Source organism: Hubeiibacter jixunmingi (assembly GCF_041928215.1).
Taxonomy (GTDB): Bacteria; Pseudomonadota; Gammaproteobacteria; order Pseudomonadales; family Moraxellaceae; genus Acinetobacter.
Window position 1 is genome coordinate 1 of sequence record NZ_JBHFHK010000011.1, and the last position, 50,729, is coordinate 50,729.

Genomic DNA, 50,729 nt, shown 5'->3' on the forward strand with positions numbered 1-50,729 from the left:
TTAGCAATATATCGCTGTATCCTGCGATAGTGGCTGTCAGTCTTGCCTCCATGAGGTATATGCCTTGCTATTTTTTTAAGATTACTGCTTTGAGCACTAATCAATGCGATTATCATTAAACTCAGACAGTTGATTCTTGCCTTGTTCATTGTTAGATTTTGGGTTAATATTTCATTGAGTCTGTTAAGGTTTGGCATGGTCTAATTCGTCAGAAAAATTACTATTATGCCATTGCTTTAACAGTCTTTTTTATTTTTTTGTCGTGTGCTGAGAATATTTTTATTCAAAATCAATTTAAATACCAAAACTTCTTATAATCAAAACTCTTAACGAGCTAAGTCAAAGTTTTATGAACAAAATCGCAATCGCTTTATCATCAATATTATGTTTTGGCGTTATTGGTACTGCCCAAGCAAAAACTCCACCAAAAATCATTGTCAAAGCTGATAACGTCAATGGTCTTAAATATGGTCAGACGATTAACAAAGCGACTTTAGCGAAAATAGGATTACGTTATCCTGAAGATGCGAATAACGAGTGCTATTATGTTCCTTTAAATAATCTAAATGAAGAACAGCGTCCTACATTCTTATTGGTTGAAAATAATAAACTGGGCATGGTTGATATTCGCCGTAGCGATGTGCAATTATTTTCCAAAATTAAGATTGGTGACAAAGTCGAGAATGTATTAAAAGCACATAAGGCAAAACCTAGTTATTCAGTGAATAAATATGATGATGGCACAGGTAACAGTTATCATCTCATCTATGACCTAGCCAATGGTGTACAAATTGATTATCGTCTAAAAGGTGGTCAAAAATTGCCTAGCATTGACATCAGTAGTAAAAACTGGAAAAACAGCTATAACCGTTTACTTAGAGGGCAAGTAGAATCGATTGCAGTAGGCAAAAAAGATACTGTTGCTTTGGTGGAAGGCTGTTCTTAATTTCAATCGCTGAGATAGCTTAATCTGGACGATGCCAATAAAAACTCACATTACGAAATTCGTTGGCTTCGTCCATATCGGGTACAGTGGTTGCGGTATGCTCAGCGATTTTTTGATATTGCGGATGGCTAAAATTTTTCACACGGCTATCCGCTACCCATACTTCATCGGCAAATTTTAAAAATTCATCTAAGAAAAAACGGTTGGATTGATCATACAACACGTCGGCAGCCAATAACACATCTACAGATTTAAGTTTATATAAATCATCAAGATAATCTAATTCAACTTGATTTAAATCGGCATTGGCTCGGCAAGCTTGTAAACTCACCGCATCAATATCACAGCAAATCACTTGTTTTGCCCCTGCCATTTTGGCGGCAATCGCTACTACACCCGACCCTGCACCAAAATCTGCCACAGTTTTATCTTTCACAATTTCGGGATGTTGCAACAACCATTGTGCCATCGCCAGTCCCGACGCCCAACAAAAAATCCAATATGGTGTATCTTGCCAAATACGTTGAATCACATCCGATTCAAGCGGTTGTTGATTAAAGGTTTCATCAATCAAATATAGCTGAATCGGTGTATCAGGCAAGCTTTGTGGGCAAAGTGTGGCATTGGGGATAATTTGCTGTACTGCTTGCTGTAAATCGCATAAGCTGTTATTGGTCATTATGTTCAAATCTCTCATCAATATGACTTTTACGTAATTGTTCAATAAAGTACTTTTTACTTTAACCAACGCTTTAATTGATCTTTTTGCTCAAGCAATTGATCATAATCTTGCCATTCTGTAGCCAGTTGCACGCCACCTGACGGATAAGCACAGATTTGCATCTTATTCCAAATATCATTATCTTGTTGATCAAGGCGATGAATTTCTGTTAATTTTTCATGGATAATCTTTTTTGCTTCATCCACAGAAAAGCCATTAAGTAAGCCAGACATTGGTAGTGAAATATGCTGTTTTTCTTTATTCACACACCACAATTGCATTACTGACGCATAATCATCAATAATCAAGTCACAATACAGCTCTTCCATTTGTGGCTCTAATAATTGCAAAAGAATTTGACCAACCACACCATAAAGCCCTTCTTCTAAGTCATAAACCAAAGCTTTTGGCTTAGATGTAGGTTGCACCATCCATTCTGATATAGACAAGGTGTTTTCTAAGGTTTCTGTCGCAATCACTTGTCCATCAGCGATGTATTGCATAACAAATTCATCTGGTCTAGTTTGACCATCTTTTAAAATAGGCGTAATCGTGAGTTCAGTAATTGGATAAGGCTTAGGATGATTTTTTTGTCTTTCTGCAACACATTTTTTCCAATCTTTTTCGGATATAAATTTGTCTATGGCTTCTTCTAAGCTTAATTCGCTTATGCCATTCATGATTAAACCTTGCGAAGAATCACTATCAGGAATGTTTTTAAATTTTATTAAAAATGTACCATCATTGTGCATAGTACCAGCAAAATGATTCCATGGAGTATTTTTAAATAAATGTTGTTGTTGTAAATCCGTCATGATTTGATTTCAACACATTCCATGTAATTGTCTGGTTCAGGCGTTATAAGGTTGCCTTTTTCTCCATTTGGAAGTACTTCTGAAAACCCCCATGTAAGAATATCCGGATAAGTAAATCCTCTTAAAAACACTTTATTTTCATTTTCAGGAATATGCGGGCAAATCAACATATACAATTTTTGAAATAACGCTAAAACATCTTTCATCATTTTTTCCGTGTGAAGTAAAAAATAGGTCACCCTTAAGCAACCTATTATAAAAGCTTTTTAATACCAAACCTAGCAATTAAGCCAAGATTTCTTTGATGGCATCTGGGTCTTTTAAGCGACGCTCTACTTCAACCAAACAGCTACGATCGATATCAGAGATTTTTTGACAGCTGGTTAATGTCATCGCTACACGCATTTCTTTTTCGAACAAATCTAACAAGTTAGACACGCCTGCACCGCCTTCAGCTGCAAGTGCATAGATAAATGCACGTCCAATCATGGCAGTATCTGCACCGAGTGCCAACATACGCACTACGTCCAAACCACTACGAATACCTGAGTCAGCTAAGATTTTGATGTCACCTTTCACCGCATCAGCAATCGCAGGCATCGCACGAGCAGATGACAATACACCATCAAGCTGACGACCACCGTGATTCGATACTACAATACCGTCTGCACCAAAACGTACCGCATCTTTGGCATCTTCAGGATCTAAGATACCTTTGATGACCATCGGACCATCCCAGAAATCACGAATCCACTCAAGGTCTTTCCAAGAAATAGATGGGTCAAAGTTTGCAGCAAGGTAACCAATATAGTCTTCTAAGCCAATCGCTTTACCCATATATTTTGAGATGTTACCCAAATCATGTGGTTTACCCATTAAGCCAACATTCCATGCCCAATGTGGGTGGAATACAGATTGAACATAACGACGCATTGCTGCATTCGGGCCACTCATACCTGAATGGGCATCACGGTAACGTGCACCTGGTGTAGGCATATCTACGGTGAATACTAATGTTGAACAGCCTGCAGCTTTTGCACGCTCCAAGGCATTTTTCATAAAGCCACGGTCACGCAACACGTACAATTGGAACCACATCGGACGTTGAATCGCAGGGGCAACTTCTTCAATTGGGCATACAGATACTGTAGATAAGGTAAAAGGAATACCTTTTTTATCTGCAGCAACGGCTGCTTGCACTTCACCACGACGTGCATACATACCTGTTAGACCGACTGGTGACAAAGCCAATGGCAAAGATAAAGTTTCATCAAAAAGTTTGGTTTCCAAACTCAATGAAGACATATCTTTTAACACGCGCTGACGTAAAGCCACTTCGGACAAATCCGAAACGTTGCGTTTTAGGGTATGTTCAGCGTACGCCCCACCATCGATATAATGGAATAAAAATGGCGGTAAACGACTTTCTGCGGCTGCACGGTAGTCGTTTGCACTGGAAATAATCATAACTTAGTCCGTCCTCAATAAACGTGTTGCTCGTTTTTGTCTTGCTTCATGGAGGTCGAGCTCACGAATATGCTCAACCACATAATCAATATGTTCACATACCAATTGTTTTGCTAATGCAGCATCGCCTCGCTCAATGGCTCGCATCACTGCTAGATGCTGTTCTGCCAATTGATCTGCACTCTTTGCCACATTATAAATTTTTTTGCGTGCCAAGACTACATTGTACTGCAATAAGTCAAATAGCGTACGCATCATCTGTATCAGCACCGCATTGTGTGATGCATCTGCAATCGCCAAATGAAACTCCGCATCTGCAATGGATGCTTGATGAGAATCACCATTGATTTGATGACGAACAATCTCATCATAACAGCGACGTATTCTCAACAAGTCACTCGGTGTAGCACGTAGTGCTGCATACCAAGCTGTACCGCCTTCTAAGACAATACGGGCTTCTTGCACATCAAAACGATACTCTGGATCTTGTTCCAATAATGCTTCTATTGGACGCACAATACCCGTCTTTGCCCAATCATTCGGTAGATACTGTAGGTAATTACCTGAGCCTGCCTTACTAATAATTACACCCAGACTGGCTAATTGTTGCAATGCTTCACGTAATGACGACCTTGACACATTCAAAAGCTCAGCCAACGTTCTCTCTGCTGGCAGACGCTGACCACTTTGCAAATTTTGTTGTTCAATAAATTGATACAACTGCTGCAAGGTATGTTCTGATACTTTCATGTCATCCCGATCGTGTATAGATATTACGGCAAGCCATATATCATGATGATATTCATTTAGAGATATAAGTTATGGATTGCTAACTTACATCTTTAAATCAACATTATTGCTCTTTTGATACCCATTCAAAAGAATAAAAATTGAAATATGCCTTTAGCTCGACCATCGTCTGAACTAAAGGCATAAGATAAATAACGGTAATGATTCAGCTATTTATCACTCAGTCTAGCTTAGCCACCTACAGCTGCTTTCGCTACTGGAATCATCCATGGGAAAACATAAGCCTGTAATGTGATGATCACACCCATCAAAGTTGTGAAAATCAAGCTGTGTTTAACAGTGAAACGGAACAAATCAGACTCTTTACCAACCAAACCTACTGCCGCACAAGCGATTGCAATAGACTGTGGAGAAATCATCTTACCTGTTACACCACCACTAGTATTCGCAGCAACTAACAATACGTCTGGTACACCAATTTGATGTGCAGTAGTTGCTTGTAATGCAGCGAACAATGCGTTTGAAGACGTATCTGAACCTGTCAAGAATACACCCAACCAACCTAAGAAAGGAGAGAAGAATGTGAACGCTTTACCTGTGTGAGCCAATGCCAACGCCAAAGTAGAAGACAAGCCAGAGTAGTTAGCAACGAATGCAAATGACAATACCAAACCAATTGAAAGAATAGGAATTTTCAATTCATTTAAAGTTTCACCAAAAGTTTTTACTGCTTCAGCTGGACGCATTTTCAACATGTAAATCGTGATTAATGCAGCAATAAAAATCGCTGTACCAGTCGCTGAGAACCAATCAAACTTGTACACAGCTACATAATCAGTCACCTTAGTTACCACAGGTGGCATTTTTTGCACCATGTTGTGCAAGAAAGGTACTTTAATTTCAGTAACCATACTCACCAAAGAACCATCTGGTGCACCATTTTTACCCTTAGCAAACAAAGATTTAAATGGTTTTAAGCTCCAAATTGTTACCATCAAAGTCAAGATCATAAATGGTGACCAAGCTTTGATAATTTGACCCATAGTGTAGTTGTGTTCTGTAGTGATGGTTTGCTTGTCATCGGCATTTTCAAAACGGAAAATACGTTTTGGCTTCCATACACGTAAGAACAATGTTGTACAGATCAAACATGCAATCGCTGCAGTGATGTCTGGTAACTCAGGCCCTAAGTAGTTTGACGTCAAGAATTGTGCAATCGCAAAACTGATACTTGCTACCAAAACTGCTGGGGAAGTTTCTTTCACACCACGCCAGCCGTCCATGATCGCCATGATCCAGAACAATACGATTGGTACGATAAATGGTAATTGACGACCCACCATCTTACTGACGTCCATCGCATCAACACCAGATACTTGACCTGCTACGATAATTGGAATACCCATCGCACCGAAAGCTACAGGTGCAGTGTTTACAATCAAACACAAGCCTGCTGCATACAATGGATTAAAGCCTAAGCCTACCAACAATGCTGCAGTAATCGCTACTGGCGCACCGAAGCCTGCCGCACCTTCTAAGAACGTACCGAAAGCAAAGCCAACCAAAATCATTTGCAAACGTTGGTCAGGTGTCACAGAAATGATACTAGAACGAATAATATCAAACTGTCCTGTCTTCACAGATACTTTATACAGGAACACTGCCCCGATAATGATCCATGAAATCGGCCATAAGCCATAGAAGAAACCATATGCTGCTGATGCAAATGCCATCTGCGCAGGCATATTATAGAAAAACAACGCAATCAACAGTGCCAAAGTCACTGTAATCGCAGCTGCATAGACGCCTTTCATTCGAAAAACGGCCAATGCTAAGAAAAAGAAAATAATCGGAATGAGTGCGACCGCGCTAGAAATCCAAAGATTTCCTACTGGGTCGTACACCTGTTGCCATACTGACATTGCACATCTCCTTGTTTGCAAATCGACCACTTTTTGCCTTTGGTACCACCAAAATCTAACAGTGCAACAATTCACAATAATCTTTCAAAAGAGGTCTAAACATCAATAAACTGATATTTCATCGAATTGGTCAGACCAGTTTACAAAAAACTTAAAATATCAAAGATATTTAAACCAGTTTTCACATTTTGTGATAATAATTTTAACTTTTAAGAAAAGCAACAGCTAAAATCCAAATAATTGGTCTGACCAAAGATTTTTTGTATCTTTTATATAAAAAAACACCAACTGTATTGCTCAACAATTGATGTTTCAAGAAAATTTAACAGAAAATCCGATAATTATTAACAGTTAAGCAGATAAAGCCTTTTCAGCTGCTTCTACTGTTTGACGGATCAATGTAGTGATTGTCATCGGACCTACACCACCTGGTACAGGGGTATATGCAGATGCTTTTTGTTCGATATTTTTTAAATCAATATCGCCTACACCACCGCCATCACGTGGATGAAAACCTGCATCCACTACCACTGCACCTTGTTTAATCCAATCATGTTGAATCAATTCTGCACGACCCACTGCACCAACGATAATATCTGCTTGTTTGACAAGCTCTGCCAAATTCTGTGTACGAGAATGGCAAATGGTCACCGTGGCATTGGCTTGCAATAACATCATTGCCATAGGCTTACCCAAAATCGCTGAACGACCAACCACAACTGTATGTTTCCCTGCAATCTCGATACCATTGTCTTGCAATAACGTCATAATACCTTGTGGTGTTGCTGAACCATATGCAGATTCACCCATCGACATACGACCAAAGCCTAGACAAGTCACACCATCAACATCTTTTTTGATATCAATTGCATCAAAACAAGCACGCTCATCAATCTGCTCAGGTACAGGGTGCTGTAGCAAAATGCCGTGTACGTCTGGATTCTGATTAAGTTTTTCAATTTCTGCCAACAACTGCTCAGTTGTAGTGCTTTGTGGCAATTCAATTTTTAAAGAGTCCATGCCAACACGGCGACAAGCATTGCCTTTCATACGGACGTAAGTCGCTGATGCACCATCGTCACCGACCAAAATCGTTGCCAAAATCGGAGTACGTCCAGTATTTTGCTTGATTTTTTCCACTCGTTGACTTAAATCAGCTTCAATTTTTGCTGCCAAAGCCTTACCATCTAATAACTTAACCATTATTTACTCCACGCAGAATAGCGATAAATGTATGCAAATTTCGATTCACATAGTTTAACATTTTTTATGAGATTATGCTGATACAACAAAATAAAAAGCGAGTTTCTACTGGTATCAAGACAAAATTTTTATTTAATTGATTTGCAAACTGCATTTTTTGATGATTAAAAAAACAATTAAATGATTTTTCGCACTTTTTTAAAATTAAAACTTGCCAATCAAAAAAAATCTGCTAATATAGCCATCACCAAATGATGGCGCGGTGGCAGAGTGGTCATGCAGCGGACTGCAACTCCGTGGACGCCGGTTCGATTCCGACCCGCGCCTCCAATTAAAGGTAAGTTTGTAGCTTGTTTATATGCTAAATATAACTTGACATTCAAATTCATACGCTTTAGAATTTGGCTCGCTTGAATGCGAAAGCACAGTATGCCCGGGTGGTGAAATAGGTAGACACAGGGGATTTAAAATCCCCCGCCCACAAAGCGTGCCGGTTCGAGTCCGGCCCCGGGCACCATTTAAATACTGATGCACATTAAATTAATCAGCTTATGCTGATTTTTTTATGCCTAAAATTTGCTATAATAATAAAACTACAATTCAAACAAGGGAACGATAATGCTTCAGAGGTTAACACACGTATTCAAATCACCTTTTACTTTTAAGTCTATATCTGGCTTTTGTTGTCTTATTTATCATTCAAGTCAAAAAACGCTATTTTTTACAGCAGTCACCCGAAGACAGTTGGCAATGGATTGGTTTATTTTGGATGTATCTGAATACGGATACGGCATCGTCTCTAAGATATGATTTTGATATATTCTATTATGCACTCAATCTTTTAGCATGTACCACCTTGATTTACATAGTGATTTATCTTTTAAAAATCCAAGTATCGTTAAAAAAATATTTATTGCTGAGTCCTTGGGCTTTTTTTGCACTTATAACTTTTTCACTCACGCTAGGTATGCACCAAAGTTTACATCTTCCTGATTATTTTGACTATTCACAAGTTGTTTGTATTGAATATGAATTACACTTAAATATTTGGTTTGAAGAAATCGTGTTACCTATCAATAGTTGTAAAAAATAAGCCCAAAATGACTTTGAGCTTATCTTGGATGTTTATCGCAAATTAGTAACCTTGCTGTGTCAATTTTTGGGCTTCACGGCAAGCATCTTTATCACCGTTAGCACATGATTGTTCAAACCATTCTTTGGCAGTCGTTAAACTTCTCTCTACGCCTAGACCTTTGAAATGCAACAATGCCAGATTGTAGCCTGCACTACTATGTCCAAGTTGTGCAGCACTTTCATACCATTGACGTGCAGCGTTATAGTCTTGTCTTATGCCATCACCGCCCACTTCGTACAAATAAGCCAAGTTGAACTGTGCCTTAACTAGACCTGCATCAGCAGCTTTTTGATACCAGTCACGTGCTAAACGTTTATTTGCAATGCTACTGTCACCTTTGTCATACAAGCGTGCGAGATTGTATTGTGCGTTCGTATTACCTTTATTTGCCGCAGCCGTATACCATGAAATGGCTTTACGTAGGTCTGTTGTTACGCCTTGTCCCTCTTGATACATCACACCAAGGTTATTTTGTGCTTTGTCATCACCCTGTTTGGCAGCACGTTCAAACCATTTACTGGCTTCTTTTTCATCTTGCTCTACTGCACGACCTTGCAAATACATCATACCAATATTGTACTGTGCATCTGCATAACCTTGTTTGGCTGCCAAATCCAACCATTTATTTGCCATGATATCATCTTGGCGTACGCCACGACCATCGTAATACATCATACCAAGATTGTATTGTGCTTGCATATCACCTTGTGCAGCAGCTTTTTCAAACCATTGTTTTGCCATGGCATAATTTTGCTTAACACCTTCACCATTCAAGTACGCTGCACCAACCTGATATTGTGCTAATGCACTGCCTTGGTTAGCACGTGTGACGATATCTACAAGATCTGCCATAGCGACATGACTCGCACCCAAGCAACTTAAACCCAATAATAAAGCTTTAAAATTTAATTTCATGTCGTACTCCACAATTTCAAACGCTCCTTATTTTGGAAACGTTGATCAATTTCATGCATTTTAGTTTAGCATGGCTTGAATCATAAAACTTGGATTTTTGATGTCGGATACGTTATCGTTTAGTAGAGATAAAAATTTATTCCAAAGGCTTACCATATCGATTTTCTATAATCTCACCTTTCCTACAACACCATATCAGCAAAAGCGTGTAGCCCTCCAAAGGCAAAACCACCATCATTTGATACCAACCTGATTTGCCAATATCATGTAGACGCCTACAAGTTACAGCATAAGTAGGGATTGCCAAAATAATATATACAACAATAAAAATGAGTTTGGAAGTTTTGGACTGTAAATTAGCCTGATCCAACACCACAAAAGTCATTATAATCAAAAACCAATACAAAACATAAAACGACCAAAATTCTTTACGTCCCGCTCGTCCTGAAAAATTGGCATAATTTTTAAAACAATGAATAATCCAAGCAATAACAGTGCGTTGATCTTTTGGCTTGGTTTGCCGTGTGATTTGATCATCTTCATTAAGCAATAATACACTTAATATTTGACCATCAGTATCCATGACCACATCAACATTATTGCCTTGTTTTGGTATTACTCCTGCACCTTTCCACACTTTATCAGTAAATGAATATTGTTGATTTTCAACAATAATTTCGCCTTTATTTTCTTGTACCGAATAGGATAAAACCTTTCCTTTCATATATTATTTTCCATCAACAACAAATATCTAAATTTGAACGAGTTTGATAATAAATCTAAAATAAAAAAAGACCGCTTTCGCAGTCTTTTTTCGGTTTAAGTATTAAAACTTAAGCCAAAGCAGATTTTGCTTTTTCAGCCAATGCAGCAAATGCTACAGCGTCATGATAAGCGATATCTGCAAGTACGCGACGGTCGATAATCACTTGTGCTTTTTTCAAACCAGCGATCATACGGCTGTATGATAAACCATTTTGACGCGCACCAGCGTTGATACGTGCAATCCACAAAGCGCGGAATTGACGTTTTTTGTTACGACGGTCACGGTAAGCATATTGACCAGCTTTGATCACTGCTTGGAAAGCTACACGATACACACGTGAACGTGCACCATAATAACCTTTAGCACGTTCAAGAATTTTTTTGTGACGACGATGAGCCACTACACCACGTTTTACACGAGCCATTTAATCTCTCCTAATCCTAATATTAAAGGTATGGACACATACGACGAACTGATTCAACATCGCTGACGTGAACCATTACGCAACCACGCAATTGGCGGATACGTTTCGGAGATTTCTTGGTCAAAATGTGACGTTTGAACGCTTGCTTACGTTTGAAGCCGTTGGCAGTCGCTTTAAAGCGTTTTGCTGCACCACGACGAGTTTTTAACTTAACAGCCATGATAACCTCTTTTACACACCTGTTCGGTATTACTGTTGCACCATGCAACTGCAACCTGCAGGTAAGGACGGCATATTATAGAATAATTTTTATGAATTACCAAATGTTTTTAATTTTTTTTAAAACTAAATGCTGTACAAATATAAAACATAAATCACTACATAACGCAAGGTTTTGGCTATACTCACTACCAAGACAAATCGCCATAATTTTTCTTTTAAGATTCCTGCAATCAAGGTCAACGGATCACCGATAATCGGCAACCAACTCAAAAACAAACTCCACCAGCCGTATTTTTGATAAAAAGTTTGTGCTTTATCAATTTGCTGAACTGAAAATGGAAAATAACGATGCTCACGAAAACGTTCAATTTGTGTACCCAAATACCAGTTTACACACGACCCCAAAATATTACCCATACTGGCAGCAATAATTAGTCCTACAACTGAATATTTTTGCAAATAAATCAAACCCAATAACACCGCTTCAGACTGTGCAGGTAGCAGTGTTGCTGCCACAAAAGCAGTGAAAAATAAGCCAATGTACGCAGACATGCGACAATAGGTCAGGTAAGCACTTACCAGATTATAACTGATTTTGGCTGTATTTTTTAAGCAAAAAGCATTAAATTATTGACACCATTTATATTTTTCCAAGAGATCAGTTATGACTAAACATTATGATTATATCGCCATTGGTGGCGGCTCGGGCGGTATCGCATCCATCAATCGTGCTGCCAGTTATGGCAAAAAATGTGCCATTATCGAAGCCAAACACATTGGCGGTACTTGTGTCAATGTTGGCTGTGTGCCGAAAAAAGTCATGTGGCACGCAGGGCAATTGGCTGATGCAATACACCAATATGCTGCCGATTATGGTTTTGATGTGACAGTGAATCAATTTGATTATGCCACTTTGGTCAAATCTCGAGATGCGTATATTTCTCGTATTCACAATTCTTATCAAAATATGTTTAATAAAAATAATGTTGAAGTGATTGACGGTTTTGCCAAATTTATTGATAAAAATACGGTTGAAGTCAATGGTGAAAAAATTACCGCAGATCATATTCTGATTGCCACAGGCGGACGCCCTAGCCGTCCAGATATTATCGGGCAAGAATATGGCATTGATTCCGATGGTTTATTTGCCTTAAACCAACAACCTAAACGCATTGCTGTTGTCGGTGCAGGTTATATTGCAGTAGAAATCGCAGGGGTATTTAAGAGCTTAAAATCGGAAACGCATTTAATCGTACGCCGTGAAAATCCTTTACGCAGCTTTGATGCAGACATTGTCAATAACTTAGTTGAAGTGATGGAAAAAGATGGGGTAAATATCCATCGCCAAGCCACACCAAAACGGGTTATTAAAAATCAAGATGACAGTTTAACGGTAGAATTTGAAGATGGGCGTAGTTTAACGGTAGATTGCTTGGTTTGGGCAATTGGTCGTGAGCCAGCAACGGATAACATCAATCTTGAAGCGGTTGGTATAAAAACTGATGAAAAAGGCTTTATTAAAGTCGATAAATATCAAAATACCAATATTGAAAATATTTATGCCGTGGGTGATATTATTGAAAATGCAGTATCTTTAACACCCGTTGCTGTAGCTGCAGGGCGACGCTTGTCCGAACGTTTATTTAATAATAAGCCCAATGAATATTTAGATTATAATCTAGTACCAACTGTGGTATTTAGCCATCCGCCAATCGGTACAATCGGTATGACTGAACAAGAAGCCATTGAAAAACACGGTGCAGAAAACATCAAAGTCTATAGCTCTTCATTTACCCCAATGTATAGTGCGGTAACGCAACATCGCCAACCGTGTAAAATGAAATTGGTCTGCCTAGGCAAGGATGAAAAAATTATCGGTTTGCATGGTATTGGTTTTGGTGTAGATGAAATGATTCAAGGTTTTGCTGTTGCCATTAAAATGGGGGCAAGCAAAGCCGATTTTGATAATACTGTTGCAATTCATCCTACAGGTTCAGAAGAATTTGTGACCATGCGATAAAATATTCCTGATACAAAAAAGCACCATTAAACCAAATTAACGGTGCTTTTTTATTGGTTGGTAATGGGTTTACTTTTTCTTTTTCGGTCCAAGTAACATACCCATTTGACGACCTTCCAATTTTGGTGCTTGCTCTACTACACCGTACTCCGCAATATCTGCTTCGATTTTTTGTAGTTGAGCTAGACCTAAGTCTTGGTGAGCCATCTCACGACCACGGAAACGCAAAGTGATTTTTACTTTATCACCATCTTCTAAGAAACGCATGATAGCACGCAATTTCACGTTGTAGTCACCTACATCCGTACCCGGACGTAGTTTGATTTCTTTGATTTGCACTTGATGCTGTTTTTTCTTGGCATCTTTTTGCTTTTGCTTCAAATCAAACAGGTGTTTGTTGTAGTCCATGATTTTGCAGACTGGCGGTGTTGCATTACTTACAATTTCTACCAAATCCAAATCTGCATTTTCAGCAGCACGCAAGGCATCTGCAATTGCGACTACACCTTTTTTCTCGCCTGTTTCATCAATCAGCAATACCTCTTTGGCACGAATTTCTGTATTGATGGTAGCACGATTGGTTTTTGCACCTTGTTGTTGGTTACGATCAGACGGTTTAATCTCTGTTACTCCACAATGTACCGACCGCGTTCAGCGACGGCAGACTCTACTAGGTCAATGAAAGCATCAATTGACATAGTCCCCAAATTTTTTCCTGTGCGAGTACGCACATTGACAGTACCTTCTTCTACTTCACGGTCACCCAGTACCACTAAGTAAGGAATACGTTCTAAGGTACGCTCACGAATCTTAAAGCCGATTTTTTCATTACGCAAATCAGCAATCGCACGCAAGCCCTTAGACTGTAACCGATTTACCACGTCTTGGCAAGTGTTTGCTTGTGCATCGGTAATATTCATCACACAGATTTGCGTTGGTGCTAACCATGGTGGCATAAAGCCCGCATAATGCTCAATCAAAATCCCGATGAAACGCTCAAAGCTACCCAAAATCGCACGGTGCAACATGACAGGCGTATCACGTTCATTGTCTTCAGTCACAAATGATGCATCTAAACGTACTGGCAAATTAAAATCGCACTGGATTGTACCACATTGCCACACACGACCTAAGCAATCTTTCAACGAAAATTCGATTTTTGGACCATAGAACGCCCCTTCACCTGGCTGCAATTCCCATTCCAAGCCTGCCGCATCCAAAGCATCAGACAATGATTTTTCAGAAATATCCCAAATTTCATCACTACCGACACGTTTTTCAGGACGTGTAGAGAGTTTCATTTGTACATCTTCGAAACCAAAATCTCTATAAACATCCAAAGTCAGCTTGATAAAATCAGCAACTTCTTTACCAATTTGCTCTACTGTACAGAAAATATGTGCATCATCTTGGGTAAAGCCACGCACACGCATGATACCGTGCAAAGAACCTGATGGTTCATTACGGTGACAAGAACCAAACTCCGCCAAACGGATTGGCAAATCACGGTAAGATTTCAAACCTTGGTTAAAAATCTGTACGTGACATGGACAGTTCATTGGTTTTACCGCATAGTTACGGTTTTCAGAATGTGTCGTAAACATGTTTTCAGCATAGTTTGCTGCATGTCCTGATTTTTCCCACAAGCTAAAATCTACGATTTGTGGCGTTTTTACTTCTTGGTAGCCGTTGTCACGTTGTACTTGACGCATATATTGTTCAAGCACTTGGTAAATCGTCCAGCCATTAGCATGCCAGAACACCATACCCGGTGCTTCTTCTTGCATATGGAACAAGTCTAAAGCTTTACCAATTTTACGATGGTCACGCTTTTCAGCTTCTTCAATACGTTTGATGTACGCTGCAAGCTCTTTTTTATCCGCCCACGCTGTGCCATAAATACGTTGTAATTGTTCATTTTTGGCATCACCACGCCAGTACGCACCCGAGATTTTGGTCAATTTAAATGACTTTAAAAAACGGGTATTTGGCACGTGTGGACCACGGCACATATCGACATATTCTTGATGATAATATAAGCCCATTTGCGTTTCGTCTGGCATATCGTCAATCAAACGCAATTTATATTCTTCGCCACGCGATTTAAAGGTTTCAATGACTTCGGCACGTGGGGTCATTTTTTTGATGACATCATAGTCCTGATCGATAAGCTGTTTCATACGCTCTTCGATTTTTGCCATATCATCTAAGGTAAATGGCTGTTCGGTGAAGATATCGTAATAAAAACCTTCTTCAATCACCGGTCCAATGACCATTTTGGCTGTTGGAAATAATTGTTTTACGGCATGACCCACCAAGTGTGCACAGGAATGGCGAATGATTTCTACGCCGTCTGCATCTTTTGGAGTAATAATTTGAACCGTTGCATCTTCGGTGATCAAGTCACAAGCATCAACAAGACGTCCATTGACACGTCCAGCTACGGTGCTTTTGGCAAGCCCTGCTCCAATACTTTGAGCTACTTGCATGACGCTAACCGCATCATCAAACTGTTTTTGATCGCCATTCGGCAAAGTAATAATCGGCATGATTTTCAACATCCTTTAGGAGTGATGCCCCACACGACAGAGCATATCACTGCGAGATTGCTATAACATAAAAATAACAATATCAATTGATAGAACGATGATTGACTTACTTGCCAATCATCAAGAAAAAACGCAACATATTTTAGCTTAAATTTGAACAAAATGATAGTTGAAGCGAATCTTTCAATCAATTAAAATCTTATTCAGAAATCAACGCCACTTGTTGCATATAATTGACAAGCGTTTGCTTCAAAGCTTGTAATTGTTCTTCACTCGCACCTTGTTGCAAGTCACGTTGATAACGCAATACATGCTGACGCAAAGTATGTCTTTCCGCCGCTTGATGCTGTTTACAAAAATCATTGATCGCACTATCGCCTTGTTCGATGACACGCTCAACCCAACGCATCAACTGTGCTTGTTTTTTGGCACCTTGTTTAGGTACTAAAAAGCTCAACAACATGGTTTCATCTTCATTGCGTAACAATTTACCGATACGTTGAAATTGGCGACGACGTGCCTCAAAAGATGTGATGCTGTTTAATTCCAAGAATGCATCAATCAAACGTTCATCTACAGGTAATTGTTTGATTTGTTTTTGTGGTAATTCAGCCAATTGTTCCGCCAAGGCAGCCATACGCTGTACGTGACGTTTTTGCTCTGATTTACTGGCACGACCATCTTGTAAATCTTCAAAATCTTGTTCATTAAATGGACGTGGGCGACGAGCCATAGTGTTCTCTCATACAATCAGCAACAAAGTGTATAATTTAACATATTTTATATGATTTCAAAAATTTATCGTCACACTGTTTTTAAATACAACTATTTCCATCATTTTGCCCAGTGTTTACCCTCGCGATGCAACACTTGCACTGACCAATCTTGTTGTAAACTTTTGGCAAGCTGTTCAACCAAATAGACTGAGCGATGTTGTCCACCAGTACAACCTACGCAAACGGTGACAAAATGACGATGTCCTTGACTCAAAATTGGCAACCACTTCTGTAAAAATTGCTCAATGTCTTGGTACATATCCGTGACCATGGCATCTGCTGCCAAAAATTGCTGTACAGGCTCATCTAAGCCAGACAAGGGACGTAACTCAGCAACCCAATGTGGATTATTCAGATGACGTACGTCAAATACATAATCCGCATCCAAAGGTAAGCCATGTTTAAAACCAAAAGATTGTAATACTACAACCAACTTATCGCTTTTACCTAATTTGACCGATAAGGTATGTTGTAATTGATGTACGGTACTGTCACTGGTATCAATGGTCATGGTAGCGTGGCGTGCCAAATCTGCCAATAAAATTTCTTCTTGTGCAATACAAGTCGCTAAACTATCAAAGCGATTGGATAAAGGATGTGGACGGCGTGAAGATGAATAACGAGCGATCAGAATCTGTTCTCGTGCGGTGAGATACAGTACGTCGATTGGACTATATTGATTAAGTTTTTGTAAAATATCTTCGATATCAATGCTTTCTAGTGCGAGGCTACGAATATCGATACCGATTGCCAACTGTTCCATGCTGTGGTCTTGACTTAAACGTGCTACCACATCTGGTACAAGACTCACGGGAAGATTATCAATAATATAATAACCCAAATCTTCCAGCATTTGTAAGGCAGATGTTTTTCCCGAACCTGAACGCCCTGCAACCACCAAGATTTTTTTTACCATATTTCCAATCACCTTACTTTTGCATATTCAATATCGCTTTGACTGATACGTGCTAACTCAAAACTTTATTAACCAGAAGATTATCAATCAAACGTGTTTTACCTAATTTTGCTGCCACAAATAACACCACATCCTGCTCAAATTCAGTCACAGTCTGCAAATCAGGCGTGTAAGCTTCAATATAATCTACCACAAAACCTTTTTCGGTTAAATTTTGTCGTGCTTGTTGTAGCACCTGTGACAAATTTTCACCCTGCTGTAATGCTTGTGCAGATTGTTGTAATACTTGATAAATACTCGGTGCGAGCTGTCTTTCACTTTCACTCAAATAGCCATTGCGTGAGCTCAGTGCCAAGCCATCATCCGCACGTACAATCGGCACACCAACAATATCAATCGGCAAGTTCAGATCATTAGTCATCTGACGAATCACCGCCAATTGTTGCCAGTCTTTTTCCCCAAAAAATGCCATATCAGGTTGTACAATATTAAATAATTTGCTGACCACGGTCGCCACACCATCAAAGTGCCCAACACGAGATTTGCCACATAAAATTTCAGTTATACCACTCACCTGCACTGTGGTATGGCGTGGTTTATCACCGTACATTTCTTGTACTGTTGGTGCAAATAAGATATGGCAACCAGCATCTGCCAATAACAAGCTGTCAGCATCCAAGGTGCGTGGATAAGACTCAAAATCTTCACCAACACCAAATTGAATTGGATTGACAAAAATACTCACCACCACTACATCACAACGATTTTTGGCTTGTTTGACCAATTGCAAATGTCCATCATGCAAATTGCCCATGGTCGGCACAAAACCAATGCTTTTGCCCGATTTGCGTGCTTGTGACAGTGCTGCACGTAATTGTTCAATGGTCGTTTCAATTTTCATAATGTTTATTTCGCTAATATTGATTTGGTTTCGCTTGTGTGGGTTTGGCTTATTTTACATCGACTTGAAAGCTATGTTCTGGTGCAGGAAAAGATTGCTCTATGACTGCTTGATGATACGCTTTGATGGCATCAACAATAGCATGTTCGCCTGACTGTTCTGCCATAAAATTACGTACAAAGCGTGCTACTTTACCAAAAGTTAAGCCTAACATATCTTGTACAACCAACACTTGACCATCAGTATCTACACCTGCACCGATACCAATCACAGGCACAGCAAAACGTTCGCTGACTTGTTTGGCAAGGCTAGCTGGCACGCATTCTAATAATAGCAATGCTGCACCAGCATCAACTACCGCTTGGCAATCTGCCAATAATTGTTCGGCTGCGGATAAGGTTTTTGCTTGTAAACGATAACCGCCCAACACATGTACCGATTGTGGCGTTAAACCCAAATGTACACAAACAGGTACACCATTGCGTGTTAAAGCCTGCACAGTATCTGCTAACCATGCACCGCCTTCGATTTTGACCACATGTGCACCGGCTTGCATCACCGCACGGCTATTCTGCAAAGCATCATTTACAGTAGCATAACTCATAAATGGCAAGTCAGTCATAATCAAAGCATGCTTGTTGGCACGTGCTACATTGGTAGTATGATAAACCATGTCTTGCACAGTCACTGGCAAAGTGGAATCGTGTCCCTGAATCGTCATACCCAAAGAATCACCAACCAAAATCGTATCAATTTCAGCCGCTTCAAAGGCCTTAGCAAAGCTCGCATCATAACAAGTCAAGCAAGAGAATTTACGCCCCTGGCTTTTGAATTTTTTTAAATCGGTTAAACTAATCATCACAACCTCAGAATATATGCGAACTGACCTAATCATAGCGTTCGATGGGAGAGTTTAAAAACAATATTAAAAATAAAATCTATCAGTGAGCAGAATGATACCAATCTGCATCAATAGCTTGGGCTGTCGGATTCTTTACGCAAGCTAAATCTTGTAATACTTGTCCTGCAATGACTTTATTGGGTTCAAGATCTAGCAATGGCAATACCACGAAGTCACGCTCAAACAATCCGACATGTGGTACTTTTAAGCGTGGTACATCAATTTGCTCATCGCCATACAATAATAAATCTAAATCCAGCGTACGTTCGCCCCAATGTCGTAAACGCACTCGCCCTGATTCATTTTCAATATATTGTAACCTGTCTAATAATGCCAAAGGTGCTAGGTCAGTCCATAATTCGACGACCGCATTAAGATAATCAGGCTGGTCTTGTGGACCCATCGGTGGACTGCTGTATAGTGATGACACACGTACTTCACCGATTTTGGCTAAAGCGTCAATTGCATCAACGAAGATTTGTCGAGAATCGCCAAGATTACCGCCCAGACCAATAAAACACTGTACTTTTTTCATCAAAATAACCACTTTTAAGTGACGATTTATTGCTACAATTTTGCAATCAGTTATACACGTGTTGGACCAAAGATCACATCTTTTAAATCACGCTGTACACGACGACGACGCAAGATCGGATGATCTAAACCAGCATTACTCTGCGTTTGTCCACTCTCAGATCTATTCATATCTGTTTGGCTTGCATCTGCACGATGACCATTGCTTTTGTTACGTTGGCGACGTGGCTTAATAGGCTCCTGCACCAAAGGCAAAAAGTCTTCCAAATGGTCTGCAGTTGTATTGGTTTGCAGATCAGTTTTTGGTACTTTGGATTTACCCGATTTGGATTTGCTTGACGTATCTTGGTTTGATGTTTTTTCAGCTTGTGCTTGATTATGCAAACGTTTTTGCTGACGGCGATAATCCGCGATTGCTCTTTCTTTACCATCATTATTGAGATATTGAAAGTTTTCCCACCACGCTGCCATACCTTGTGTACTTTCGTCACCAATTTGCTCACGCAACATCAAAAAGTCAAATCCAGCTCTAAAACGCGTATGCCCTGCCAAAGTCATAATGTGCTGCGGCTTGATATGTACCAAACGACTTTGCATTTCCCATACTTCACGCACGAAAACTTCCGCAAAACGTGGCATGATAGTACGTGTAGCCTGACGTTTCAAAACATCCATGCCTGCTTGTACACGCGCTTCATGACCTTTGATGCCTTTTTGATGATAATGTTCGATACGGTCTAAATACGGTTGCCATAATAAAACTGCATAAAAGAATGCTGAATTGACTGTCTTACCACTTGCAAGGCGTTGATCGGTATTGCGTGCTGCTTGCTTAACCAATGGCGTCAATGTCGCATCGATAAAAAGCTCTTGCCATACCTGAAATTGGTCTAATAATTGCACCAATTTCTCCAAGCGACCTACTGAAAACATTTTTTGGCTTTCATCATATAGACGGTGTGGCGACACTTCTCGTAATAGTTTGATACGGTCAGTCGTAAATACGTTCAATACACTTTGATGAATTTTAAAATCCAACTTGGCTGCAAAGCGTAAAGTACGCAACATACGCACTGGATCTTCTTCAAAACGTTGATCCGCATCACCCAATAATTTTAACGTTTTGGATTTAATATCTTTATAAGCATGACAAAAATCAAGAACGACATTGTCAAAAGGCTGATAATAAAAACTATTTACCGTAAAATCACGGCGAGCAAAATCTTGCTCAATCGTTCCCCAATTGTTATCACGCAACACCATACCTGTCGCACTGGTAATGGCTTTTTTAGGTGGGGCACGAAACGTAGCAACTTCAATCATCTCTCGCCCAGAATGGACGTGTGCCAATTCAAAACGACGACCGATAATACGGCAACGACGACCAAAGACTTTTTTAATTTGTGATGGTGTGGCATTGGTCACGGCATCAAAATCCTTTGGATGCTCGCCCAGCATCAAATCTCGTACGCCACCACCAACCAAATATGCTTCATAGCCGGCTTTGGTTAAACTTTCAATGACTTCCAAAATGGCAGGACTTAAGTCCGAACGAGATAAACCACATGCTGATGCAGATAAAATTTGCAAGAAAAATGCTCCACGCCGAATCGCGTTATTTAAATGCCACTAATATAGCCTTAAGCTTAAAAAAGGGCAATTTTTTTTCATGCAAAGCTGTGCTTTTTTTCATCATCACCAATCATTTACGTCATATAAAATATATTGTTATTTAATCATGCACAAAAAATTTAAAATATATCATGACGATATTGCACAAAATCGGTCTTTTTGGCGATTTTATCATAAAGCAAACGTGCGGTATGATTATCTTCTTTGCTTAGCCAATACACCCGAGCATAGTTATTTTTCTTTACATAATCATATAGATAATCAAATAATTGCCGAGCGATGCCTTGTTTTCGACAAGCTGGTGCTACAAATAAATCTATTAAATAACAGCATGGCTCGAACGTCCAACTATGTTCATGCAAGGTAATATGTGCAAAAGCCACTAATTTATCATCTTTAAACACCGCAAAACCAGTTAATTTCCCTGCCTTGCCCGCATCGGGCGTGACGAGCCTTTGCCAAGTATAATCAATAGCCTGCATTGGCATTTCAGTTTGATAAAAATCCAAATAACCTTGCCAAAGTGATAGCCATTGGGTTTTATCTGTGGCTTTAAGCTTACGGATTTCAAACATGAGAATTCTCTACAAAATCAATCTTCTATCTAAACAAAATAGGATTAAGCACAAAGACTTAATCCTATATTTTATTTTTAAACCATTTTCACTATTTAGGCAAAAATAATTTATTTACCCATCAAACCTGACAAACTTGATAATACATTTTGAATATCATTATTTGCCGTTTGCGTATTGCTTTGATTACCTTGTGGCGTCAAAGTATCGATAATCTGTGGCAATACGCTTGCAATCGTATTGTACACTTCAGATTTAGGCTGTTGCACTTGTTGTGCTACTTGTTCGACTTCTTGGTCATCAAATAACGGCTGCACATCACAGCCTTGTACGCTGTCACATGTCTGCTCAGGGCTTACCCAAGACTGTGCTTGGCTTGCCAGTCCTGCATCGCTCAATTTGCTGACCGCACCATTAACACCACCTTGTTTCTGAATCCAACCCAGTACTAACGGTAGAACTGCCATCAAAATCGCCGCTTTACCGCCATTGCCCCCGAGCAAACCTGTTAGTGCACCTAAACCACCTAAGCCAGAGTTTTGTTGCTGTTGTTGCTGACCACCAAGTACCGCACCCAACACATTGCCCAAACCACCTAGACCAGTGTTTTGCTGCTGTTGCTGCTGACCGCCAAGTACTGCACCCAAAATATCACCCAAACCGCCGCTACTTTGTGGTGCTTGTTGCTGTTGCTGACCACCTAATGCTTGTTTCACTAGACCTTCAATTAGACCGTTTAACGCACTCATTGCATATACTCTCTAAAAAATAATGAATCACTACATTAGACTGACTTTAAATCATACAAGCAAGTATTTTTGCGTGTTATTTTGTGACATTTTCTAACCAAAAATTCTTAATCCATACTATTTCAAGCTTGTGAAATATGTATTAAAAATCTTAATTCACTAACTTCCACATAAAATATAAAATCAGCATTGCGATAAGCACTACAGTCACGCTATTCATTTTTGGGAAAATCCGACTACCTAAATGATAAATTGCTACCATTATCAGTAGAATACCGACTCGACCAAACCATGACCATAAATGAAAAGTATATTCATTCAACCCATTATTTGGAATGACTGATTGTGTACCTAAAAATAAATAATAACAAATTGCAATTAAAATACTACCTACTGGCAAAACCACAACCCATAAAGGCAAATAAGCCAGAGCTTGTCGATATTGTTTTTGTTGCAGTGCTGATTTTGCCAACTTAAATTGCACCAAGCGATTATCTTGCCCCAAAATCGATAATGCACAAGCTGAAAAATAGATTACCATCATATAGAGCATGATATTGTATAATATATATGCAGACTTTGAATAAGTTATCGCATCAGCACCACTACTTATTCGCATATACTGGGTATTTACCAGCAAAAAAATAATATTAATGATACTCAATAAGAACGGTAAAATTAGGCTTAAAACCAGCCAATAATGCTGATTAGATTTTAAATGCAACTTATATCGCATACTACGATAAGCTGAATATAAAGCAATGATTGCAATAAGCACAGAGAAATTGGTTAAATAGCTTGGTGTTTCAAAAAAATCAACATTAAAAAATAAAGCTTCCCACTCTCCAGTCAATATACTAGAAATCAACTCACCTACATACAATGATGAAAAGACAACCAATAAAAACAACTGCAAATATGAGCCATTCCATTCTTTGGTGCTACGATTAAATTGCAATTCATTGATCATGACTGCACTCATCCCCAAAACTGCGACAGCAATCAAGGCAATAAACATCATTATTCGAGACAGTATTGTTGGTGCTGCATCACTATAAGTATCAAATCCCCAATCTACCAAGAAGACACTGACTACAATACCACACCATGCCAAAATCGGCGCAATAAATAACCGCGTCCAAGTGACTTGCCACGCTGACAATGCCGACATACGGATTTGATCCCAAAATTGCGATTTGATATCTTGCATAAAACTACGCTGTAATAATATCACGGCACTAATACCAAAAATAAAATAACCCACCCACGCAGAATGTGCTACTTGTTCTGGCACAATCGAATTTTTTAGACTATTAAATGAAGCATTATAAATAAAAAAGGCATAACAACAAAAAACCACCGCTAGTAATGCAAAATTAAAATTCAGCCATATTAAACGTTGAAATTCAGCATTAATTTTAATCTTAGGCACATCAACTTTAGGCAATTTGCTCACTAATAAATCATTATTTTGATTGGTCATGGCTACTCTCCTTTTGTTATATTGGCTGATTCAGTTAAGCTTTTTTGGTAGGTGTGCAATAAAGATTCTTTTAAAATCTCTATGCCGATTAATGGCAATTTTTGCTCTACACAAGCCTGAATTAATGCAATACGATATTGGCTATCTGTATTAATCGATACAATAAACGCATTTTGCCTCTCATCAAAAACAATATTTTGAATGTGTGATAAAGTATATACGCTTTGTTTTTGCTCATCAGTTAAATCAGCAAAACGTAATAATAATGGAATATCTTTTTGATTGGTAAAAATATACTGGCTATTATCAGTATTTAACGCTTGATGATTAACAATTTTACCTTCTTTCAACACCAACATATGAGTACAATACTCATCTAATTCAGACAAGATATGACTGGATACCAATAAAGTCATACCGTGTGATTTTAGCTGATTAAATAATTGGGATAATTCATAGCGTGCCTCTGGGTCTAAACCACTGGCTGGCTCATCTAAAATGAGTAATTTTGGTCGGTGAATAATCACTTGACCAATTCCGACTCGTTGCTTTTGACCGCGAGAAAGTTCGCTGATTTTGTGATGCAGTTTGTCATATAAGTTTAGTACATCAGCAGTATACGTCACTGCATCAGAAATCCTATGTTGCTCCACACCTTTGGCATGTGCAACATAGGTCCAATATTGCAAAATAGTCAAATTTTCAGGCAAACCAAAAATATCAGGTAAATAGCCTAGCTGTGTATAGCTATGCTGTGGATTGGCTAAAACAGGCTCGCCATCTAGCAATACTTGCCCTTGTTGCGGAATTTCTAAGCCTGCAATGCACCGCATCAGCGTAGATTTCCCTGCACCGTTCGGACCAATCAATCCTGTAATGCTGTTATTACTCAGTTCAATATCAATATCAAATAATACTTGTTGCTCGCCATAATAAAAATTGAGTTGCTGAATACTAATCATTATCTTATCCATCACATTATCCTGCTGGTACTTTAGCATAAAGCTGTATATGTTGTAGGATTTTATGTGATAAATTTCTTATTTTTCAACCCTTTTATTTCTTGCTTTATTTAAACAAAAAAGCAACCTTGCGGTTGCTTTCTTTTAGGAATAAACCTAAATCAACGATTAACGTTGAACTTGACGACTACCAGTGATTGTAGCGAATACACGACGGTTCATCGCACGACCTTCACGAGTTTTGTTGTCAGCGATTGGTTGATCCCATGCGAAACCTTGAGTAGTCAAGCGGTTAGCATCAACACCAAATTCATGAACAAGTGCAGATTTAACAGAGTTAGCACGAGCCAATGACAAACGTTCGTTCAACTTACGTGGACCAGTGTTATCAGTGTGACCATCGATCTTAGCAGTAGCGTTAGGGAATGCAGACAATGCTTCAGCAACTTTTGCAATCTCTGGACGGTATTGTGGTTTGATGTTTGACTTGTTAGTATCAAAGAATACACGAAGTTCCATCTTAAGATCTTCAGTCAACACTTGTGGTTGTTGAGGTTGTTGAACAACTTGAACTGGTTGTGGAGCAACTGGTGCTGGAGCTTCAACTGGAGCAACTTCTACAACTTCAGCTTGTGGCTTCAAGTGACCGCCAAGTACAACTTGTAATGCTGCCAAACCTTGAGCTGACCAGTAGTTGTGGTCAAAGTTGTGTACGCCACGTGCTTCAGTACGCAAAGACAACGCGTCGTTCAAGTGCCATAACGCACCAACACCTACGTTACCGATAGTGTCTTTAGATGCACCACCGCCGTTTTCGATATTGAAACGTGACCAACCGCCACCTACAAGTGCGTAAGGCTTAACTTTGCTGTCGTAGTTTTTAGTGATCGCATCAGCAGTTGTGATGATGTTCAAGCTAGCAGTTTCACCAGTAACGTCTGCTTTGCTATCAGTTACTTTATTTACCAATTCGCTTTTCGCTTTTTGATATTCGATTTCCGCTTGTACAGCTGGAGTCAATTCAGCACCAATCGCAGCACCAACAGTTAAGCCATCACGCAAGTCTAAATCTTGTTTACTACCCATCATGTTTTCAGTGATACCTTTGTCAGTATTACTGAAGTTATAGTTATAACCCAACATCAAAGGAGTTACAGTAACGCCAGCATTTGCAGCAGCAAATGGAGCAGCAACTAACATTGCCAAAGCAATACGAGTCATTTTCATGGAATTTTCTCCAAATAAACCAATTGTCGTTTAATAAAACGGTTATTTATAACCTTACGCTTACTTGAATGGCTTCAAAGTCCACCGAGACAAGTCTACGATACATCTACACTTCAGCCAACATTCTACATAAACCAAACTTGATTTCAATCATTTTTTAGTAAATGTATCATATACACTGCAGTTGGAACTCAAGCGACTGCGTTACACAAACAATCCCATTTGTGAAATATTTGTTAATCAATCGCTGCTCTAAAAGTTTAACTTGTAATCATTGTAACACATATTTTGCAACATTGTGTTACATTAAGTAAAATTACATTTCATTTAGTATAAATGCAATTAAAAATAAATAAGTAAGATTACATTCTCTTGTTTTCAAAGTATTTTTCAGAAAATGTATTCTTCACATTATTTATGATCAGTGCATCATTAATCGTATTTAAAGCCCCGTTTGATACTCAGCTTGTGGTTTTGCAACAGAATATTGATAAGGATGTTCAAAATCTTTTAATCCTCGTGCAGCAATTTCAATATCATGTTCTGCTTTTAATACAAAACTATCAAAACCACTACGCATTAAATAGTTTAGAACATCTTTAAATACATCACCTACCGCACGTAACTCACCTTTAAAACCTTGGCGACGCAACAACGCTGCATATGAATAGCCACGACCATCCGTAAAAGCTGGGAAAGCAATAAAAATCGAATCCAATTCAGCCAAAGGCAACTCAACTTGTTCAGGTGAGTCTTCCACACCTAACAATACCGCTTTTTTGCCCTTTATTTGTGCCAACAAATTTAATTGCTGTAAACTCAATAGCACATCACCGTTAGGAACTTGCCCATCTTCTGCAACAGTTTGATATGTATTCTCAATAACCTGACCATCTTTTTGTAAGACACGTGTAGTTAAATTAAGCATAAGCACGCTCCTTAAATGGTTGAATACCAACACGGCGGTAGGTATCGACAAAACGTTCATCGTATTGGCGTAGGTCTAAATAAGTATTTAAAATTTCTTCAATTACATCAGGAATCGCTTCTGCTGCAAAAGATGGCCCGAGAATATCACCAATTGATGCATCATGATCAGCATTACCACCAAGCGTGATTTGATAAAATTCCGCACCTTTTTTATCCACACCCAAAATCCCAATATGCCCTACATGGTGATGACCACAAGCATTCATACAGCCCGAAATATTTAAATCCAAATGACCAAGATTATACACCGCATCTAAGTCATCAAAGCGACGGCTAATCGCTTCGGAAATCGGAATAGATTTGGCATTAGCTAATGAACAATAATCCCCACCAGGGCAGCAAATAATGTCAGTAATGAAGCCAATATGTGCACGCGCTAAATTGGCTTGTTCTAACTGTTGCCAAAGGGTAAATAAATGCTTTTGTGGTACATCTGCCAAGACAATATTTTGTTCATGCGTAGTACGCAATTCACCGAAAGTATATTGATCCGCTAAGTCTGCAATAAAACGCATCTCTTCACTGGTCATATCACCAGGGGCAATACCAGCACGCTTCAAATTGATATTGACAATTCGATAACCCGTTACTTTATGTGCAACAGTATTGATGTTGTACCATTGCTTAAACTTAGTATTTTCAGCAAATAATTGTCTAAAATCTTCATCAACATAGCTTTCATAAGTGAAAGGCTTAAATTGCTCATCCATTTTTTGCAAAGTTTCGGTAGGGATTTTTAAATGTTGATTATGGGCAAATTCTGCTTCGACTTTTTCAGCAAAAACCTCAGGTGTCAAAGCTTTGACCAAAATTTTAATACGGGCTTTATATTTATTATCACGACGACCGTGTAAGTTATAAACACGTAACACCGCTTCTAAATAAGCCAATAAGTCTTCACGTGGCACGAAATCACGAATCACGCTACCAATCATTGGGGTACGACCTAAACCACCGCCGACTTTGATTTTATAGCCAATTTCACCCTGTTCATTTTTAACTATATATACACCAATATCATGAAATGCAGTCGCTGCACGGTCATTTTCTGCCAATGCCGATACTGCAATTTTAAATTTACGCGGCAAAAATGCAAACTCTGGATGAAAGGTACTCCACTGGCGAATCAATTCACAAGTCGGACGTGGATCTGCAATCTCACCTGCAATTACACCTGCATACTGATCAGTCGTAGTATTACGAATACAGTTACCCGAGGTCTGAATGGCATGCATTTGTACTGTCGCCAATTCTGCTAACATTTCTGGTACATCTTCTAATGCTGACCAATTCAGCTGTACATTTTGACGAGTCGAAATATGTGCATAGCCACGGTCATATTGCTGTGCAAGCTCAGCGATTTTTCTTAATTGGCGACTATTAATCAAACCATAAGGAATGGCAATACGAAACATTGGTGCATAACGTTGTACATATAAACCATTTTGCAAACGTAAAGGGCGGTATTCATCTTCACTCAATTCGCCTTTGAGATAGCGTTGAGTTTGGTCACGAAATTGGGCAACACGCTCATCAATGAGCTTTTGGTCAAAAGAAGTATAAGTATACATGGCGTTTTGGCTAGCATGAATTATAAGTAAAACAAGCATAACTACATTTTAGTCACAGTCAAAATGCTTTTTTTGTATATTTACATTCGATTTTCTTGATAAGGATTTTTTATAAAAATTGCTCTGCTTTTCATCGAGTATAACGTGAATATCGGTTTTTGTATGCTAAATGTACTTTTTTTAAGCCATCATCAGTCATCGTAATTTTGATATAAGATGTCATTCATTTTTGCATTTTAATCGCATATTCTAAGCAAAATCATGCGATATTCGCTCATTTTAATCAGGATCACGTCGTGAATCACATGCAAAAACAGGCGAACAGCCAAACCAATCCAAATACCAACACGCATCAAGCCTTAGGTAGAGATACCATCAGCATTCATTTTGTTGATGCTGCATTGGCTGGCGTAAAACGTCTTGGTCATGATATTGAAACACTTTTGCCACGTGTAGGTATTGAGCCTGAGCTATTACGCCATCCAAAAGCCCGTATTTCGCCAGAACAATATATCAAATTTGTACAAATGCTATGGCTAATCACGCAAGATGAACATGTTGGTTTTGGCGAACAACCACGCAGACTAGGTACTTTTGCTATGATGTGCCAATTGATGGTGCATTGTAAAACTTTGGGACAAGCCCTAGAACGTTCTGCTGAGTTTTACCGATTATTTGGTGATGAATGGGTGATGACGCTAGAGCGTGACAAACATGATGCACGTCTAGTTCCGCTGATTCCAAATGATACACAGCCTAAGCACTTTATCACTGAATGCTTGTTAATGATTTGGCATGGTTTAGCATCTTGGCTTATCGACCGCCGTCTGCCATTAGAGCGTGTCAAGTTTGAATATGATGCACCTTTATATGCTGATGAATACGATGCATTATTTTTTGCACCCGTAGTGCAGTTTAACGCAACACGCACAGAAATTTCTTTTGCAGCAGATTATTTGGATTTACCGATTCGTCAAACCGAAGAAAGCTTAGAAGAATTTTTAAAAGTCGCTCCTGCACAGCTTTTGGTGAAATTTAAAAATAGTAGCTCGCTCACCAACCGTATCCGTGAAGTACTCAAAAACCAAATCGGAGAAGAAATGCCAACGCTTAATGATGTGGCGTCTCTACTCTATCTTTCACCGCAGACTTTACGCCGTCGTTTGGCAGCAGAAGGCAAAAGTTATCAAGGCGTTAAAGATGCTTTGCGTCGTGATGCAGCCATCCATTTGTTATTACATCCAGAATTGAGTTTGGAAGATGTCGCACAGCAAGTTGGTTTTAGTGAAACCAGTACTTTCCATCGTGCATTTAAAAAATGGACAGGTGTTACACCAGGCTTATATCGCCAATTACATATCAGCCCATTGGATGAGTAACTGAATTATTTCAAAGCAAATTTTATCAAAACTTGTACTTGAAAAAGTACAATAAAATCTGTAGAATTTACATTCCTTTTCATGTTTAGGCGAATCATTGTCTAAACCAACTATAATAGGTATTTCTGATGAAAACTCTCAGTGCAAAGCCTGCTGAAGTACAACACGACTGGTACGTTGTTGATGCTACAGGCAAAACACTTGGTCGTTTAGCGACTGAAATTGCTCGCCGTTTACGTGGCAAGCACAAAACGACTTTCACTCCACACGTTGACACTGGCGATTATATCGTTGTCATTAACGTTGAGAAAGTACAAGTGACTGGTAACAAGTCTTTGGACAAAAAATACTACCGTCACACTGAATTCCCAGGTGGCTTAAAAGAGACTAACTTTGAAAAGTTAATCGCTCACAAGCCAACAGAAGTTCTTGAGCGTGCTGTAAAAGGTATGTTGCCAAAAGGCCCATTGGGTTATGCAATGATCAAGAAAATGAAATTGTATGCAGGTAACGAACATCCGCATGCTGCTCAACAGCCACAAGTTTTGGACATCTAAGGGATAAAGCACATGGCACAAAATTATGGTACAGGTCGCCGTAAGACCGCAACTGCGCGTGTATTCTTATCTCCAGGTACAGGCAAATTGGTTATCAATAACCGCACTCTAGAGCAATATTTTGGTCGTGAAACAGCACGTATGGTTGTTCGTCAACCATTAGAATTGCTTGACGCTACTGAAAAGTACGACCTTTACATCACTGTTGCTGGTGGTGGTATCGGTGGTCAAGCTGGTGCAATCCGTCACGGTATTACTCGTGCATTGATCGCATCTGATGAAGATTTGAAACCTACGCTTCGTCAAGCTGGCTTCGTTACTCGTGATGCGCGTGAAGTTGAACGTAAAAAACTTGGCTTACGTAAAGCACGTAAACGTCCGCAATTCTCTAAGCGTTAATCTTTACGCTGGCAGAAATGCAAAAAAGCTCCTTCGGGAGCTTTTTTATGTGACTTAAAAATTTAGCACTATTTTTTGATATTTATTTTGGGCAAAAGTAATATTACATCATCACGATGATAACCCGTTTCAAAACCAATACCCAAATAACGTACATTCGCAAGGCGGTAAGGTTGGTTTGGAATCGCATAAAATTGTTGAATACGTAAATCTTTGGCATAACTGATTGCGGTTTGTGGTTGGCTTGTCAATTGTCCTGATTGACTACTGATTTGATAATGATAAGTATATTGTGGGATTTTTTCCTTTTCTGACAAAGGTTTATCTGAATACTCATCGAACCATATTACTACAGTTTTTTCTTGAATATTGACAATATCTAATTGAGCATCATTATTTGTCAAGGTTTTTAATGGTACTAAGCGTTGCTTAATGGCATTAAGCTTTTGTTCAAACTGCGGGTAATTGTCATCATCAATACTGCCATATTCGATTTTTTGAGTTTGATGATCACGATACATCTCATACAAAGATGTCACTTCGATAATTTGTTGTGGTGATTTTGACTTTAAATCAAAATAGTACAGCTGTGGTACTCTCGCCCGACCGTCTTCATAGTCACGCAAAACATATACTTTTTGGTCTTTGGCATCGTAACCCAATACAGAAACGCTTTCGCCGCCACCAACCGTTGCAAAGCTTGCAGTCGATATTGAGCAAAATGTAATGATCATTAAAAATTTTTCTGACAATTTCATGAGCATTATTTCCATTTATTCTAACCGTCTTGATTCGATTATGTCATATTCAGCACAAAAATAAAGCCAATTTGTCATTGGCTTTATTTTAAACATCACAATAAAAATTTAGATTTCTGTTAGCTCTCTTTTAGTTCGCTTTCATCAGGGAACACAGGACGCTCACCAGGACTTTCACGGTTGATATGCAAGAATGACAAATGACGCTCATATTTATCCAAGATATCATTAATGACTTGTTCTTTGCTATAACCAACCAAATCATTACCTTGCGAACCATCCAATAGATAAGATTCTAAACGATAGTATTCATTTTGCGATTGTTTATGTTCCAAAGACACTGGCATATCGTAGCGTACAGGCCATACTTCATAGACAAAGTTGTATTCATCTTTAAAACGCACAATCAAATTAACATGATACAAATCGCTATTTTCAGCAATTGGCTGTTTTTCTACTGTAACATTTAGACCTTGTTTCAGTAGCTCTTCTGCCACATCATTGATCGCTGGCTCAAAAACTTGACCTAACATTTGCAAAGTTTGCTTTTGATCTGGGTGTGCCATCACACGATTTAGACGTGTTTTCCAGTCATAAATATTGACATTACCCACCACAGGTGCAGCATTCAAACTTAAACTGGCTTCACGGAAATCTTCTAAACGTAATGATTTAAATAAACCAATCATCACAAAGAACATCACAAAGCTAAACGGTAGACCCATGATAATCGTGGCTTTTTGCAAAGCATGAATACCATCTGTCATCAACATGGTTGCGGTCAATACCCCAATCGCCAATGCCCAGAAAATACGAATCCACACAGGTGGCTCATCTTGGTTGCTTTGCCCTTTATAACTGAAGTTACTCAGTACAATCGCACCCGAATCCGCAGATGTCACATAAAATAGCAAACCTGAAATAAATGCTACAATTGCCGTGAACGAAAACCATGGATAAAACGATAGTAATTTATAAAAACCAATCTCTGGGCGTGCAATCACTTCTTGTGCAAAAGCAATATTACCTTGAATCACTTGATATAATGCACTATTACCCATCACCGATAGCCAAGCGATGGTAAACATCACAGGAATACTTAATGTTCCCACGACAAACTGGCGAATGGTACGACCACGAGAAATGCGTGCTAAGAACAAGCCTACAAATGGCGACCAAGCAATCCACCACGCCCAAAAGAATAGCGTCCAATCTTGTACCCATTGTTTTTGTTCAGGAGTTTGATGATAAGCAAAAGTATCCAATGTTAATGCAGGAAAGCGACTTAAATAATCACCGACATTCAAAGTAATGGCATTCATCAAATAACTGCTATTGCCCATAAATAATACAAATAATACCAAGCCTACAGCAAAATAAATATTCCATTCTGATAATATTTGAATGCCTTTTGATGCACCTGTGGTTGCAGAAACAATCGTAATGGCTACTGCCAAACTAATTAATCCAATTTGCCACATTAAATTCTCAGGCAAATCAAAAATAACGTTTAGACCATAATTAAGCTGTACAACGCCAATACCACAAGTTGTAGCAATACCGAATATCGTACCTAATATCGCTGCAACTTCGACCAAATTACCCAATGGTCCATTAATTCTTTTACCAATGATAGGATATAATGCCGAACGAATACTCAGCGGAAGATTATAACGATAAGCAAAATACCCGAGCGAAATCCCGATCAAGGCATACATACACCAGCCCGTGATACCGTAGTGGAAAATCGTCCACACTAAGGCTTGGCGGGCAGCTTCCACAGTTTGACCTTCGCCCACAGGCGGTTGCATGTATTGCATAATTGGCTCAGCAACCGAGAAAAACATCAAGTCAATGCCGATCCCTGCACCAAACAACATCGCTGACCAACTAAGTAAACTAAATTCAGGCTGAGAATGTTTAGGTCCGAGTTTAATATCACCATAACGTGAAAAAGCAACAAATAATACAAACATAATATATACTGATGCAGCAAATAAATAATACCAACCAAAAGTATTACTGACCCATGCCAAAACAGTATCTAATATATGTGATGCTGTATCATTAAACAAAATAGTAAACAACGAAAAGAATATAATGATCGCTGCCGAAATAAAAAAGACAGCTTTATTTAAGCGGTCTTTTACAATAGTCTCCGACATAAAACTACTCCATATTAGGCTTTGAATCATAATGAGAATAAAATATTTATTTAAAATGGCATTGATAATATTAAGCGTCATCAATAAATATAATAAATATCTATCTATGAATTACACTTAAACAAATAAAACCAATCCATCGACATTGAGATATCAAAGTTAAAAATTATTTACAATTCTATACAAAAATCAACTCAAACAACCAATTTTGATTACAAGATTACTGTTCTCAGGGAGTTTGGTAAATCACTATAGCATGATTGTTTCAAAATAAGCAAATACTTGCCTAATCCACATAATTTATATATTATCTATTTGTTTACTGTAGCAAATCATTTATTGTTAAACCAAGATTTAAATTTGCTTTAACAATATTTTAAATGTTATGTCGTTTTATTTTCGATTTGCACAATTTAGATTTGATGTTATGCATTGCATACAATTTTTTTAATTATTTTTAGAGAAGCCTTTTATGTCAAATAGCAAACAATTGTATATTCATGGTCAATATGTTGATGCCACAAGTGGCAAAACTTTTGACAGTATTAACCCAGCCAATGGTGAAGTGTTAGCAACCATTCAATCTGCCAGCAAAGAAGATGTAGATAACGCAGTAAAAAGTGCGATTGAAGGGCAAAAAGTGTGGGCAAGCATGACTGCAATGCAACGTTCACGCATTTTGCGTAAAGCGGTAGATATTTTGCGTGAGCGTAACGATGAATTAGCCCATTTAGAATCACAAGATACAGGCAAAGCCTTATCAGAAACGCTGTACGTCGATATTGTCACAGGTGCTGATGTTTTGGAATATTATGCAGGGCTTGCCACAGCCATTGAAGGCACGCAATTGCCTTTGCGTGAAGACAGCTTTTTCTATACCCGTCGTGAGCCACTTGGTGTGGTAGCAGGTATTGGGGCGTGGAATTATCCAATTCAAATTGCACTTTGGAAGTCAGCACCAGCATTGGCAGCAGGCAATGCCATGATTTTTAAACCAAGTGAAGTAACGCCTTTGACGACATTAAAACTTGCTGAGATTTATACTGAAGCAGGCGTGCCAGCAGGCGTATTTAACGTGGTGCAAGGCGGTGGTGATGTCGGTGGTTATTTGTCTGAACATCCTGACATTGAAAAGATTTCATTTACAGGTAGTGTGCCGACTGGCAAAAAAGTCATGCAAGCTGCCGCAGGTTCATCACTCAAAGAAGTCACCATGGAACTTGGCGGTAAATCACCTTTGGTAATCTGTCCTGATGCGAATGTGAATTTGGCGGCGGATATTGCCATGATGGCGAACTTCTACAGTTCAGGTCAAGTATGTACCAATGGCACACGTGTATTCGTCCCTAAAGCCATGCAAGCGGATTTTGAACAAGCCATCCTAAAGCGTATTCCAAGTGTGAAAGTAGGCGATCCATTAGACGAAAATACCAACATGGGTCCACTTGCCAGTTTTGCACAATTAGATAAAGTCTTGTCATATATTGAACAAGGCAAAAAAGCAGGGGCAAAAATCTTAACAGGTGGTGAGCGTGCCACGACAGGTGATTTGGCAAAAGGGGCATTTATTCAGCCGACCGTTTTTACTGAATGCACGGATGACATGACCATTGTCACTGATGAAATCTTTGGTCCCGTCATGTCTATTTTGACTTATGAAACTGCAGATGAAGTGATTGAGCGTGCCAATAACACCACATTAGGCTTGGCAGCAGGTGTGGTAAGTCGTGATTTAAATACTGCACATCGTATTATCCATAAGCTTGAAGCGGGTATTTGTTGGATTAATACTTGGGGTGAATCACCTGCCGAAATGCCAGTCGGTGGTTATAAACAATCAGGCGTTGGGCGTGAAAATGGTTTAGTTACCCTACAACATTATACTCGTATCAAATCGGTACAAGTTGAGATGGGCGAATATCAATCTATCTTCCCTGCCGTGCAATAATAAGGAACAAATACCATGACCACAGAAAATTATGATTATATTATTATCGGTGCAGGCTCTGCAGGTAATGTCTTTGCAACACGCTTGACCGAAGATCCAAATATTAAAGTCTTGTTATTAGAAGCAGGTGGTCCTGATTATCGCCTAGATTTTCGTACCCAGATGCCTGCTGCTTTAGCTTATCCATTACAAGGTAAACGCTATAACTGGGCGTATTTGACCGACCCTGAGCCACATATGAATAACCGCCGTATGGAATGCGGACGTGGCAAAGGTTTGGGGGGTTCATCACTCATTAACGGTATGTGCTATATCCGTGGTAATGCCATGGATTTGGATGGTTGGGCGAAATTACCCGGTTTAGAAGATTGGACCTATGCCGATTGCTTGCCTTATTATCGCAAAGCCGAAACCCATGATATTGGTGCAAACGACTACCATGGTGGCGAAGGTCCAGTCAGTGTCACTACACCAAAAAATGACAATAATGTGTTGTTCCATGCCATGGTTGAAGCAGGTGTACAGGCAGGTTATCCCCGCACGGATGATTTAAATGGCTATCAACAAGAAGGCTTTGGTCCGATGGATCGTACGGTAACCAAAAATGGTCGCCGTTCAAGTACCGCACGTGGTTATTTAGACCAAGCCAAAGACCGCCCAAATCTTACCATCAAAACCCATGCTGTCACGGATAAAATTTTATTTTCAGGTAAGCAAGCGATTGGCGTACAGTATTTACAAGGTAATGACAGCAATCCAACGGTTGCCCATGCGAGCCGTGAAGTGATTGTTTGTGCAGGTGCAATAGCCTCTCCACAAATTCTTCAGCGTTCAGGCGTTGGCTCAAAAGCCTTGCTAGATGAATTTGGCATTCCTGTGGTGCAAGATTTACCTGGGGTTGGTGAAAATTTACAAGACCATTTGGAAATGTATTTGCAATATGAATGTAAAAAACCTGTGTCACTCTACCCTGCACTAAAATGGTATAACCAACCGATGATTGGGGCAGAATGGTTATTCTTAGGCAAAGGCATTGGGGCAAGCAATCAATTTGAAGCAGGCGGTTTTATCCGTACTCGTCCAGAGTTTGAATGGCCAAATATTCAATATCATTTCTTGCCTGTGGCGATTAATTATAATGGCTCAAATGCGGTGGAAGAGCATGGTTTCCAAGCCCATGTCGGTTCTATGCGTTCGCCATCTCGTGGTCGTATCCGTTTAAAATCACTCAATCCGCACGATCATCCAAGTATTTTGTTTAACTATATGTCGCATGAACAAGACTGGCAAGAATTCCGTGATGGTATCCGTATCACCCGCGAAATCATGCATCAGCCTGCATTAGATGAATTCCGTGGTCGTGAAATCAGCCCAGGTAAAATCGCCAAGACAGATGCTGAACTGGATGAATTTGTACGTAATCATGCCGAAACCGCTTATCACCCATCGTGTAGCTGTAAGATGGGCGAAGACGATATGGCGGTGGTCGATAGTCAAGGTCGTGTACATGGCGTACAAGGCTTGCGTGTGGTCGATGCCTCGATTATGCCATTGATTATTACAGGTAACTTAAATGCCACCACCATTATGATGGCTGAAAAAGTGGTCGATATCATGCGTGGTCAAAAGTTGCCAAAATCTACCGCAGGTTATTATAAAGCTGATCCAAATGTCTTGCGTGGCAAGCCTATGCGTGCATTTAGTGATGATATGTTGAAATAATATTTTTACTTTATATCAATATCAAACTGGTTAAGAGAAATGCTTAACCAGTTTTTTTATTTTTTGAAATTTGATTTTTATGCTTTAGCTTTGCGTTATTTTTAAAAATGCTAGTTTGGATTAATGGTTAAATAACCATGCCCTGCAACAGCAATACCTTGTCTAATAAATGGTGTGATTTTACTATTTAATACGCGATTTCGCATTTCATTATCAATTTGTCGATTGCCTGATGATTTGGTGATTTTGACTTGTGTGACACGACCATTTTCATCCACATCTAGTGTCATTTGAATCGGATTTAAATTTTCTGAATTGGCAATTTCAGCCAAAGCACCATTTAATTTGGTACTCGGTGCAGATCTCCATTGAATATCCGATTGGGTAAATGAAATCGGTGTTTTATCGGGTGTCATATTATTCTGATTTGTGTTTTGGTTTGTCGTTTGATGGGTTGATGCTGTCGAATTGTTTGCACTATTATTTTTTATATTTTGATTGGCATTATTAACTACTACAGTTGAATTTATATTTGTAGGCGTTGCATTCGTATTTGTCACAACCTGATTTATTGAATGATTTGCTGACTGATTAAAATGATGATTGATTGGCGTTGAATTGGTTTGAGATGTAACTGCTATATTTGGTGTATTTTCAGTATGATTCGTTACTGGCGAATGATGGTTTGAAGTATTATTTTGTGGCTTAGTCACGTTATGTTGTGGTGCTTGTGGTTGCTGAATTTCTGGTTGAATCGGCTTGGTCGGCTGATTGGTTGTGACTTGATTTTGTTGCACTGGCGATGGTTGAAAATTCACTTTTAAAAATTGAACTTGGTTTGGCACTACAGCTGGTTTGCGGATTGGATTTTTTTCAAGATGAACGAACCATAGCCAACTCATCACCATGATATGCATCATTAAAACAATACTTATTGCAAGCAAAATTTTAGTTTGGCTTAAAACTGGCAATTGAATACGGCTATGGTACATTCCGACTATTTCTCCACAAATACGCTACGATAAATCATCAATAAGCGGTTAATAATCAATACTATAACGCAAAGCAAAATTACGCCCTGGTGCAACCAAGCTCGACATCTCACCATAGGTTGTGGCAGCAGCTTGACTAAATACACTCTTATATTTGCTATTTGCCAAATTATACACACCAAAATTTAAACGACCTTGTGGCAATTGAAACTCCCCCAATAAATCAATCACTGCATAACCTTTGATTTTGGCTTCTGGGGTCTTGCGTACGTTTTGATTACTGGCAGCGGTTAGACTGTCTTGATATGCTTGGTCTGTACCATCGATTGCCAACACTTGTAAGCGTAATTTATGCTGTTCTGGACTGGTGTACTCCGCAAAAGCCGTAGCTTTCAACGGACTCACTCGGAATGCACCAAGTGCTTTAAAATTTCCTTGTGCATCTTTATATTGTCCGCGTGTATACGCTAGACTGCCGCCCAATGCCCATTCTGGATTGATACGATGATTCAGCTCAAGCTCTGCACCATAGATACGCTCATCGGTATCTGCTACAGTTACGCTAAAGTCTTTTAGGAACTGTGTGACTTTGTCAGACGTATTATAAAAACCCGTCACTTTGGCACGAGTATTGCCAAATTTACCACTCCAACCTAAGTCATAGCTATTGACACTGATTGGCTCAACATTGTGAGAATTGACCACAAATCCAGCACTAACATCACGCAATACACGCTGTAAATCAGGTAGACTATAGCCTTGTGAAAAGTTGGCAAAAATATTGTGATTGGCATTGATTGCATAGTTTGTGCCAAGATTAAACAAGGTCTTTTGATGGCTCACTTTGCCTGCTGCAACGTCTTTGGCAGTATATCGCAATCCTTTTTGTGCCAATAAATTGGCAAGTAATTTTTCACTCGGCGGGATAAAGCTATCGGTATCACTGTCGATACGTTGATGACGTACGCCTGCATTGACTTTCCACGCATCAGACAAACGCATATTGGCATCAACAAATACACCTAAGCTATTGATTGTGGTATTTGGTCCGTATGTATAATTTTGTTGATTCGATACAAATTGCAAACCATTACTTTGCATAAATTTTTGTAAATCATAGCCTTGAGCGTGTTGGCTGTCTTTTTCACGTTCAAAATCTACACCATAGGTCAGCAATAACGGTTTATTTTGTAATTGCAATGCACGTTGTAAAGCCAATCTTGCACCAAATACATCGACTTTTGATTCAGATTGTAATACACCAAATGCACTACTTTGCAAAGCCTTGGCTTGTGTTGCGAGTTGTGCTGGCGTAAGGTTCATGCCTTGTAAAAGTGGCAAAGCATTATTCACCGAAAATGGTACAGCAAAAGGATAAAAACGTCCTGTTTCCTGACGATAATAAGCCGTAGCATTCAGTGCTTGTCCAAAAATATCGTCATGATGGTAATTCATATTAAAGCTATTTTTTGTGGTTTTTGGTTGTTCAGCCAACGATAAACCTTTTATTGCTTGTAAAGATGGTTTAGCACCAAAAAGCACTGCCAATCGTGGTCCATAATCAGGGGCAAAATCAGTATTTTGCTGATCTTGATAATGGGTAATCGCTGTACTGAGATTTTGTTTATCATCAATTTTCCAACCCAAACTGGCATTGACACTCAAATTTGTACTATCTTGTTTATCGGTCTGTGCTGGTTCTGGTGCGATACGTTTGCCTTTGCTGTCAAACATACCACCTGTTTTTGCATAATCCACATCAAGGCGTGCTTGTACATTGCCTTGCTGATTATGTGCGGTAAATGTTTGTCCAATCTGATAGCCGAATGATTCATTTTTAAAATTAGCCGTATTCAAACCGACTCGTGTTTGAAATGCGTGTTCTGCATCAACATCGGATTTGGTCACGATATTAATCAAACCACCTGTCGCTCCTGCACCATAGATACTGGTTGCCCCTGATAACACTTCAATACGTGCCACTTGTTGTGGATTGATGCTATTTAATTGACGTGAAATATCTCGTGAACCTGTCAGCGGTACGCCATTCAATAAATATTGCACCTGACGACCACGCATGGTTTGGCCATAGTTACTGGTTGTACCACTACTCGCCCCTAGGCTTGGCACCAATTGTGCAATCACATCAGCCAATTGACGACTGCCTGTTGCTTGTCGTGCAATCTGTTCTTCGCTGATGACTTTGGTAATACCGGGCATTTCATGGATACGATTTGCCAATACCATACCTGTTTTGTCTGCCGATAAGGTCAAACTACTTAAATTGGCAGATGGTTCGCTCTCTGGCATATTACTTTGCATATCCTGTGCATAACTTTGTTGCGTAACCAACAAACTTAGTACTGATAAGGTCGGGAAAAAATATTTTTTTTGCATGGTGATCATACACTCGCACTTTTGGTGATAATTTGTCGCATCAACATCGGCATCAGCAACATGGATAAAATAGAACAAATACTCAACACTAAAAATAGCTTGCCATAACCTAGTTGATGCACCAGAAATCCTGAGAAAGCACCACCAACAAAATAAACCAGTAATTCCACACAAACGAATAATGTAAAATCTGTGCCTGCCTGTTGTTGGCTACTGTATTGCATAAATAAGGCATATAATGCAGTCATGGTGAGATAGCGAATGGCAAGTAAAACTAAAATTGTCAATCCTAATGCACTGTTCAATGCATCAAAATTAAATAAAATTTTTGGCATGTTGGCGGTAAGCATTGGATAAGTTAAAATTAAAAATAAAATAATATATACCGCAGTACGCAACCATCCTGCCCAAGTTAGACAAGCTTTTGCACCGATTTTTTTACTGATAAATCCTGCACTAATGGCTGAAACGATACCAACGATTGCACCAAGCACCGAAAATAATCCGCCAATCTGTGCCAAACTCCAACCAAAATCCACCAACATTGGATTGAGCATTGCCATCGCCGGAGCTTCAACACTACGAAAAACGATGATAAATAATAAAATCCATTTTACTTCTGGTCTTTGAATTAAATGTTTTAGGCTTGCTTGATAAGGTTGGACTTTATCGAGTGAAGATAATATGCGAGCAGTTGTTGTTTTTTCAGAAGGTAAAAATAATAAGACCATAGAAATCAACATAATTGCCATCGCCAAGCTGATGATGGCAACATGCCAATTATAAGTTTGATACAGCCATAATACACCAGCACCGCCAAGCATACTGCCCAAAGCAATACCTAAACTTTGCGTCGCACTGGCTAGGCTAAATTGACTTTTTTCAACATGTTCAATGGTATAGCCATCGATAGCAATATCTTGTGTGGCACTGGCAGTCGAAATCACAAAGCTTAATGCCAAAAGCAAAGTCATCTGCTGCCAATTTAGCCCTGCAAGAATAAACAGCCCCGTGACAATTATAATTTGAGTCAAGAGCAGCCATGTTTTGCGTTTACCGAGTTTTTGATGGTAATGGTTATCCACCCAACTTGCCCAAAAAAACTTAAACGCCCAAGGTAAATAAAGCAAAGACAACATCCCTATCCAACGTACGTCTACGCCTTGCTGACGTAAAATCGCTGGCACTGCGACATTAAAAAAATACAACGGCAAAGCATGGGCGATATATAACAATGCCACCATAAATAAAAATTTTGCAGATGTGTGGGTTGCCAATTTATTCATGAATCGACATCCGCAAGCTGATCAATCCATAGCTGTGCCTGTGCCAAATCTGCCACGACCTGATAAGGCACTTGCCACGCTTTATGCATGGCTGGTGTATCTAATTTTTGTCTTTGCTGTTCATCCGCTGCGATACGTACAATGGCTTTACAATATTTAAAAAATTGGTCTTTGTTTGCTTTATACCATTGTGCTTCTTGGCTACGGTAACCATCAGGTAAAATCAAATCTTGTTCACTGTCATACATCACCATAAAAGCTTTTTGTTGCTGTAGTAATGCACTCATACTATTCAGCCATGCCGTAAATTGCTGTTCTGTAATGGGACTTTTAAATTGTATCAACAACAACGTACAACAATCGTGTTGGCGATGTGGAAATACAGCAATATCAACGGACATAAAAAACTTCATAATGAACAAAGTATGAATATCATGCAATAGATGATAATGATTGTCAATTGTATAATGGTTTTTATTTTGACTAATGCGTATAAAAAGCTTGCCCCATAGACAAGCTTTTTTACAATGATTTGAATTTAATTGATAAATGAATGATTAATCGGCTGGTGTGAAATAATGTGCAAATGACGCATAAAAATCTTGTCTATCACAATAATACAGCATTGCGGTTTTTTCAGGCATTTTTATCAAATACTGTGGCATATACATCAGCTGCTTTGCGACCACTTCATAGGGTTTTACACTGGCATCAGGCTCACCAACAATTCTGTGCGTATTCGGTGAATGCTCAAAAATAAAAAAACTCAACATCCGCATAATCGCTCGCAAATAACCTTTACCAAATGCTTGTGCCTCAGCCAATAACAGATGCCAACCCAAATCTTCAGGATGGGATTCATAATAACCTGCCAACCTATCTCTCGCCCCTTCGTATAACTCGGTATAACCCACCCATTCACCATCAATACCTACCAAATATAGTCGTTGATGATCATCAGCCAGCATTTTTTCAAAATATACTGCCAGTTCAGCAATTGGCTTATCCAGTTGCCACTGCGGAATGATATGTGGCATATTCATCCAACGGTGTAATAACTCAAGATGTTCAGGGTATCGTACTTGTATCAAGCTAAAAGTGATACCTTCTTCAGAATAATCGAAATTGTCAGGTAGTGTTTGCGATAAAGTCGCCACTTTATTCGCAGCCTGGCGTTGCTTTTGGTTAAACGCTGTGGTTTGTGTGTTGAATATCATAATTTTCTAATCCTTTCTATAAACCTTTTTATTCATGGTGACCGTGATGATTTAAAAAATTGTCCGAAATCGGATTATCCATTAGCTCACCAATCACAGGCTCAGGACGTTGTGCATCATCGGCATAGCCCCGCGTAAAGAAACGTACACGATTTAGACAGACTTTTTCAAACATTGGACGCTTTAAATCAAATAATGCGATGCGTTCCTTCAGCTCTGGATGATGCTCGTGAAATTCATCAATCACATGTGCCAATGTCTGCCAAAACTCATGCTCGCTGATGTCGTAATGACGATGCAATACATCAAAAATATAGCGATAATGCACTACAAATAAACCTGTAAAAATAAAATGGCTCAAATCTTGCGGTGCATGACTTAATAAGATATCAGCGGCTGCGGGCTTTGGCTGTTGCTCTGCAAAGACTACATCCACTACATTAATATCATCTACAAAGTCCTTGAGTACCATACGTTTCGGCACACCTTGTTCATGAATAAGTAAGCTGTTTTCGCCATGCGGTGAAAATACAATGCCATAACGATATAACCAATACAGCAATGGTGTTACACAGACTTTAAAGAATTGTGCTAGCCAAGATTTGACATCCATTGCGGATTGTTCAATCAAATACGGTAAAAAATAATCGCCGTTTTTATCTTGATGAATCAATGCCGCTTGCGAGATGACTTGCTGTTCGGCTGTTACATAATTTTCTACACTATCACGCCACAAACAGCCCAATAACTCAGTAAATTGATAAGGCGGATTAGGCAATTGGTCAAAAGCAGGTTGGGTTGCGGTAATCGTAGCAAGCTCACCCAACAGCACTAAACCTGTTTTTTGAATATCCTGATCTTTGGCGTATATATCCAGTAACCATTCGGTAATTTGTGGTGCTAAGCGATTACGCTTGCTCGGTAATCCACGATATACCGCAGTATTCAAAATACTCAAAGGCAATTTGATATGATAAGCGGTTTTATCGGTCATATCAGCAAAAGTACGAATAGACTGTAATGGTAAATAATGATGTTGCGACATCGCCATAAATACCAGTTTTTGCTCAGCTATTTGCGTCGCATAATTTAGACTAATCCAATGCGACCATTGCCACGGATGAATCGGCAAAAACCAATATTCGTTGTCATTTAAGCCTTCATCACGCAAAAGATGTTTAAAATGCTCAAGCTCTTTTGGCTCAAGTACTTTTTGATAAATTTGCTCTGCGGTAAGTTGCGAAACAGATGAAAATTCAGCAAGACTTTTGTGAATCGCAAACCAAGGCAATGTTCTTTGCACTGCCATTTCGGGAACATATTGCAAATAATCATCATAACCAAAACCAAATCTACCCTTACCCATCACGATCCATGGATGACCACGCAAAGCACTGTCCACCACCGAACCGCTCAGCTTACTGAGTTCTAGGCTAGTTGGTGCATCGTCTTGATACAGATGTGCTTCAGCCAGCCATGTATGATTAATTTCTTTAATCATATAAGCTTTGGTACTGTCTTTCATATCTACAGTTTGACAAACTTTTGCAAAAAAATCGCTGACCTGATAAGCCAATTCTTTGCTCTGCGTATCATAAACGGACTTGACCATAAATCCACCAAATCGCTTGGCTTTTGCAACGATTTCTACATCAAAATTGGCTTGCTCAATCACCCATTTATGCCATCCTGATGGATCATGTTCTACAACTTTAAGTGTAATAATCCCTTCGTAAGCCAGTTCAGCGATTGCCATTTTGAATAAGGCTTGCCCTGACTGTTTTAATTGTGTTTGATTAATCTTTAATTGATAAGGTGCAATAGATGTCATGTGTATATCCTTTAAAAAGTTTGGAATGTGTTTGCTTGACTAAGCTGATAAATGTTTTGCTTGGCAATACGATTAATAATGGTTGCTGCACGATATGCCCCTAAACCTAAATCGGGTGTCCCAACACCATGGCTAAACAGTTCCATATTTTGGGCAAAAATATGACCATCACCTGTAGGATGTTGATATTTCAATTCATAATCTCGACTAATATCACATTGACCACACGAGAGTTTTTGAATATGCGGTTGTAGCTTTGATAAAAATGATGCAGGTTTGGCATGATAGCCCGTTGCCAAAATCACATAATCCGCATCCAAAACACTTGGCTTTTGCGTATGATTATGTAAAAAATGACAAGACAATTGCTGATTTGCTTGCGACTTCAAATCTGTCAAAGCAAGATTTGGGCGTAAGTGAATGTTGGTTTGACCTGCAACAGAGATTTTTTGATATAGCACATCATAGATTTGTTTCAGTAAATGAGCATTAATACCTTTATATAACAAACCTTGATTGTTCAGAATTTGCCGTTTTTTCTCACAATCTAAGCCATAAAAACAATCCATATAATCAGGGCTAAAATGCTCAAGTCCAAATGGGGTATATTCCATCGGGAAAAATCCATCGGCACGCGTGACCCAATCTATACGATCAAAATGATGACCTGAAAGCAACTTATAAAAAATTTCACCTGCGGATTGCCCCGAGCCAATCAGCACAATTTTGCTGTCTTTATTTTGCGATAACTGCTCAAAATGTTGCATAAATTCTGCGGAATGAAAGCATCTATTAGGATGATCTTGGCGAATTTTATCAGCACAGCTCGGCATAGATGGCACACTACCTACGCCTAATACCAAATTTTTACATTGATAATTTTTTGATTTACCTTGATGTTGTACTACTACTTCAAAGCCACCTTTAATGGCTTCAATCTCAGTCACGGTATGCCCAAAATGCAATGTGTCTAACTGTACACAGACCCAACGACAATAATCGTTATATTCCAAACGTGGTAAGAAAAAGGATTCTCGAAAATAAAATTGAAATAACCGTTGCTTATCTTTGAGATAATTGAGAAAACTAAATGGACTCATTGGATCAACCATGGTCACCAAATCCGCCAAAAACGGGACTTGCAAGGTTGCATCAGGCATCAGCATGCCTTCATGCCATGAAAATTGTGGTTTTTGTTCAAAAAATGCTGCACTCAGCTGACAAGATTGATGCTTTAGCAAACTCGCCAAGCTCAAATTAAATGGACCGACCCCCACACCAATAACATCTAACATATTATGCCTCGCTGTGAATATATTTTTTTATTGGATTATGAATTTCGACATAGATGGATTGGGTTTCGACTGGTGCGATCAACTCATCTAATTGATATAAACGGGTCAGCAAATTGCCTTTGTAGCACAATACATCATCGGATGCTAAGCTATTCAATAGTTCACTTTGCGGGTATTTTTGCAGGCAGTGATTCATCTCTTTTGCCAAGATTTCGATCAATTCATCTTCAGTAGCATATTGTGTTTTGGCAATCGCACTGATCAGTGAAAATACAGTATTGCCAATAAAATAATAAATAAAACGGCTATTGGCAAAATCCGTTGGCACTACACAATGGGCTTGTTCGTGAAGTTCGGGATATTGTTCAATCAGTGTTTGTGCATAATCAATTACATAACCAAAGCTTTGATTATCCCGCACCCAAAATTTATAAGGTCGATGATTTTTGAATTGCAATACAGAATTTTGTTGATGTGCTTCAAACACCATGCCGTAGCGATGATAAATATCTATCATTGGTGACAAAGAAATATCTAAGAAATCTTTAAACCATGTCGTGGCAATCTGATTTAGTGTCGCTTGACTTTGTTGGGCGATATTTTGGAATAAATAGCTAAATCGATTGCACCCATCATAAGGATGATCTTGGCATAAAGTCGCTAAATTGCTGACATTGTCCGAATTTTGGAAAGGATAATGACGCACAATCGCAATACTCTCATTGACAATCTCACCATCAATCACCAAGCCCATCCATGCTGGATCATTGATCACATCAAAGTGCGGATAATTTGCTCGAATACGCTGACCAAGCTCACTATGCCAAATTTTGCTGGCATATAAACCACGGCGACATTCTTTAGGTAGATTGATACGCACCGAATTGGTAATGGAAACCGATAATGATAGTTTCAGCATCATGGACAATGCACTACTCGCCACCGTTCGCACGGATGTGGTTGCTGCGTAAGGTTCACCGAGTTGCCCAAAGTCAAACAAAGATTTTTGTGCCAATAAGCTTTGATAAAAGGCTTTTTGCTGTAAATGTCTAGCTTGCCAAGGATGTAATGCCAATAATTTAAATGTACTGTGCTGTTGAATAAGATTTTTTTGTTGCTCAGTAAGATAATTATGCACGCTTTGCATCAATTTTACCGAAGGCAACTCACCTTGATCTGACTCTTCAATATAATACTGTGGATCAATCAGCCAATAACTTAATTGAAAACTGCCTTGGGTTTCAGGGGAAAATTGTTGCCAATCTTTATCACTAAAGCCAATGCGAGCTTTTGGTGCTGGGTGCATGGCATGCCCATAAATCAATGCTTGTTCAGTTGCAACAAAATCAAGTGTAGGCTTTTGGAATAAACAATCAATATCTTGCTGTCTATTTTTGAGAATAAGCTGTAATTTTTCATAGCTATTTAGCCAACGTGCCAATACATCATGGATATTCAATGATTGTGGACGATCATGATGATATAAAATATCTTGTAAAATCAAATTGACTAACATTAATGTATTGATTTTTATAACTTCATTATCTTTTACAACATAAATACTTCCTTCAATCTGATGATGTCCCAAAACACTGGCGAAATTCAGTGGCAGCATGATCACAGTTTGTAGCGGTGCAAGTTGTAGCGATAAAATGTCTTTACCATCACTATATTGCTTGTGCAAACTGGTCTGATCATTAAATCGTATAATATTAAATCTTTTTAATTCAATACAATAGGCATTAATCAAATTTTGTATTGACAGTCTTTCAAGGTCTGAAGTATCGATATGATGTTGCATATTTTCCATTCTGTTTTACAGGGTAGCCAAGAGCAAGCGAATGATAATATTAATGATAATGATAATGATAATGATTGTCAATATCGATTAAATTAATAGCATTTTGCTTTAATAGTTTAAAAATTCAATTATTTTTCATATATTTACTAAAGATACAAATATGCCTAATGTATAGCCAGTTAGATGCTATGAATGGCTAGTCTAATTAATCTATTCATGACTGCTCATTTTTTTCGCAATAGAAAGAAGCACAAAAAATATTCAAATATTTTCATAAAATATTTTATTAATCAAATTTTTAAATAGATTTTTACTTGTTTTTATACAACATATACAAAAATAGCTGATATTATGCCAAAAACCAACAAAAGATAAAAATTATCCATGTACCAACTAAATTGATTGCACAGTCCAATAACAAAAGCTGAGCATTTCTCCATTGTATCCCCCAATATTGATGAATATAATGGCAACCGTAATCAACGAATATTTAATTTAGGTGAATATGATGCAAATGATGAAATCAACTTTTTTGGCACTTGCCTTGACTGTCCCTGCGATTGTAAGCCAAACGGCGATGGCAGCACCTGCAAGCCCACAACAAGCTACAGATAATTTGGTTCGCCAACTTAACGGCATCCAAAACATGACTGCCAACTTCCAACAAACCAGCCGTCTGACTTCTGGTCGTACTGCACGTCCAAACAATAACCGTACAGCACAACATCTTAATCAAACCTTTTCGGGCGTGATGAACGTTGCTCGTCCTGGTAAGTTTTATTGGGAAACTCGTGCACCTGCCAAGCAAATCATTGCTACAACAGGTCGCACAGTATGGATTTATGATCCAGACTTACAACAAGCAGTAAAACAAACGCTTGATGCTCAAGTTGCAAATACACCAGCATTATTGCTATCAGGCAATGCCCAACAAATTATGCGTAGCTACAATATTAGTCAACCTGACGCATCAAAAACATACTATACACTTACCCCAAAAAGCAAAGATGCTGCTTTTGAGCGTTTATGGTTGAGTTTTGGGGGCAATAACACGCCAACATTGATGATTTTAGAAGATGCAACAGGTCAAACTACAACAATTCGTTTCAGCAATGTACGTCTAAATAGCAACTTTAACCAAAACGTCTTTAACTTTACTCCACCAAAAGGCACAGACATTATCGAACAATAATCTATTTAGATTTACGATATTGTAAAGCTTCTCAATAACAAATGCTTAGCCCTTGGGTTAAGCATTTTTTACTTGGGAAAGTCTAAAAAAATAAAAAAGCTTGCCAGATTATGACAAGCTTTTTTGGTGCTAATCTTGGTAATTAGAGTTTGAATGAACTATTTTCGCCCAAGCTATCAGCTACTTTGCCGCCAGTCACGGCTGCTGCAGTCATTTTAAAAATATTGACCACACTGTTACCACTTTGCCAGTATTGAACACCGTTCGGTACGATCTTGATGAGCTGTACATTTGCATCGTCGATACCGTTTTCAAAGAACGCATTGTACGTGGCAGACCACAACGCTTCTAACTTCGCACGATCTTCAACTAGCTCGGCTTTGCCATTGATTGATACGTAATCTTTGCTGTCTGAACTCGCATAGCTTAGGTTTACTTGCGGATTTCTTGAAATATCTTGCACAGTTTCTGTGGTTTTATAACCAATAAACCAAATCTCTTTGTTTGCCAAATCAAACTCGGTAGTTGTCATTGGGCAAGCATGCAAGTGACCTTCACTTGTCATGGTCGTCATCATTGCAAATTTAACATCTTTCATAATAGCGGTAGTGGTTTCGATATGGTTTTGCATTTTACATTTTTAGGACTTACGCAAACCTAACCGAAGGGCAACGAAGTTGCTCACAAATATAGTCATCAAGAAGCCCTTGCTTAATTT

General features: G+C 38.9%; 47 protein-coding genes and 2 tRNA genes. 10 read left to right on the forward strand and 39 right to left on the reverse strand.

Annotated features, from left to right (window positions below; translation table 11 throughout):
* A partial coding sequence (locus tag ACEYX7_RS02895; protein WP_374900189.1) for a hypothetical protein occupies window positions 1-197 on the reverse strand: 197 nt, incomplete at its 3' end.
* Between the two features lie 152 nt (window positions 198-349).
* Between ACEYX7_RS02895 and ACEYX7_RS02900 the strand changes: the two genes are divergently transcribed.
* On the forward strand, window positions 350-946 hold the full coding sequence (locus ACEYX7_RS02900) for a hypothetical protein (protein ID WP_374900190.1): 597 nt from the start codon (window positions 350-352) through the stop codon (window positions 944-946).
* A gap of 19 nt (window positions 947-965) precedes the next feature.
* Here the strand turns inward: ACEYX7_RS02900 and ACEYX7_RS02905 are convergent, their stop codons facing one another.
* From ACEYX7_RS02905 to folD, 7 genes are all read right to left on the reverse strand, one after another.
* Window positions 966-1,625, reverse strand: a complete 660-nt coding sequence (locus tag ACEYX7_RS02905; RefSeq protein ID WP_374802052.1) for a class I SAM-dependent methyltransferase — start codon at window positions 1,623-1,625, stop codon at window positions 966-968.
* A 56-nt stretch (window positions 1,626-1,681) separates the two neighbouring features.
* On the reverse strand, window positions 1,682-2,482 hold the full coding sequence (locus ACEYX7_RS02910) for a hypothetical protein (protein ID WP_374900191.1): 801 nt from the start codon (window positions 2,480-2,482) through the stop codon (window positions 1,682-1,684).
* Window positions 2,479-2,688, reverse strand: a complete 210-nt coding sequence (locus ACEYX7_RS02915; RefSeq protein WP_374900193.1) for a hypothetical protein — start codon at window positions 2,686-2,688, stop codon at window positions 2,479-2,481. Before ACEYX7_RS02915 ends, ACEYX7_RS02910 begins: the two co-directional genes overlap by 4 nt.
* Before the next feature lie 79 nt (window positions 2,689-2,767).
* Entirely contained in the window at window positions 2,768-3,949 is a 1,182-nt protein-coding gene (gene lldD / locus ACEYX7_RS02920) for an FMN-dependent L-lactate dehydrogenase LldD (protein ID WP_374802056.1), read from the reverse strand.
* A gap of 3 nt (window positions 3,950-3,952) precedes the next feature.
* Window positions 3,953-4,699, reverse strand: coding sequence for a transcriptional regulator LldR (gene lldR, locus ACEYX7_RS02925; protein WP_374802058.1), 747 nt, complete (start codon window positions 4,697-4,699; stop codon window positions 3,953-3,955).
* Window positions 4,700-4,929: 230 nt separating this feature from the next.
* Window positions 4,930-6,621, reverse strand: coding sequence for an L-lactate permease (lldP, locus tag ACEYX7_RS02930; protein WP_374802060.1), 1,692 nt, complete (start codon window positions 6,619-6,621; stop codon window positions 4,930-4,932).
* Window positions 6,622-6,972: 351 nt separating this feature from the next.
* Window positions 6,973-7,824, reverse strand: coding sequence for a bifunctional methylenetetrahydrofolate dehydrogenase/methenyltetrahydrofolate cyclohydrolase FolD (folD, locus tag ACEYX7_RS02935; protein ID WP_374802062.1), 852 nt, complete (start codon window positions 7,822-7,824; stop codon window positions 6,973-6,975).
* Between the two features lie 256 nt (window positions 7,825-8,080).
* On the opposite strand from folD, the gene ACEYX7_RS02940 reads away from it, so the two are divergent.
* Window positions 8,081-8,154, forward strand: a tRNA-Cys gene (locus ACEYX7_RS02940).
* Window positions 8,155-8,255: 101 nt separating this feature from the next.
* Window positions 8,256-8,341: transfer RNA gene (locus ACEYX7_RS02945), tRNA-Leu, on the forward strand.
* A 618-nt stretch (window positions 8,342-8,959) separates the two neighbouring features.
* On the opposite strand, the gene ACEYX7_RS02950 is transcribed toward ACEYX7_RS02945, so the two are convergent.
* From ACEYX7_RS02950 to ACEYX7_RS02970, 5 genes are all read right to left on the reverse strand, one after another.
* Window positions 8,960-9,874, reverse strand: a complete 915-nt coding sequence (locus ACEYX7_RS02950) for an SEL1-like repeat protein (protein ID WP_374802064.1) — start codon at window positions 9,872-9,874, stop codon at window positions 8,960-8,962.
* A 136-nt stretch (window positions 9,875-10,010) separates the two neighbouring features.
* Complete coding sequence (locus tag ACEYX7_RS02955) at window positions 10,011-10,598, reverse strand: DUF805 domain-containing protein (protein ID WP_374802066.1); 588 nt, start codon at window positions 10,596-10,598, stop codon at window positions 10,011-10,013.
* 109 nt (window positions 10,599-10,707) lie between these two features.
* Window positions 10,708-11,064, reverse strand: coding sequence for a 50S ribosomal protein L20 (rplT, locus tag ACEYX7_RS02960; RefSeq protein ID WP_374802068.1), 357 nt, complete (start codon window positions 11,062-11,064; stop codon window positions 10,708-10,710).
* A 22-nt stretch (window positions 11,065-11,086) separates the two neighbouring features.
* Window positions 11,087-11,284: a 50S ribosomal protein L35 gene (rpmI, locus tag ACEYX7_RS02965; protein ID WP_374802070.1), complete on the reverse strand. Its 198-nt coding sequence runs from the start codon at window positions 11,282-11,284 to the stop codon at window positions 11,087-11,089.
* A gap of 125 nt (window positions 11,285-11,409) precedes the next feature.
* Complete coding sequence (locus ACEYX7_RS02970) at window positions 11,410-11,838, reverse strand: YqaA family protein (protein ID WP_374802072.1); 429 nt, start codon at window positions 11,836-11,838, stop codon at window positions 11,410-11,412.
* Between the two features lie 112 nt (window positions 11,839-11,950).
* Here ACEYX7_RS02970 and gorA point away from each other — a divergent pair, with 112 nt between their 5' ends.
* Complete coding sequence (gene gorA, locus ACEYX7_RS02975) at window positions 11,951-13,306, forward strand: glutathione-disulfide reductase (protein WP_374900194.1); 1,356 nt, start codon at window positions 11,951-11,953, stop codon at window positions 13,304-13,306.
* Window positions 13,307-13,375: 69 nt separating this feature from the next.
* Here the strand turns inward: gorA and infC are convergent, their stop codons facing one another.
* The 15 genes from infC to ACEYX7_RS03050 form a co-directional block, all read right to left on the reverse strand.
* Window positions 13,376-13,927, reverse strand: coding sequence for a translation initiation factor IF-3 (infC, locus tag ACEYX7_RS02980; RefSeq protein ID WP_374802132.1), 552 nt, complete (start codon window positions 13,925-13,927; stop codon window positions 13,376-13,378).
* A gap of 5 nt (window positions 13,928-13,932) precedes the next feature.
* Window positions 13,933-15,855: a threonine--tRNA ligase gene (gene thrS / locus ACEYX7_RS02985; RefSeq protein ID WP_374900195.1), complete on the reverse strand. Its 1,923-nt coding sequence runs from the start codon at window positions 15,853-15,855 to the stop codon at window positions 13,933-13,935.
* A gap of 199 nt (window positions 15,856-16,054) precedes the next feature.
* Window positions 16,055-16,588 (reverse strand): ribosome biogenesis factor YjgA, encoded by a 534-nt coding sequence (yjgA, locus tag ACEYX7_RS02990; protein WP_374802078.1) that lies wholly within the window; start codon window positions 16,586-16,588, stop codon window positions 16,055-16,057.
* Between the two features lie 101 nt (window positions 16,589-16,689).
* Window positions 16,690-17,547: an RNase adapter RapZ gene (gene rapZ, locus ACEYX7_RS02995; RefSeq protein ID WP_374802080.1), complete on the reverse strand. Its 858-nt coding sequence runs from the start codon at window positions 17,545-17,547 to the stop codon at window positions 16,690-16,692.
* Between the two features lie 52 nt (window positions 17,548-17,599).
* A complete protein-coding gene (gene panC, locus ACEYX7_RS03000; RefSeq protein WP_374802082.1) occupies window positions 17,600-18,448 on the reverse strand; it encodes a pantoate--beta-alanine ligase in 849 nt (282 codons plus the stop codon).
* Window positions 18,449-18,497: 49 nt separating this feature from the next.
* Window positions 18,498-19,307: a 3-methyl-2-oxobutanoate hydroxymethyltransferase gene (panB, locus tag ACEYX7_RS03005; protein WP_374802084.1), complete on the reverse strand. Its 810-nt coding sequence runs from the start codon at window positions 19,305-19,307 to the stop codon at window positions 18,498-18,500.
* A gap of 82 nt (window positions 19,308-19,389) precedes the next feature.
* A complete protein-coding gene (gene folK, locus ACEYX7_RS03010) occupies window positions 19,390-19,884 on the reverse strand; it encodes a 2-amino-4-hydroxy-6-hydroxymethyldihydropteridine diphosphokinase (protein ID WP_374802086.1) in 495 nt (164 codons plus the stop codon).
* A 50-nt stretch (window positions 19,885-19,934) separates the two neighbouring features.
* The gene (gene pcnB, locus ACEYX7_RS03015) at window positions 19,935-21,473 is read right to left on the reverse strand and encodes a polynucleotide adenylyltransferase PcnB (RefSeq protein ID WP_374802088.1); all 1,539 of its coding nucleotides are present in this window, start codon (window positions 21,471-21,473) and stop codon (window positions 19,935-19,937) included.
* Window positions 21,474-21,634: 161 nt separating this feature from the next.
* A complete protein-coding gene (locus tag ACEYX7_RS03020; RefSeq protein WP_374802090.1) occupies window positions 21,635-22,090 on the reverse strand; it encodes a GNAT family N-acetyltransferase in 456 nt (151 codons plus the stop codon).
* A 110-nt stretch (window positions 22,091-22,200) separates the two neighbouring features.
* Window positions 22,201-22,839, reverse strand: coding sequence for a YidB family protein (locus ACEYX7_RS03025; RefSeq protein WP_374802092.1), 639 nt, complete (start codon window positions 22,837-22,839; stop codon window positions 22,201-22,203).
* 151 nt (window positions 22,840-22,990) lie between these two features.
* On the reverse strand, window positions 22,991-24,322 hold the full coding sequence (locus ACEYX7_RS03030) for a hypothetical protein (RefSeq protein ID WP_374806507.1): 1,332 nt from the start codon (window positions 24,320-24,322) through the stop codon (window positions 22,991-22,993).
* 2 nt (window positions 24,323-24,324) lie between these two features.
* Entirely contained in the window at window positions 24,325-25,296 is a 972-nt protein-coding gene (locus tag ACEYX7_RS03035) for an ABC transporter ATP-binding protein (protein WP_374802096.1), read from the reverse strand.
* Between the two features lie 156 nt (window positions 25,297-25,452).
* A complete protein-coding gene (gene omp38 / locus ACEYX7_RS03040; RefSeq protein WP_374802098.1) occupies window positions 25,453-26,511 on the reverse strand; it encodes an outer membrane protein Omp38 in 1,059 nt (352 codons plus the stop codon).
* A 442-nt stretch (window positions 26,512-26,953) separates the two neighbouring features.
* Window positions 26,954-27,439, reverse strand: a complete 486-nt coding sequence (locus ACEYX7_RS03045; RefSeq protein ID WP_374802100.1) for a DUF934 domain-containing protein — start codon at window positions 27,437-27,439, stop codon at window positions 26,954-26,956.
* Entirely contained in the window at window positions 27,432-29,072 is a 1,641-nt protein-coding gene (locus tag ACEYX7_RS03050) for a nitrite/sulfite reductase (RefSeq protein ID WP_374900196.1), read from the reverse strand. Before ACEYX7_RS03050 ends, ACEYX7_RS03045 begins: the two co-directional genes overlap by 8 nt.
* Before the next feature lie 305 nt (window positions 29,073-29,377).
* Between ACEYX7_RS03050 and ACEYX7_RS03055 the strand changes: the two genes are divergently transcribed.
* From ACEYX7_RS03055 to rpsI, 3 genes are all read left to right on the forward strand, one after another.
* On the forward strand, window positions 29,378-30,451 hold the full coding sequence (locus ACEYX7_RS03055; protein WP_374802134.1) for an AraC family transcriptional regulator: 1,074 nt from the start codon (window positions 29,378-29,380) through the stop codon (window positions 30,449-30,451).
* A 128-nt stretch (window positions 30,452-30,579) separates the two neighbouring features.
* Window positions 30,580-31,008 (forward strand): 50S ribosomal protein L13, encoded by a 429-nt coding sequence (rplM, locus tag ACEYX7_RS03060; RefSeq protein WP_374802104.1) that lies wholly within the window; start codon window positions 30,580-30,582, stop codon window positions 31,006-31,008.
* A 12-nt stretch (window positions 31,009-31,020) separates the two neighbouring features.
* On the forward strand, window positions 31,021-31,407 hold the full coding sequence (gene rpsI, locus ACEYX7_RS03065; RefSeq protein ID WP_374802106.1) for a 30S ribosomal protein S9: 387 nt from the start codon (window positions 31,021-31,023) through the stop codon (window positions 31,405-31,407).
* Window positions 31,408-31,475: 68 nt separating this feature from the next.
* Here the strand turns inward: rpsI and ACEYX7_RS03070 are convergent, their stop codons facing one another.
* Together ACEYX7_RS03070 and betT are read right to left on the reverse strand one after the other, a co-directional pair.
* Window positions 31,476-32,165 (reverse strand): aminotransferase, encoded by a 690-nt coding sequence (locus ACEYX7_RS03070; protein ID WP_374802108.1) that lies wholly within the window; start codon window positions 32,163-32,165, stop codon window positions 31,476-31,478.
* Window positions 32,166-32,284: 119 nt separating this feature from the next.
* On the reverse strand, window positions 32,285-34,330 hold the full coding sequence (betT, locus tag ACEYX7_RS03075) for a choline BCCT transporter BetT (RefSeq protein WP_374802110.1): 2,046 nt from the start codon (window positions 34,328-34,330) through the stop codon (window positions 32,285-32,287).
* Between the two features lie 472 nt (window positions 34,331-34,802).
* On the opposite strand from betT, the gene betB reads away from it, so the two are divergent.
* Both betB and betA read left to right on the forward strand, forming a co-directional pair.
* On the forward strand, window positions 34,803-36,278 hold the full coding sequence (gene betB, locus ACEYX7_RS03080; protein WP_374802112.1) for a betaine-aldehyde dehydrogenase: 1,476 nt from the start codon (window positions 34,803-34,805) through the stop codon (window positions 36,276-36,278).
* A gap of 15 nt (window positions 36,279-36,293) precedes the next feature.
* Window positions 36,294-38,000, forward strand: a complete 1,707-nt coding sequence (betA, locus tag ACEYX7_RS03085) for a choline dehydrogenase (RefSeq protein ID WP_374900197.1) — start codon at window positions 36,294-36,296, stop codon at window positions 37,998-38,000.
* A gap of 110 nt (window positions 38,001-38,110) precedes the next feature.
* Here the strand turns inward: betA and ACEYX7_RS03090 are convergent, their stop codons facing one another.
* From ACEYX7_RS03090 to ACEYX7_RS03125, 8 genes are all read right to left on the reverse strand, one after another.
* Window positions 38,111-38,992 carry an energy transducer TonB gene (locus ACEYX7_RS03090; RefSeq protein WP_374802116.1) on the reverse strand — a complete coding sequence of 294 codons (882 nt, stop codon included), beginning with the start codon at window positions 38,990-38,992 and terminating at the stop codon, window positions 38,111-38,113.
* 48 nt (window positions 38,993-39,040) lie between these two features.
* Window positions 39,041-41,389, reverse strand: coding sequence for a TonB-dependent receptor (locus ACEYX7_RS03095; RefSeq protein ID WP_374802118.1), 2,349 nt, complete (start codon window positions 41,387-41,389; stop codon window positions 39,041-39,043).
* Window positions 41,390-41,394: 5 nt separating this feature from the next.
* Complete coding sequence (locus ACEYX7_RS03100) at window positions 41,395-42,675, reverse strand: MFS transporter (RefSeq protein WP_374802120.1); 1,281 nt, start codon at window positions 42,673-42,675, stop codon at window positions 41,395-41,397.
* Window positions 42,672-43,076, reverse strand: a complete 405-nt coding sequence (locus ACEYX7_RS03105; RefSeq protein WP_374802122.1) for a hypothetical protein — start codon at window positions 43,074-43,076, stop codon at window positions 42,672-42,674. The genes ACEYX7_RS03100 and ACEYX7_RS03105 overlap by 4 nt, the downstream gene beginning before the upstream one ends.
* A gap of 156 nt (window positions 43,077-43,232) precedes the next feature.
* The gene (locus ACEYX7_RS03110; RefSeq protein ID WP_374802136.1) at window positions 43,233-43,832 is read right to left on the reverse strand and encodes a GNAT family N-acetyltransferase; all 600 of its coding nucleotides are present in this window, start codon (window positions 43,830-43,832) and stop codon (window positions 43,233-43,235) included.
* An 88-nt stretch (window positions 43,833-43,920) separates the two neighbouring features.
* Window positions 43,921-45,723 carry an IucA/IucC family protein gene (locus tag ACEYX7_RS03115; RefSeq protein WP_374900198.1) on the reverse strand — a complete coding sequence of 601 codons (1,803 nt, stop codon included), beginning with the start codon at window positions 45,721-45,723 and terminating at the stop codon, window positions 43,921-43,923.
* Window positions 45,724-45,734: 11 nt separating this feature from the next.
* Window positions 45,735-47,018 carry a lysine N(6)-hydroxylase/L-ornithine N(5)-oxygenase family protein gene (locus tag ACEYX7_RS03120; protein ID WP_374900200.1) on the reverse strand — a complete coding sequence of 428 codons (1,284 nt, stop codon included), beginning with the start codon at window positions 47,016-47,018 and terminating at the stop codon, window positions 45,735-45,737.
* Window position 47,019: 1 nt separating this feature from the next.
* Window positions 47,020-48,819: an IucA/IucC family protein gene (locus ACEYX7_RS03125; RefSeq protein ID WP_374802128.1), complete on the reverse strand. Its 1,800-nt coding sequence runs from the start codon at window positions 48,817-48,819 to the stop codon at window positions 47,020-47,022.
* 508 nt (window positions 48,820-49,327) lie between these two features.
* On the opposite strand from ACEYX7_RS03125, the gene lolA reads away from it, so the two are divergent.
* Window positions 49,328-50,011, forward strand: coding sequence for an outer membrane lipoprotein periplasmic chaperone LolA (gene lolA, locus ACEYX7_RS03130; RefSeq protein ID WP_374806499.1), 684 nt, complete (start codon window positions 49,328-49,330; stop codon window positions 50,009-50,011).
* A gap of 142 nt (window positions 50,012-50,153) precedes the next feature.
* On the opposite strand, the gene ACEYX7_RS03135 is transcribed toward lolA, so the two are convergent.
* The gene (locus tag ACEYX7_RS03135) at window positions 50,154-50,642 is read right to left on the reverse strand and encodes a pyridoxamine 5'-phosphate oxidase family protein (protein ID WP_374900201.1); all 489 of its coding nucleotides are present in this window, start codon (window positions 50,640-50,642) and stop codon (window positions 50,154-50,156) included.
* Window positions 50,643-50,729 lie beyond the last annotated feature (87 nt).

Excerpts from the sequence above, each read along its gene's own strand:
- ACEYX7_RS02900 (WP_374900190.1), top strand. The coding sequence starts at position 350 with ATGAACAAAATCGCAATCGCTTTATCATCAATATTATGTTTTGGCGTT.
- ACEYX7_RS02905 (WP_374802052.1), bottom strand. The coding sequence starts at position 1,625 with ATGACCAATAACAGCTTATGCGATTTACAGCAAGCAGTACAGCAAATT.
- ACEYX7_RS02910 (WP_374900191.1), bottom strand. The coding sequence starts at position 2,482 with ATGACGGATTTACAACAACAACATTTATTTAAAAATACTCCATGGAAT.
- ACEYX7_RS02915 (WP_374900193.1), bottom strand. The coding sequence starts at position 2,688 with ATGAAAGATGTTTTAGCGTTATTTCAAAAATTGTATATGTTGATTTGC.
- lldD (WP_374802056.1), bottom strand. The coding sequence starts at position 3,949 with ATGATTATTTCCAGTGCAAACGACTACCGTGCAGCCGCAGAAAGTCGT.
- lldR (WP_374802058.1), bottom strand. The coding sequence starts at position 4,699 with ATGAAAGTATCAGAACATACCTTGCAGCAGTTGTATCAATTTATTGAA.
- lldP (WP_374802060.1), bottom strand. The coding sequence starts at position 6,621 with ATGTCAGTATGGCAACAGGTGTACGACCCAGTAGGAAATCTTTGGATT.
- folD (WP_374802062.1), bottom strand. The coding sequence starts at position 7,824 with ATGGTTAAGTTATTAGATGGTAAGGCTTTGGCAGCAAAAATTGAAGCT.
- ACEYX7_RS02950 (WP_374802064.1), bottom strand. The coding sequence starts at position 9,874 with ATGAAATTAAATTTTAAAGCTTTATTATTGGGTTTAAGTTGCTTGGGT.
- ACEYX7_RS02955 (WP_374802066.1), bottom strand. The coding sequence starts at position 10,598 with ATGAAAGGAAAGGTTTTATCCTATTCGGTACAAGAAAATAAAGGCGAA.
- rplT (WP_374802068.1), bottom strand. The coding sequence starts at position 11,064 with ATGGCTCGTGTAAAACGTGGTGTAGTGGCTCATCGTCGTCACAAAAAA.
- rpmI (WP_374802070.1), bottom strand. The coding sequence starts at position 11,284 with ATGGCTGTTAAGTTAAAAACTCGTCGTGGTGCAGCAAAACGCTTTAAA.
- ACEYX7_RS02970 (WP_374802072.1), bottom strand. The coding sequence starts at position 11,838 with ATGTCTGCGTACATTGGCTTATTTTTCACTGCTTTTGTGGCAGCAACA.
- gorA (WP_374900194.1), top strand. The coding sequence starts at position 11,951 with ATGACTAAACATTATGATTATATCGCCATTGGTGGCGGCTCGGGCGGT.
- thrS (WP_374900195.1), bottom strand. The coding sequence starts at position 15,855 with ATGCCGATTATTACTTTGCCGAATGGCGATCAAAAACAGTTTGATGAT.
- yjgA (WP_374802078.1), bottom strand. The coding sequence starts at position 16,588 with ATGGCTCGTCGCCCACGTCCATTTAATGAACAAGATTTTGAAGATTTA.
- rapZ (WP_374802080.1), bottom strand. The coding sequence starts at position 17,547 with ATGGTAAAAAAAATCTTGGTGGTTGCAGGGCGTTCAGGTTCGGGAAAA.
- panC (WP_374802082.1), bottom strand. The coding sequence starts at position 18,448 with ATGAAAATTGAAACGACCATTGAACAATTACGTGCAGCACTGTCACAA.
- panB (WP_374802084.1), bottom strand. The coding sequence starts at position 19,307 with ATGATTAGTTTAACCGATTTAAAAAAATTCAAAAGCCAGGGGCGTAAA.
- folK (WP_374802086.1), bottom strand. The coding sequence starts at position 19,884 with ATGAAAAAAGTACAGTGTTTTATTGGTCTGGGCGGTAATCTTGGCGAT.
- ACEYX7_RS03020 (WP_374802090.1), bottom strand. The coding sequence starts at position 22,090 with ATGTTTGAAATCCGTAAGCTTAAAGCCACAGATAAAACCCAATGGCTA.
- ACEYX7_RS03025 (WP_374802092.1), bottom strand. The coding sequence starts at position 22,839 with ATGAGTGCGTTAAACGGTCTAATTGAAGGTCTAGTGAAACAAGCATTA.
- ACEYX7_RS03030 (WP_374806507.1), bottom strand. The coding sequence starts at position 24,322 with ATGACCAATCAAAATAATGATTTATTAGTGAGCAAATTGCCTAAAGTT.
- ACEYX7_RS03035 (WP_374802096.1), bottom strand. The coding sequence starts at position 25,296 with ATGGATAAGATAATGATTAGTATTCAGCAACTCAATTTTTATTATGGC.
- omp38 (WP_374802098.1), bottom strand. The coding sequence starts at position 26,511 with ATGAAAATGACTCGTATTGCTTTGGCAATGTTAGTTGCTGCTCCATTT.
- ACEYX7_RS03045 (WP_374802100.1), bottom strand. The coding sequence starts at position 27,439 with ATGCTTAATTTAACTACACGTGTCTTACAAAAAGATGGTCAGGTTATT.
- ACEYX7_RS03050 (WP_374900196.1), bottom strand. The coding sequence starts at position 29,072 with ATGTATACTTATACTTCTTTTGACCAAAAGCTCATTGATGAGCGTGTT.
- ACEYX7_RS03055 (WP_374802134.1), top strand. The coding sequence starts at position 29,378 with ATGCAAAAACAGGCGAACAGCCAAACCAATCCAAATACCAACACGCAT.
- rplM (WP_374802104.1), top strand. The coding sequence starts at position 30,580 with ATGAAAACTCTCAGTGCAAAGCCTGCTGAAGTACAACACGACTGGTAC.
- rpsI (WP_374802106.1), top strand. The coding sequence starts at position 31,021 with ATGGCACAAAATTATGGTACAGGTCGCCGTAAGACCGCAACTGCGCGT.
- ACEYX7_RS03070 (WP_374802108.1), bottom strand. The coding sequence starts at position 32,165 with ATGAAATTGTCAGAAAAATTTTTAATGATCATTACATTTTGCTCAATA.
- betT (WP_374802110.1), bottom strand. The coding sequence starts at position 34,330 with ATGTCGGAGACTATTGTAAAAGACCGCTTAAATAAAGCTGTCTTTTTT.
- betB (WP_374802112.1), top strand. The coding sequence starts at position 34,803 with ATGTCAAATAGCAAACAATTGTATATTCATGGTCAATATGTTGATGCC.
- betA (WP_374900197.1), top strand. The coding sequence starts at position 36,294 with ATGACCACAGAAAATTATGATTATATTATTATCGGTGCAGGCTCTGCA.
- ACEYX7_RS03090 (WP_374802116.1), bottom strand. The coding sequence starts at position 38,992 with ATGTACCATAGCCGTATTCAATTGCCAGTTTTAAGCCAAACTAAAATT.
- ACEYX7_RS03095 (WP_374802118.1), bottom strand. The coding sequence starts at position 41,389 with ATGCAAAAAAAATATTTTTTCCCGACCTTATCAGTACTAAGTTTGTTG.
- ACEYX7_RS03100 (WP_374802120.1), bottom strand. The coding sequence starts at position 42,675 with ATGAATAAATTGGCAACCCACACATCTGCAAAATTTTTATTTATGGTG.
- ACEYX7_RS03105 (WP_374802122.1), bottom strand. The coding sequence starts at position 43,076 with ATGTCCGTTGATATTGCTGTATTTCCACATCGCCAACACGATTGTTGT.
- ACEYX7_RS03115 (WP_374900198.1), bottom strand. The coding sequence starts at position 45,723 with ATGACATCTATTGCACCTTATCAATTAAAGATTAATCAAACACAATTA.
- ACEYX7_RS03120 (WP_374900200.1), bottom strand. The coding sequence starts at position 47,018 with ATGTTAGATGTTATTGGTGTGGGGGTCGGTCCATTTAATTTGAGCTTG.
- ACEYX7_RS03125 (WP_374802128.1), bottom strand. The coding sequence starts at position 48,819 with ATGCAACATCATATCGATACTTCAGACCTTGAAAGACTGTCAATACAA.
- lolA (WP_374806499.1), top strand. The coding sequence starts at position 49,328 with ATGCAAATGATGAAATCAACTTTTTTGGCACTTGCCTTGACTGTCCCT.
- ACEYX7_RS03135 (WP_374900201.1), bottom strand. The coding sequence starts at position 50,642 with ATGCAAAACCATATCGAAACCACTACCGCTATTATGAAAGATGTTAAA.